The organism is Thauera sp. DNT-1, from assembly GCF_055393985.1.
The window spans coordinates 3,262,454-3,319,586 of the sequence record NZ_AP043752.1; the positions used below are offsets into that span (position 1 = coordinate 3,262,454).

Annotated in this window: 46 protein-coding genes and 1 pseudogene (1 of these 47 only partly in view); 18 read left to right on the forward strand and 29 right to left on the reverse strand. The window is 68.5% G+C overall.

Going from position 1 to position 57,133, the window contains the following annotated elements:
• The 3 genes in view from ACZ5PP_RS15045 to ACZ5PP_RS15055 are tightly spaced (at most 41 nt apart) and all read left to right on the forward strand, a layout consistent with a single transcriptional unit that may run on beyond the window.
• On the forward strand, positions 1-184 hold the final stretch of the coding sequence (locus tag ACZ5PP_RS15045; RefSeq protein WP_004304871.1) for an NAD(P)/FAD-dependent oxidoreductase. It extends 1,100 nt beyond the left edge of the window; the window shows 184 of its 1,284 coding nt (coding positions 1,101-1,284); the start codon falls outside the window, past its left edge; its stop codon occupies positions 182-184.
• Positions 185-225: 41 nt separating this feature from the next.
• Positions 226-1,074, forward strand: a complete 849-nt coding sequence (locus ACZ5PP_RS15050; protein ID WP_040828792.1) for an EAL domain-containing protein — start codon at positions 226-228, stop codon at positions 1,072-1,074.
• 18 nt (positions 1,075-1,092) lie between these two features.
• Positions 1,093-2,490 carry an FAD/NAD(P)-binding protein gene (locus ACZ5PP_RS15055; protein ID WP_004304875.1) on the forward strand — a complete coding sequence of 466 codons (1,398 nt, stop codon included), beginning with the start codon at positions 1,093-1,095 and terminating at the stop codon, positions 2,488-2,490.
• Between the two features lie 55 nt (positions 2,491-2,545).
• Here ACZ5PP_RS15055 and ACZ5PP_RS15060 read toward each other — a convergent pair.
• The 16 genes and pseudogenes from ACZ5PP_RS15060 to ACZ5PP_RS15135 form a co-directional block, all read right to left on the reverse strand.
• A pseudogene (locus ACZ5PP_RS15060) lies at positions 2,546-2,770 on the reverse strand (chromate efflux transporter); the annotation flags it as partial.
• A 67-nt stretch (positions 2,771-2,837) separates the two neighbouring features.
• Complete coding sequence (locus ACZ5PP_RS15065) at positions 2,838-4,052, reverse strand: MFS transporter (protein WP_004304879.1); 1,215 nt, start codon at positions 4,050-4,052, stop codon at positions 2,838-2,840.
• Positions 4,049-4,198, reverse strand: a complete 150-nt coding sequence (locus ACZ5PP_RS15070; RefSeq protein ID WP_004304881.1) for a chromate resistance protein ChrB domain-containing protein — start codon at positions 4,196-4,198, stop codon at positions 4,049-4,051. Before ACZ5PP_RS15070 ends, ACZ5PP_RS15065 begins: the two co-directional genes overlap by 4 nt.
• 36 nt (positions 4,199-4,234) lie before the next feature.
• Positions 4,235-5,581, reverse strand: a complete 1,347-nt coding sequence (gene chrA / locus ACZ5PP_RS15075; RefSeq protein ID WP_004304884.1) for a chromate efflux transporter — start codon at positions 5,579-5,581, stop codon at positions 4,235-4,237.
• Positions 5,582-5,660: 79 nt separating this feature from the next.
• Positions 5,661-6,410 carry an ABC transporter permease gene (locus ACZ5PP_RS15080; protein WP_040828796.1) on the reverse strand — a complete coding sequence of 250 codons (750 nt, stop codon included), beginning with the start codon at positions 6,408-6,410 and terminating at the stop codon, positions 5,661-5,663.
• A 5-nt stretch (positions 6,411-6,415) separates the two neighbouring features.
• Positions 6,416-7,654, reverse strand: coding sequence for an ABC transporter substrate-binding protein (locus ACZ5PP_RS15085; RefSeq protein WP_004304889.1), 1,239 nt, complete (start codon positions 7,652-7,654; stop codon positions 6,416-6,418).
• Between the two features lie 16 nt (positions 7,655-7,670).
• On the reverse strand, positions 7,671-8,519 hold the full coding sequence (locus ACZ5PP_RS15090; protein WP_464826201.1) for an ABC transporter ATP-binding protein: 849 nt from the start codon (positions 8,517-8,519) through the stop codon (positions 7,671-7,673).
• Positions 8,516-9,601, reverse strand: a complete 1,086-nt coding sequence (locus ACZ5PP_RS15095; protein WP_004302310.1) for an acyl-CoA dehydrogenase family protein — start codon at positions 9,599-9,601, stop codon at positions 8,516-8,518. The genes ACZ5PP_RS15090 and ACZ5PP_RS15095 overlap by 4 nt, the downstream gene beginning before the upstream one ends.
• Positions 9,598-10,158: a carboxymuconolactone decarboxylase family protein gene (locus tag ACZ5PP_RS15100; RefSeq protein ID WP_004302312.1), complete on the reverse strand. Its 561-nt coding sequence runs from the start codon at positions 10,156-10,158 to the stop codon at positions 9,598-9,600. The genes ACZ5PP_RS15095 and ACZ5PP_RS15100 overlap by 4 nt, the downstream gene beginning before the upstream one ends.
• A 194-nt stretch (positions 10,159-10,352) precedes the next feature.
• On the reverse strand, positions 10,353-11,195 hold the full coding sequence (locus ACZ5PP_RS15105; RefSeq protein WP_004302314.1) for an amidohydrolase family protein: 843 nt from the start codon (positions 11,193-11,195) through the stop codon (positions 10,353-10,355).
• Positions 11,192-12,340, reverse strand: a complete 1,149-nt coding sequence (ssuD, locus tag ACZ5PP_RS15110) for an FMNH2-dependent alkanesulfonate monooxygenase (protein WP_464826202.1) — start codon at positions 12,338-12,340, stop codon at positions 11,192-11,194. Before ssuD ends, ACZ5PP_RS15105 begins: the two co-directional genes overlap by 4 nt.
• A gap of 14 nt (positions 12,341-12,354) precedes the next feature.
• Positions 12,355-13,467 carry a dimethylsulfone monooxygenase SfnG gene (gene sfnG, locus ACZ5PP_RS15115; protein WP_464826203.1) on the reverse strand — a complete coding sequence of 371 codons (1,113 nt, stop codon included), beginning with the start codon at positions 13,465-13,467 and terminating at the stop codon, positions 12,355-12,357.
• 32 nt (positions 13,468-13,499) lie between these two features.
• On the reverse strand, positions 13,500-14,084 hold the full coding sequence (gene msuE, locus ACZ5PP_RS15120; protein WP_004302319.1) for an FMN reductase: 585 nt from the start codon (positions 14,082-14,084) through the stop codon (positions 13,500-13,502).
• A gap of 352 nt (positions 14,085-14,436) precedes the next feature.
• Positions 14,437-15,093, reverse strand: a complete 657-nt coding sequence (locus ACZ5PP_RS15125) for a methionine ABC transporter permease (RefSeq protein WP_004302320.1) — start codon at positions 15,091-15,093, stop codon at positions 14,437-14,439.
• Positions 15,074-16,153 (reverse strand): methionine ABC transporter ATP-binding protein, encoded by a 1,080-nt coding sequence (locus ACZ5PP_RS15130; RefSeq protein WP_273421263.1) that lies wholly within the window; start codon positions 16,151-16,153, stop codon positions 15,074-15,076. The genes ACZ5PP_RS15125 and ACZ5PP_RS15130 overlap by 20 nt, the downstream gene beginning before the upstream one ends.
• Positions 16,154-16,157: 4 nt before the next feature.
• Positions 16,158-16,991: a MetQ/NlpA family ABC transporter substrate-binding protein gene (locus tag ACZ5PP_RS15135; RefSeq protein ID WP_273421260.1), complete on the reverse strand. Its 834-nt coding sequence runs from the start codon at positions 16,989-16,991 to the stop codon at positions 16,158-16,160.
• A 375-nt stretch (positions 16,992-17,366) separates the two neighbouring features.
• Between ACZ5PP_RS15135 and ACZ5PP_RS15140 the strand changes: the two genes are divergently transcribed.
• From ACZ5PP_RS15140 to ACZ5PP_RS15165, 6 genes are read left to right on the forward strand one after another with little or no spacing between them, the layout of a single operon-like run.
• Positions 17,367-19,499 carry a type I restriction-modification system subunit M gene (locus ACZ5PP_RS15140; RefSeq protein ID WP_464826204.1) on the forward strand — a complete coding sequence of 711 codons (2,133 nt, stop codon included), beginning with the start codon at positions 17,367-17,369 and terminating at the stop codon, positions 19,497-19,499.
• On the forward strand, positions 19,496-21,436 hold the full coding sequence (locus ACZ5PP_RS15145) for an ATP-binding protein (protein ID WP_464826205.1): 1,941 nt from the start codon (positions 19,496-19,498) through the stop codon (positions 21,434-21,436). The genes ACZ5PP_RS15140 and ACZ5PP_RS15145 overlap by 4 nt, the downstream gene beginning before the upstream one ends.
• Positions 21,433-21,783: a hypothetical protein gene (locus tag ACZ5PP_RS15150; RefSeq protein ID WP_464826206.1), complete on the forward strand. Its 351-nt coding sequence runs from the start codon at positions 21,433-21,435 to the stop codon at positions 21,781-21,783. Before ACZ5PP_RS15145 ends, ACZ5PP_RS15150 begins: the two co-directional genes overlap by 4 nt.
• Entirely contained in the window at positions 21,780-23,054 is a 1,275-nt protein-coding gene (locus tag ACZ5PP_RS15155) for a restriction endonuclease subunit S (RefSeq protein ID WP_464826207.1), read from the forward strand. The genes ACZ5PP_RS15150 and ACZ5PP_RS15155 overlap by 4 nt, the downstream gene beginning before the upstream one ends.
• The gene (locus ACZ5PP_RS15160; RefSeq protein WP_138861362.1) at positions 23,051-24,184 is read left to right on the forward strand and encodes a Fic family protein; all 1,134 of its coding nucleotides are present in this window, start codon (positions 23,051-23,053) and stop codon (positions 24,182-24,184) included. Before ACZ5PP_RS15155 ends, ACZ5PP_RS15160 begins: the two co-directional genes overlap by 4 nt.
• 52 nt (positions 24,185-24,236) lie before the next feature.
• On the forward strand, positions 24,237-27,263 hold the full coding sequence (locus ACZ5PP_RS15165; protein ID WP_464826208.1) for a type I restriction endonuclease subunit R: 3,027 nt from the start codon (positions 24,237-24,239) through the stop codon (positions 27,261-27,263).
• Positions 27,264-27,313: 50 nt separating this feature from the next.
• Here ACZ5PP_RS15165 and ACZ5PP_RS15170 read toward each other — a convergent pair whose 3' ends face one another.
• The 8 genes from ACZ5PP_RS15170 to ACZ5PP_RS15205 form a co-directional block, all read right to left on the reverse strand.
• Positions 27,314-28,633 (reverse strand): acyl-CoA dehydrogenase family protein, encoded by a 1,320-nt coding sequence (locus ACZ5PP_RS15170; protein WP_464826209.1) that lies wholly within the window; start codon positions 28,631-28,633, stop codon positions 27,314-27,316.
• A complete protein-coding gene (locus tag ACZ5PP_RS15175) occupies positions 28,630-30,015 on the reverse strand; it encodes an LLM class flavin-dependent oxidoreductase (protein ID WP_138860870.1) in 1,386 nt (461 codons plus the stop codon). Before ACZ5PP_RS15175 ends, ACZ5PP_RS15170 begins: the two co-directional genes overlap by 4 nt.
• Before the next feature lie 56 nt (positions 30,016-30,071).
• A complete protein-coding gene (locus ACZ5PP_RS15180; protein ID WP_464826210.1) occupies positions 30,072-31,349 on the reverse strand; it encodes an acyl-CoA dehydrogenase family protein in 1,278 nt (425 codons plus the stop codon).
• Positions 31,350-31,369: 20 nt separating this feature from the next.
• The gene (locus ACZ5PP_RS15185; protein WP_464826211.1) at positions 31,370-32,578 is read right to left on the reverse strand and encodes an acyl-CoA dehydrogenase family protein; all 1,209 of its coding nucleotides are present in this window, start codon (positions 32,576-32,578) and stop codon (positions 31,370-31,372) included.
• A gap of 93 nt (positions 32,579-32,671) precedes the next feature.
• On the reverse strand, positions 32,672-33,772 hold the full coding sequence (locus tag ACZ5PP_RS15190) for a sigma-54 interaction domain-containing protein (RefSeq protein ID WP_464826212.1): 1,101 nt from the start codon (positions 33,770-33,772) through the stop codon (positions 32,672-32,674).
• A gap of 88 nt (positions 33,773-33,860) precedes the next feature.
• Entirely contained in the window at positions 33,861-34,553 is a 693-nt protein-coding gene (locus tag ACZ5PP_RS15195) for an RBBP9/YdeN family alpha/beta hydrolase (RefSeq protein WP_043744003.1), read from the reverse strand.
• Between the two features lie 7 nt (positions 34,554-34,560).
• On the reverse strand, positions 34,561-34,776 hold the full coding sequence (locus tag ACZ5PP_RS15200) for a TOBE domain-containing protein (protein ID WP_004302349.1): 216 nt from the start codon (positions 34,774-34,776) through the stop codon (positions 34,561-34,563).
• A gap of 15 nt (positions 34,777-34,791) precedes the next feature.
• Positions 34,792-35,799, reverse strand: coding sequence for a sulfate ABC transporter substrate-binding protein (locus ACZ5PP_RS15205; RefSeq protein WP_138860865.1), 1,008 nt, complete (start codon positions 35,797-35,799; stop codon positions 34,792-34,794).
• A 263-nt stretch (positions 35,800-36,062) separates the two neighbouring features.
• On the opposite strand from ACZ5PP_RS15205, the gene ydfG reads away from it, so the two are divergent.
• Together ydfG and ACZ5PP_RS15215 are read left to right on the forward strand one after the other, a co-directional pair.
• A complete protein-coding gene (gene ydfG, locus ACZ5PP_RS15210) occupies positions 36,063-36,809 on the forward strand; it encodes a bifunctional NADP-dependent 3-hydroxy acid dehydrogenase/3-hydroxypropionate dehydrogenase YdfG (RefSeq protein WP_004302354.1) in 747 nt (248 codons plus the stop codon).
• A gap of 272 nt (positions 36,810-37,081) precedes the next feature.
• Positions 37,082-40,126, forward strand: a complete 3,045-nt coding sequence (locus ACZ5PP_RS15215; protein WP_012584555.1) for a transglycosylase domain-containing protein — start codon at positions 37,082-37,084, stop codon at positions 40,124-40,126.
• 21 nt (positions 40,127-40,147) lie between these two features.
• On the opposite strand, the gene ACZ5PP_RS15220 is transcribed toward ACZ5PP_RS15215, so the two are convergent.
• On the reverse strand, positions 40,148-41,947 hold the full coding sequence (locus tag ACZ5PP_RS15220) for an SLC13 family permease (protein WP_012584556.1): 1,800 nt from the start codon (positions 41,945-41,947) through the stop codon (positions 40,148-40,150).
• A gap of 247 nt (positions 41,948-42,194) precedes the next feature.
• On the opposite strand from ACZ5PP_RS15220, the gene ACZ5PP_RS15225 reads away from it, so the two are divergent.
• Positions 42,195-43,739: an SIR2 family NAD-dependent protein deacylase gene (locus ACZ5PP_RS15225; RefSeq protein ID WP_004302359.1), complete on the forward strand. Its 1,545-nt coding sequence runs from the start codon at positions 42,195-42,197 to the stop codon at positions 43,737-43,739.
• A complete protein-coding gene (locus ACZ5PP_RS15230) occupies positions 43,736-47,287 on the forward strand; it encodes a WD40 repeat domain-containing protein (RefSeq protein ID WP_464826213.1) in 3,552 nt (1,183 codons plus the stop codon). The genes ACZ5PP_RS15225 and ACZ5PP_RS15230 overlap by 4 nt, the downstream gene beginning before the upstream one ends.
• A 42-nt stretch (positions 47,288-47,329) precedes the next feature.
• Here the strand turns inward: ACZ5PP_RS15230 and ACZ5PP_RS15235 are convergent, their stop codons facing one another.
• Positions 47,330-48,262, reverse strand: a complete 933-nt coding sequence (locus ACZ5PP_RS15235) for a LysR family transcriptional regulator (protein ID WP_004302361.1) — start codon at positions 48,260-48,262, stop codon at positions 47,330-47,332.
• Between the two features lie 189 nt (positions 48,263-48,451).
• On the opposite strand from ACZ5PP_RS15235, the gene ACZ5PP_RS15240 reads away from it, so the two are divergent.
• From ACZ5PP_RS15240 to ACZ5PP_RS15255, 4 genes are all read left to right on the forward strand, one after another.
• Positions 48,452-49,393: a sodium-dependent bicarbonate transport family permease gene (locus tag ACZ5PP_RS15240; RefSeq protein WP_004302362.1), complete on the forward strand. Its 942-nt coding sequence runs from the start codon at positions 48,452-48,454 to the stop codon at positions 49,391-49,393.
• A 366-nt stretch (positions 49,394-49,759) separates the two neighbouring features.
• A complete protein-coding gene (locus tag ACZ5PP_RS15245) occupies positions 49,760-50,239 on the forward strand; it encodes a PACE efflux transporter (RefSeq protein WP_144312142.1) in 480 nt (159 codons plus the stop codon).
• 1 nt (position 50,240) lies between these two features.
• Positions 50,241-51,290, forward strand: coding sequence for a UDP-N-acetylmuramate dehydrogenase (gene murB, locus ACZ5PP_RS15250; RefSeq protein WP_004310525.1), 1,050 nt, complete (start codon positions 50,241-50,243; stop codon positions 51,288-51,290).
• Between the two features lie 145 nt (positions 51,291-51,435).
• Positions 51,436-51,561, forward strand: a complete 126-nt coding sequence (locus ACZ5PP_RS15255; protein ID WP_245537161.1) for an FAD-linked oxidase C-terminal domain-containing protein — start codon at positions 51,436-51,438, stop codon at positions 51,559-51,561.
• A gap of 20 nt (positions 51,562-51,581) precedes the next feature.
• Here the strand turns inward: ACZ5PP_RS15255 and ACZ5PP_RS15260 are convergent, their stop codons facing one another.
• Positions 51,582-52,328 (reverse strand): flagellar brake protein, encoded by a 747-nt coding sequence (locus ACZ5PP_RS15260; protein ID WP_004310527.1) that lies wholly within the window; start codon positions 52,326-52,328, stop codon positions 51,582-51,584.
• 226 nt (positions 52,329-52,554) lie between these two features.
• On the opposite strand from ACZ5PP_RS15260, the gene ACZ5PP_RS15265 reads away from it, so the two are divergent.
• Complete coding sequence (locus ACZ5PP_RS15265; RefSeq protein ID WP_043744014.1) at positions 52,555-53,442, forward strand: hypothetical protein; 888 nt, start codon at positions 52,555-52,557, stop codon at positions 53,440-53,442.
• A 266-nt stretch (positions 53,443-53,708) separates the two neighbouring features.
• Here the strand turns inward: ACZ5PP_RS15265 and ACZ5PP_RS15270 are convergent, their stop codons facing one another.
• Complete coding sequence (locus ACZ5PP_RS15270; protein ID WP_004310529.1) at positions 53,709-55,145, reverse strand: NAD-dependent succinate-semialdehyde dehydrogenase; 1,437 nt, start codon at positions 55,143-55,145, stop codon at positions 53,709-53,711.
• Positions 55,146-55,592: 447 nt separating this feature from the next.
• Entirely contained in the window at positions 55,593-56,744 is a 1,152-nt protein-coding gene (locus ACZ5PP_RS15275) for a transglutaminase-like domain-containing protein (RefSeq protein ID WP_004310533.1), read from the reverse strand.
• Positions 56,745-57,133 lie beyond the last annotated feature (389 nt).

Below are 57,133 nucleotides of genomic sequence, written 5' to 3' on the forward strand. Positions count from 1 at the left end.
CTGCTACAGCTTCGTCTCCGACCGCGACGTCGTGCACGTGGCGTCGATCCACAAGTTCGACACGCAGGAGAACACGCTGCTGCCGGTCAAGGGCGCGGGCGGGCTGTCGGCAGTGGCCAACGATCTGGAAGGCAAGTACGCGCTGGCGTGGGCACGCAACATCTGGGCCGACGCCTTGACCTGACAGGTGGGCCCGATCGGGCCCGTGCATGAGGAGACCAGAAAATGGATCAAGATCCGGGCGGACCATCGCGCGCGCTGGCGGAGCGTACCCGAGTCTTTCTGGACCGCCTGCCACTGGCGCGGGATGGCGGGCGGCAACTCCGCCGTCTGCCGGAAGGTGGTGTGGTCGGCGACTGGTTCGGCTGCGAGTTGTCGAGTGTCTTCCAGCCTATCGTCATCCCCGGCACCGGGGCCATCACGGGCTACGAGGCCTATCTGCGCATCCTGGGCAGCGGCGAGCGGTCGCTTTCGCCGTGGACCCTGTTTTCGGCCAACGCCGACGACGACCGCCTGATTGCGCTCGATCGTCTGGCGCGTACCGCGCATGCGCTGAACTTCGTGACCTCGGTGGACCGCGACAGCCTGTTGTTCCTCAACGTGCACGGGCGCCTGCTCGCCGCCGTCAGCGGCGATCACGGTGCCGCGTTCCGCAAGGTGGTCGATGCCCTCGGCCTGGCGCCGGAGCGCATCGTCATCGAAACGCCGCTCGCTGCCAGCAGCCAGCCCGAGCTGCTCGCCTTCGTGCTGCGCAACTACCGCAACAATGGTTTCCAGGTGGCGATCAACGTCGATTCGCCGATGCAGTGGCAAGCGCTCTCCAGCCTGGTGCCGGCTCAGTTCGTCAAGATCGACAGCGCGCGACTGTTCATTGCCGACGACTGGCGGGCGCGCCTGGAATGGCTGGCAACGCTGCGCGAGCGTGCGGACATCGTCGTCACGCGGCTGGAGCGCAAACTGGACGGTGCCCTGCCCGAGGGCGTGCACCTCCAGGGCCATGCCTATGGCCTGCCGGCGCAGCGGGCGGCGATCATGCGCGCCGAACGCCATGTGCTGGACCGCTTCGCCTTCTGAGTCACCGAGAGTCGAGCAATGGCCGCATCGTGTCCGCAGGAAATCTTCATCATTGGTGGTGGCTTCAGCGGTACGCTCACCGCCGTCCATCTGCTGCGCGAGGCGAGGCCAGGGCAGTTGCGTGTCACGCTGATCGAACAGCATCGGCGTGCCGCGCGCGGGTTGGCGTACCGCATCTGGGACGACAGCATGCTGCTCAACGTGCCGGCGGGCAACATGAGCGCGCTCGCCGATGAGCCGGGGCATTTCCTCGCCTACTGTCGCGACATCGATCCCGCGTTCAATGAGGGATCGTTCGTGCCGCGGCGGCTTTTTGGCGACTATCTCGAGCACACGCTGCAGGTCGCCGAGCGGGGGAGCCGCACGCCCTTCACCCGCATTCGCGCCCAGGCCGTTGCGGTACGCCGAAAACAGGCCTCGCCACTTCTGCAGATCGAACTGGACGATGGCGTCACGCGGCAGGCCGATCAGGTGGTGCTTGCGCTCGGGCATCTGGGCGCGCAGCCCTTGCACTTCGCCGATGCCCTCGCCGGCTCGAGTCGCTATATCGGCAACCCATGGGATTATGCGGCGATGGACCAGATCCCCGCGGGCGGACCTGTTGTGGTCCTTGGCACCGGACACACCGCGATCGATGCCCTGTTTCGTCTCACCAGTCGGGACGATGAGCGCAAGGTGTTTCTGCTGTCGCGACGTGGTTTGCTGCCAAAGGGCCACCGTACGCTTCCGCAACCGCCGCCAACGACGACTTTCCCGGGCTATCTCGAAGACCTGCCGCCGACCACCTTTGCCTACTTGCGAGCCATACGGCGCCAGGTCCGCCTTCGGCAGCGCCAGGGCTGCAACTGGCGCGACGTCGTCAACGCCTTGCGCCCGCATACGCCGGAGATCTGGCGCCGCCTGCCGGAGATGGAGCGCCGGCGTTTTCTCTCGCGTGTAGGCCCGTGGTGGGACATCCATCGCCATCGCCTGGCACCCACCGCTTACCGGCGCCTGCGCGGAATGCTGGCGTCCGGTCAGGCCGCGGTCGTTGCGGGGCAGGTTCTGCAGATGCACGAGCACGGACCGGGCGTGCGGGTCATCGTCAGGCCGCGTGGCGGGAGCGAGGCGCGCGAGTGGGACGTCGCTGCGGTGGTGAACTGCACCGGGCCTGACTACGACATCGACCGTCTCACCGCTTCGCCCTTGGTCGCACAACTGCGCGACGAGGGCTGCGTGCGCGCGGATCCTCTGCACATCGGCATCGATGTGGACGCCGGCTACCATGTGGTCGGTGCAGACGGTCTCAAGGTCTCGGGCCTGCACTACGTCGGGCCCATGCTTCGCGCGCGCTACTGGGAGGCCATCGCGGTGCCCGAACTGCGGCGACACGCGCACAACCTGGCGCGTCACCTGCTGACGCCGGGGCAGGCATGAGCCACAAGTAGGCGGCTTCTTCCTGCCGGCGCAGGGCCCCTCAGAGCAGGGCCCCTCAGAGCAGGGCCTGAACGAGCCCGACGGTGGCGCATGCCGCAATCACCTTCATGACATCCTGCTTGTACTTCCACAGCGCGATGAAGGCCGCTGGCGAGATCAGCGCGTAGAGCCACTCGAAGCCGCCGCAGAACGGTGCGGCTTCGGTCGCGCGCGGGAAGATCACGTGCCAGCCGAAGAACGGCGCCAGGTTGAGGATCACCCCCACCACGGCGGCGGTGATGGTGTCAGCTCACGAAACGGAAAGAATCGTTCGTCAGGGCGCGCCATGTGCTTACGCACAAGCACTCTCAAGAGGAGGGTTTCTCGTACTTCCGAAACGCGCGCCAGAGTGCAAAGTCATAGGCGATCTTGAGCAGCCCGCAGGTCACCAGCGGCGCCGCCAGCCAGCCGGCGGCGAACAGGGCACCGCCGATGGCGGGGCTCGCTGCAGCGGCGAGGCTCCTGGGAACGGTGGTGAAGCTCGCCGCTGCGGCGCGCTCGGACGGCGTCACCACCGCCATGACGAAGGCCGAGCGCGTCGGCACGTCCATCTGCGACAGGGCGCTGCGCAGGAACAGCAGCGCGAGCGCCTCCGGCAGGCTATCGGCGAAGGCAGCGAGGATCAGGCAGACGCTCGACGGGATGTGGGTAAACACCATCGTGTTGATCAGGCCAATGCGGCGCGCCACCCAGGGGGCGGCGAGTTGGGAGCCGGCCGACAGCAGCCCGGCCCAGAAGAAGAACTGGCCGGCGGCGGCGAGCGAGAGGCCGAAACGCTCGAACAGCCAGAGCGCGAGCAAGGTATTGACGATCAAGCCTCCGGCGAAGGCATCGACCGAGAACAGCGCCGCCAGTTTGACCACGATGCCGCGCGAAGGCCCCAGCGGCGCGGGCGACGCATGCTCATGCACGGGGTGGTCCGGCACGGCGCGATACAGGACGAAGATCGCGACGCCGGTTAGCCCGTAGGCGACGAACATCAGGCGCAACGCGTCGATCGGGGCCAGGCCGGCATCCGTCAACACTTGCGGGATCACTGTCGCCAGCGAACCGGTCGCGGCACACAAGGCGCCGACGAAGGTGTAGCGCGCGAACAGGAACGTGCGCGCCTCGCCTTGCGCCGATTCGGCCAGCCGCGCATGCTCCAGCGGCAGGAAGACGCTGACGTCGCCGGAGCTCGGGTTCATCGTACCGACGAAGGCGACGATCAGCAGCGGCCAGAAGGCGCCGATACCGCCCAGGCCGGCCAGCAGCAGACCCGTGGCGGCCATCAGGCAAGCAGCGGCGAGGAGTAGCCGGCGCTGCGGGAAACGATGTCCCCACTGCCCGACGGCCAGGGTCGCCAGCGCCGATCCGAGCAGGGTGACGGTGCTGATCAGCCCGACCTCCCACGTGCCGAACCCGAGCGTGAGCAGATAAACCGGCAGCAGAATGGCCACAAAGCCGTCGGTGAAGGCCCGCAGGGCGCGGCCGATCAGCAGCAGGCGCGCCTCGGGCGCGGTTCCCGCGGGCAGCAGCATCATTTCAAACAGCGCAGGCGAGGGACCTTCTTCAGCACGTCGCCAGCCGGCACGTAGAGGAACTCGGGAGCCTCATCGATGAAGCGCGTGACCAGCCAGGGGCAGGCGATCCGGTCGATCTTGGGGCGTTCGCGGGTGACCCATTGCATGTTCCATCCTCCATTTCTGGAAATGCGGCGGAGTCGTCACGCCAGGTACGTGTAAACGAGGCCGATGGCGGCGCAGGCGCCGATCACTTTCATGATGTCCTGCTTATACTTCCACAGCGCGATGAAGGCCGCCACCGAGATCAGCGCGTAGAACCACTCGAAGCCGCCGGAGAACGGCGCGGCGTCGGTGGCATGGGGGAAGATCACGTGCCAGCCGAAAAAGAGGGCCAGGTTGAGAATCACGCCCACCACGGCGGCGGTGATGCCGGTGAGCGGCGCGGTGAACTTCAGGTTGCCGTGGGTGGATTCCACCAGGGGTGCGCCGGCCAGGATGAAGACGAAGCTGGGCAGAAAGGTGAAGAAGGTGGCCACCGAGGCGCCCACGAACCCTGCCAGCAGCAGGGCGTCGGGACCGAAGATCTCCTTGGTCCACGCGCCGACGAAGCCGACGAAGGACACCACCATGATGAGCGGCCCCGGCGTGGTTTCGCCCAAGGCCAGGCCGTCGATCATCTGCGTGGCGGTCAGCCACTGATAGTGTTCGACACCGCCCTGATAGACATAAGGCAATACCGCGTAGGCGCCACCGAAGGTGACGAGTGCCGCCTTGGTGAAGAACTCCCCCATGTCCTGCAACACCGGGTGGCCCAGCAAGGCCATGGCCACCGCCCAGATCGCCAGCGCCATCACCAAGAGGGTGATGAGATAGGACCAGCGAAAGCGCGTATGGGCGATGGGCGGGGTGTCGTCGTCGATGAGGGCCGGCCCGTAATTCTTGTCCGAGGCGCCGTGCCCGCCGCCGACCTTGAATTTGTCCGGGGCCACCTTGCCGCCGATGAAACCCAGAATGCCGGCCGCGACGACAATGTAGGGAAAGGGCACGCGGAAGACGAAGATCGCGATAAAGGACAGGGCCGCCAGCGCCCACAGGATGTTGTTCTTCAGCGCGCGCGAGCCGATGCGCCAGGCGGCGAACACCACGATGGCCACCACCGCCGGCTTGATGCCGTTGAACACCCCCTGCACGAAGGTGAGATCGCCGAAGGCCAGATAGACGTACGTGAGCGCCGCGAGGATGAAGAGAGAAGGCAGCACGAACAGGACGCCGGCGACGATACCGCCCCAGGTGCGGTGCAGCAGCCAGCCGATGTAGATGGCGAGTTGCTGCGCCTCGGGACCGGGCAGCAGCATGCAGTAGTTGAGGGCGTGCAGGAAGCGGTGCTCGGAGATCCAGCGCCGTCTCTCCACCAGCTCCTGATGCATGATGGCGATCTGCCCGGCGGGGCCGCCGAAGCTGATGAAGCCGAGCTTCAGCCAGTACAGGAAGGCCTCGCCGAAGGTGGGAAGGGCGGGGCGCTGTTGCGGCGGGGGTGCGGCGTTCATTTTGCGGAGCCCTCATTGATTGGCCGCGATGGTCGCTGAATCAGCGCGTCACGGGGGCGCCCCACCCCTCCCGGAGCGCTCAGCGCTTGTGCAGCCAGTGCTGGTAGAGCCAGCGCGCGGCGTAGTCGAGCGCGAAACCCAGTGCGCCGATGATCAGGATCGCCGCCATCAGATCCGGATAGGCGAGGCGGTCGCGGGCGTCGAGGATGAAGTAGCCCAGACCGGCCGACACGCCGAGCATCTCCGCCGGCACCAGGATGATCCAGATGATGCCGATCGCCAGCCGTACCCCGCTCAGGATGTGGGCAACGATGCCGGGGAGTACGACGCGGAAGATCGTCTCGGAGCGTGTTGCCGACAGGCTGCGCGCCAGCATCAGCCAGTTGCGGTCGAGCTGGGCGACGCCTGCCGCCGTGTTGAGCAGGATCGGCCATACGGCAGCGAAGGCAAGCAGGAAGTACACCGGCGCATCGCCCACCCCCAGCACCATCACCGCAATCGGCATCCACGACAGCGGCGAGATCATGCGCAGGAACTGGAACAGCGGCGTGGTCGTGTGCGCGAACGCCCGTGACACTCCGGTGAGGATGCCCAGTGGCACGCCGATGGCGAGCGCCACCGCGAGACCAACGGCAACCCGCTGCAGGCTGACGCCGATGTGATCCCACATCAGCGGATCAACGACCAGGCGGCCCAGGGCGCGCAGCGCTTCCACCGGGGCGAAGTTTGCGAGGATCGGCGTCTCGGTCGCCAGCAGCAGCGTGGTCGCTGCCCAAAAGGCGGCAGCCAGCCCGAGGCCGAGCACAGGCAGTATCAAGGGTGCAGACATGCGCTTCAGGCCACGATGGTTTCTTGCCGCAGCAGGTTGGCTGGCAGACCGAAGGCCTGCGGGCCGCCCACCGCGGCGATCGCCTCGCGCACGAAGCGCTCATCGACCAGATCGCGGGCAACGAAGGCGGGGTCCAGCTTGGCCAGGAAGCTGGCATCGCCCTCGACCTTGGTGGTGAGCAGACTGCGCACCAGTTCTTCCGTGTAGGACGGGAAGGGGTAGGGCTGGAAGTCGACACGGCGCTGGTGCCAGCCCTTGTTGCGGGCGACGCCGCTGTCCTCGTAGGCCGTGTAGTCGGTGGCGGACAACACCTTGGCCAGCACCTCGACCGAGTGCGGCGTGTAGCGGTTGTCACCGGAGGTGGCAAGCAGCTTGGCGGCGTCGAGCTGGTTGCTGCGCGTCCACAGTTGCGCCTTGACGATGGCGGTGGTGACGCGCTGCGCCCACTGCGGGCGCTCGGCGATGTCGCGCTCCGCAAGAAAGGTCACGCAGCAGGCGTGGTCCTTCCACACGTCGCCGGAGAAGCGCAGCACCTTGCCCACTCTGTTGATCTCCGCCGCGGCGTTGAACGGGTCGGCGACGATGAAGCCGGCGATGCCCTTGCCCGCCAGCGCCGACACCATCTCCGCCGGCGGCAGCACGACCAGGTTGACCTCGTTGGCCGCGATCGAACTGCCGCGCGGCCGGGTCACCGCGGTCAGGCCGTTCGCAACCAGCAGCTTCTGCAGCAGGATGTTGTGGATCGAGTACCAGAACGGGATCGCCACCGTCTTGCCGCCGAGGTCCGCCACCGTGTTGATGTCATGCGCGACGGTGAGCGCCGAGCCGTTCATGTGGTTCCAGGCCACCACCTTGGCCGGGAACCTGGTGCCATAGCGCACCCACAAGGTGGTCGGCGACAGCAGGTGGATGACGTTCACCTGGCCGGAGACGAAGGCCTCGACGATCTGTGCCCAGCTGCGGAACAGGCGCGGCGCCTCGGTGCGCAGGCCTTCGGCCTCGAACAGCTTGCGTGCATGGGCGACCAGCAGTGGCGTGGCATCGGTGATCGGCAGATAGCCGATCTTCACCGGCACATCGTCGCCCGTACTGGCTTGAGCCATGGCGTCGCCCGCGCGCAGCATGGGCACGGCCAGGCCGGCGCCGGTCAGGGCGGACAGGCGCAGGAAGTCGCGGCGGGTCATGCCGCAGCCGCAGTCGGACGACAGGCAGATGTGCGGGCGGGCGGCGGGGTTGCAATTCATGGTTTCTGGCCCCTGTTCAGGAATGGGTAGGTGTTGGCGCCGCTGCAGATGTGGAGGCAGCGCCCTCAGTCGTCGTGCGCAGGGCGGCCAGGATCTGCATCCGCAGCGTGGTGACCGCTTCGGCGTGGTCCTCACGCGGATGCGGGATGTCGACGGCCCACTCGCGGTGGATGTGGCCGGGCTTGCCGGCCATCAGCAGGATGCGGTCGGCCACCAGGATGGCTTCGTCGATGTCGTGGGTCACGAGCAGCACTGCCGCATGCCAGCGGTGCACGACGTCCACCAGCAGGCGCTGCATCTCGGCACGGGTGATCGCATCCAGCGCCGAGAAAGGCTCGTCGGCAAACAGCAGCTCCGGCTCGCGTGCCAGGGCGCGGGCCAGCGCGACGCGCTGGGCCTGCCCGCCCGACAGCTCGGCGGGCCACGCCTGCTCGCGTCCGGCCAGCCCCACGGCGGCCAGCGCCGCGTGCACGCGCGCCTTGCGGGCGGACGCGGCGATGGCGGGCTGGTGCTTGAAGTCGAGGCCGAAGCTGGCGTTGTCGAACACGTTCAGCCATGGCAGCAGGCTGGCCTGCTGGAACACCAGCGCACTGCGCGGATGCGGGCTACTGAGGGCTTGGCCAAGAAAGCGCACGTCACCGCTGCTTGCCGCCTCCAGCCCGGCGAGCACGCGCAGCAGGGTCGATTTGCCGCAGCCACTGCCGCCAAGCAGGCAGACGATCTCGCGCCGGCCGATGCCGAGCGAGACGTCCGCGAAGGTCGGGGCGGATTTCGCGTAGGCGAAACACAGGCCCTCGGCGTCGAGCACCCGTTCCCGCGCGGCGTTGATCGCCAAGGTGGTCGCCAGCGGCTGCGGCGCGTTCATGCTGCGCAGGCTCCGGCCTGCCTGGCGAGTTCGCCCTGCAACTGCGTCAGGCTGGGGGTGATGACCGGGATGAAGGCGCCTTCCACCCAGCGCCGCGCGAAGTCGCGATGCTGGTCGCGCAGGTAAGCCCGCCCACCACTGGCGTCGAGCTCCAGGCCCAACGCGGTCTGGGCGATCTCGGCGAGGCGGATGCGAATTCGGAACAGCGCCGCCGGCTCGCTCACGAAGCGGCCGCTCGCCAGACCCTCGCGCACGGCGCCCACGAGTCGCTCCAGTTCGGCCGACACTTCGCCGACGCGCGGCAGCAGGATGGCGTGCGCGCCCTTGCCCTGCTCGGCAGCGGTGCGTAGCGCGATGCGTGCGAGGCCGATCGACATGCCCAGTTGCAGCGACAGGAAGGCCGGACGCACGCCGGGGCAGAAGCTGCGCGCGTCTTCGTGCAGCACATGCTCCGGCCCGATATCGGCGGCGCGAATGTCGATGGCCGCGGTGTTGCTGCCACGCAGCGCGACCAGATCGAGGTCTGCGCTGCGCGTCACGCCGGACTCGCTGTCGGTGATGGCGACCACCATCGGTGCCGCCCCGTCGCTGCGCGCGACTGCGGCGGCGACGATGAAGCCGGCCTTGCGCAGGTTCGTCACCCAGGGCAGCCGGCCGTCGAGTTGCCAGCGCTCCCCCTTGGCCGTGGCGTTCAACTGCAGCGACTCGATGCCGGAGAGGAACTTCATCGCGTTCGACAACCCGGTGGCGCCGGCGAACTCGCCCGCGAGCAGCGCCGGCAGCCAGCGCTCGCGCAGCGCCGCGTTGGGCGACTGCAGCAGGTACTCGATGAAGGTGCGCTGCCCCCAGCACACGAAGGCGGCGGTCAGCGAGCGCTCGGCGATGGCGGCGATTGCCTCGACGCCGTCGAAGGTGTCGCCGCCGTCCCCGCCCAGCGCCTGCGGCACGCCGATGCGAAACAGCCCGCGCCGGCCCAGCTCCGGAACGAGCTGGTCGGCGTCGGCGTTGCCAAGGTTGTAGGCCTCGGCGTTGATAGAGAACCAGCTCAGGTCTGCGTCGACCGCATCAATGCGCGCATTCATGGTTGCAGCACTCCGGGGCGGAAGTCCTGCAACTGCGGGTTGATCTCGCTTGCGGCGAGGTTGTTGGCGAAGTTGCACAGCGTCGCCAGGCTGATGCCGAGCACCACTTCCAGCGCCTGCGCCTGGGTGAAGCCGGCGTCGAGGAAGGCCTTCAGCTCGCCATTGCCGACGTTGCCGCGGCTGACGATCACCGCGCGGGTAAAGGCGACGAGGGCGTCGTAGCGCGCAATGCCGGTGATGCCGCGCTGCTGCAGGGCGACCACCGTGGCGCGGTCGAAGCCGGCCTTCTTGAGCGCGATCGCCGAGTGGCCGCTGACGCAGAACTCGCAGCCATGCACGCTGGCGGCGGTGATCTGCACCACCTCGCGCTCGGCCAGGGTCAGGCTGGCGCGGCCATTGATCTCGCCGACGGTGAAGTAGGTCTCCACCGCGGTGGGCGCGTTGGCCAGCACGCCGATCAGGTTGGGCACGAAGCCGTTGTTGCCGAGCGCTCGTTCGATGAAGGGGCGGCTGGCTTCCGGGGCGGTTTCGAGGTTTTGCAGGGGCAGACGGGACATGGGGTTCGATCCGGATCGGGAAACGGACGCAATTGTGCTGAGCCTGCGCGACGGACCGAACCAAGAAGATCTGCTTTGCTTATCAGCGGCGAGCGCATATCCATATTGACTCTGGCGCGGTGCCGGCCACCTCCGGGATGGTCCGCAGGCGGTGGCCGGTCGCCCCAGGGGCTTGGTCAATCGCCGCCGTGTCGTTACAGCCCGAACAGCCGCGCCGCGTTGCCGTACAGCGCCTTGTCCAGCGCCGACTCGCGCAGGCCCAGCTCGAGGAAGTCGCCGATCGACTGGCGGATCGGGCGGAAGGGGTAGGACGAGCCGAACAGGAACTGATCCGCCATGAAGCCGTTCGCCGCCTCCACATAGGCCTTGCTACCGGCGACGAAGAGGTACATGTCGGGCACGAGGTGGATGTTCTCGTAGCGGAAGGCGAGGCCGATCGCCTGCGCCACGTTCGGCCACCAGCCGTGGTAGCTCACGATCGGCAGTTGCGGAAACGCCCGCGCCACGTTGGCCAGCGGCGCCGGGTCGTTGAAGCGCGGGTCGGGCGTGGTCGGGCCGGTCATCAGGAACACCGGCACGCCGAGCTGCGCGCACACCTCGTAGATCGGAAAGTACGCCGGGTCATCGACGTGGTGGGCGGGGCTGCCGAAGCCCGGTTCGATGTCGATGCCCGCCAGCCCGAGGTCGCGGATCGCGCGCTCGGCCTCCTCCACTGCGGCACGCCCCTGGATCACCGGATCGACGCCGGCGATGCCGAGCAGCTCGTCATGGCCGTGCGTGATGCGGTGGATCAGTTCGCTCGGCAGGTGCTGCGACGGCGTGTGGCGACCGACCACGACGGCCTTGCTCAGCCCCGCGTCGCGCACTTCGGCGAGGAAACCCTCCTGTGTGTGGGAACGCGTGAAGTGCTCGTCGCTGCCGCGTGTGCCCACGCGCCGGTTGAGCCAGCGCGCGGTATCGTATTCGGGTGTGCCCGGCGTGGCCCCGAAGAAGTCGTGCAGGAAAGCCGGCCGGCAGCGCATGTCGATGACTTTCATGCCGCCGCCTTCACCGCTGCCGGGGTCCTGACCGTGCTCTGGTCGAACGGGCCGCCGGTGATCACCTGATCCTGGATCGTCACCGGCGCCTTGCCTGGCAGCAGCGGGAACACCAGCTCGGCGAAGCGCCAGGCTTCCTCGAGATGCGGATAGCCGGAGAGGACGAAGCTGTCGACGCCCAGATCGGCATATTCCCTGAGGCGCGTCGCCACGGTGTGCGGATCGCCCACCAGCGCCGTGCCCGCACCGCCGCGCACCAGGCCCACGCCCGCCCACAGGTTGGGGCTGACCTCGAGCTTGTCGCGCCGGCCGCCGTGCAGCGCAGCCATGCGGCGCTGGCCTTCGGAATCCATCGTCGCGAAGCGCGCCTGCACCTTGGCGATGGTGTCATCGTCGAGGCGGCTGATGAGCTTGTCGGCCTCGGCCCAGGCTTCCTCGTTGGTCTCGCGCACGATCACGTGCAGGCGGACGCCGAAGCGGACCTTGCGCCCGCGCTTCGCCGCACGCGCACGCACGTCGGCGATCTTCTCGGCCACCGCCGCGGGCGGCTCGCCCCAGGTCAGGTAGGCGTCGACATGCTCGGCCGCGAGGTCGTGGGCGGCGTTCGACGAGCCGCCGAAATACAGCGGCGGGTAGGGTTTCTGCAGCGCGGGAAAGAGCAGTTGCGCGTCCTTCACCTTGTGATGTCCGCCCTCGTAATCGACCGTCTCGCCCTGCAGCAGTCGGCGCCAGATGGTGAGGAACTCGCTCGCCTCGTCGTAGCGCGCGTCGTGGTCGAGGAAGATGCCGTCGCCGGCCAGCTCCGCGGAGTCGCCGCCCGCCACCACGTTGAGCAGCAGCCGGCCCCGGGTGGCCTGGTCCAGTGTCGCCGCCATGCGTGCGGCGGCGGTCGGCTTGGTCAGCGCGGTGCGCAGCGCCACCAGCAGCTTGATCTTACGCGTCACCGGCGCCACGCTGCCCGCCACCACCCAGGGGTCGAGGCAGCCGCTGCCGGTGGGGATCAGGATGCCGTCGTAGCCCAGGTTGTCGGCGGTCACCGCGATCTGCTGCATGTATTCGATGCTGACCGGGCGCCCGGAGCTGGACTTGCCGAGGTAGCGCGTGTCGCCGGCGGTGGGCAGGAACCAGAAGATGTCGAGACTCATGTCTTTCCCCGTCCTCAGGCCGCTTCGGCCAGTTCGGGTGCCGGCTTCGCGGCAGCAGCCTTCGCCTCAAGCGCGCGCACCAGCGGCAGCACCTTCTCGCCGAAGTAGGCCACTTCCTCCTGGAAGTGCAGGAAGCCGCTCAGCACCAGATCCACGCCGACCGCCTTCGGCGCGACGATGCGCTCGGCGATCTGCTGCGGCGTGCCGATCAGGTTGGTCTTGAAGCCGTCGTTATACTGCACCAGATCCTGGAAGGTGGACTTGGCCCAGTTGCCTTCGCCTTCCGGGCTCGCCTTGCCGGCCTGCTTCACCGCGTCGCCGAAGGCATTGACCGCCTCCGGGTCGGCCTTGTCGATGATCTCCTGCAGCACCGCCTGCGCCTCTTCCTCTGTGTCGCGGGCGATGATGAAGGCATTGACGCCGACCTTGACCCGGTGCCCGTTGGCGGCCGCCTTGGCGCGGATATCGTCGACCTGCGCCTTGATGCCTTCGACGGTGTTGCCGTTGGTGAAATACCAGTCGGACACCCGGGAAGCCATGTCGCGCGCGGCGCGCGAACTGCCGCCCTGGAAGATCTCCGGATGCGGCTGCTGCAGGGGCTTGGGCTTCAAGGTGTAGTCGTGGAAGCGGTAGAAGTCGCCCTTGTAGGTGAAGTTGTCCTGGGTCCAGATGCCCTTGAGCACCTCGATGAACTCCTGCGAGCGGCGATAGCGCTCGTCGTGTTCCAGCCAGGGCTCGCCGATGCCGTGGAACTCGCCGCGGAACCAGCCCGACACCACATTGACCGCCACGCGGCCGCCGGTGAGTTGGTCGATGGTGGCGATCTGCTTGGCCAGCACCGCCGGATGCCACGGCCCGGGCAGCACCGCGGCGATCACGCGCAGCTTTTCGGTCGCGGCCAAGAGCGCATGGCTGATCGCCACCGACTCGTGCTGGTATTCGGCGCCATAGCCGGCGGTGAAGCGGATCTGCGACAGGGCGTAGTCGAAACCTGCGTGCTCGGCGATCTGCGCCAGCTTGCGGTTGTAGTCGATGTCCCAGCTCGTGCGCTGCTCGATCTTGCTGACGACCAGCCCGCCACTGACGTTGGGCACCCAGTAGGCGAATTTGATGTTGTCGCGACTCATGTGCGTGTTTCCTTGTCTGTCGATCCGGGGGGTCAGGCGGCCGCGCGCGCGTTCTTGAGCACGCTCGAGACGACGGGCGCGCGGGGGCGCAGGAAGGGGCGCGCCCGCTCGGCCGCGAGGTCGATGCGCGCCTGCAGCGCCGGGCTGGTGATCTGATAGCCCTGGATTTCGGCCTCGCTGCCATACACGCCGATCGGCAGCGTATGGGCCTGGAAGAAGCTGAACAGCGGGCGAAGCTGGTGCTCGATGACCAGCGCGTGGCGGTCGCTGCCGCCGGTGGCGGCCAGCAGCACCGGCACGTCGATCAGCGCGTTGTGGTCGACGAAATCGAACAGGTGCTTGAACAGCCCGGTGAAGGAGGCGCGATACACCGGGCTCGCCACCACCAGGAAGTCCGCCGCTTCGATCGCGGCGATGTCGGCCTTGACCTCATCGGGCAACTGCGAGGGGTAGAGCGCGCCGGCCAGCTTGGGGCCGACGGTGCCGAGTTCGATCAGGCGCACGTCGATCGAAGCCTGCTCGCCCAGGGCGTCGATCAGCGCTTCGACGACGGTCAGGGTGCGGGAGGGACGTTGCAGGCCGCCGGAAACGGCCACGACTTTGATGGGCTTGCTCATGCTTTCACCTTTGTGGGTTGTGTGCGGCGTGCCAGGGTTGGCACTTGCATGAGCATTAGCACGGTGCGTGCCAGGAGCTTTGTGCTTGTAAAACAGTGGCTTGAGAATATGGCGTCGACGCTGCTGCTGGCGCCGCAGCAGAGGCCGGATCGAACTGCTGCTCACGCAGCAGCTGCGCCTCCAGCCCGGAATGGCGCGATATGCCGTGCATCGCGCCAAAAGGAGTGGTGTTCGGCGCGGTCGGGATTCATCACGCCAAAAACGCCGATCCCGCCACTATGAGCGCGGCGGGATCGGTATTTGCATGATTGCAGGGTGGAGGGGGTGGCGCCGATCCGTTCGGCGCGGGTCTTCAGCCCCGCTTGTTCAGCCTCAGCGCCAGCCGGTCGCCGCCGAACTGGATCACGGTCACCAGCGCCACCAGCAGCACGATCACGGTCAGCATCACGTCGGTGTCGAAGCGCTGATAGCCGTAGCGGTAGGCGAGGTCGCCCAGCCCGCCGGCGCCGATCGCACCCGCCACCGCCGAGGCGTTGATCATGCTCACCAGCGTGATGGTGAACCCGGCGACGATGCCCGGCCGGGCCTCGGGCAGCAGCACGTGCCAGATGATGTGCCAGCGCTTGCAGCCCATCGCCTGCGCCGCTTCGATCAGGCCGCGGTCCACCTCGCGCAGGCTGACCTCGGCGATGCGGGCGAAGAAGGGGACCGCGGCCGCACTCAGCGGCACGATCGCGGCCCACACCCCGTAGCTGGTGCCGACGAGCAGGCGGGTGATCGGGATCATCGCCACCATCAGGATCAGGAACGGAATCGAGCGGACGACGTTCACCACGCTGCCGAGCACGCTGTTGGCCCAGCGCGCCGCGAAGATGCCGTCGCGCGCGGTGGCGACCAGGATCAGCGCCAGCGGGATGCCGAGCAGCAGCGTGATCAGCGACGACACGCCGATCATCACGAAGGTCTCCCAGGCGCCGGTGAGCAGCCGATCAATGAGCAAGGGCGACATAACCCAGTCCTCCCACCTTGTCGGCCAGGCCGCGTGCGCGGCGGATGATGTCCGCGGCCGGTTCGCTCGAATCCACGCTCACCAGCAGATGGCCCTGCGCCCGCCCCTGGATGCGGTCGATGCCTCCATGCACGAGCCGGGTGCCGGCGCCCAGCACGCTGGCGATCGACAGCAGGTCGGGGTCGCGGCGGCTGACGCCGGTGAAGTGCAGGTCGAGCAGCAGCGCGCGCGCTTCCGCGCTGCGCTCGGGGTGGATGCGGCCGTTGAGGTCGTCGGGCAGGTCGTGATGCACGGTGCCGAGCAGGCTGCGCGTGACCTCGTGCTGCGGGTCGCCGAACACCTGCCACACCGGGCCTTGCTCCACCACGCGGCCGCGTTCCAGCACCACCACGCGGTGGCAGATCTCGTGGATCACCTCCATCTCGTGGGTGATCAGCACGACGGTGAGGCCCAGGCGCTGGTTGATGTCCTTCAGCAGCGCGAGGATGGCCTGGGTGCTCTCCGGGTCGAGCGCCGAGGTCGCCTCGTCGCACAGCAGGATCTCGGGCTGGTGCACCAGGGCGCGCGCGATGCCCACGCGCTGCTTCTGCCCGCCCGACAACTGCGCCGGATACCTGTCGCGCTTCTCGGTCAGGCCGACCAGCTCCAGCAGCTCGGCCACACGGCGCTCGATGTCGGCCGCGCTCGTGCCCGCCACCTTCAGCGGCAGGGCCACGTTCTGCCACACTGTCTTCGCCGACATCAGGTTGAAGTGCTGGAAGATCATGCCGACGCGCCGGCGCAGGCCGACGAGCTCGTTCTCGTCCAGTGTCGCGATGTCGCGCCCGTCGATCAGCACCTTGCCGCTGCTCGGGTCTTCGAGCCGGTTCAGGGTGCGGATCAGCGAGGACTTGCCGGCGCCGCTGCGGCCGATGATGCCGAAGATCTCGCCGCGCTGGATGTCGAGGTCGATGTCTTCCAGCGCGGTGACCGCGCCGCGGCCGGTGTCGTAGGTCTTGCCGATCGCCTCCAGCCGGATGTGGGCGAGCGACTGCTCGATGCGGGTTGCAAGCCGGTCCATGGTGTCAGTGCTCCCAGGCCGCGGTGTAGAACTTGCCGGAATGCTTGTCGAGCGCGGCGCGCACCGCCGGCGAGGTCTGGTAGATGCGCACGAACTTCTGCAGGCGCGGGTCATCCTTCCCTTCCGGACGGGTGACGAACTGCAGCGCATACACCTTCTGGTCCTGGCCGTCGAAGATCAGCGCCTTGGCCGGGTCGATCGTGCCGGCCAGCTTCAGGTAATGCGGCATGCCCTGCGCCAGGTCGAAGTCATCGAGCGCGCGCGCCAGTTGCACCGCTTCGAGTTCGATGATCCTGAGCTTCTTCGGGTTGTCGACGATGTCGGCCTGGGTGGTCTTGTAGCCGGTGCCCGGCTTGAGCCTGATCAGCCCGGCCTTCTCCAGCAGTTGCAGGCCGCGCGCGCCATTGACCGCGTCGCCGGCGATCGCCACCTTGGCGCCCACCGGGATGTCGGCCAGCGCGTTGTGCTTCTTCGAGTACAGGCCGACGTTGTTGATGATGCCGATCGCGGCCGGCACCAGGTTGAAGCCGCCCGCCTTGTTGGCGTTCTCGAGGAAGGGGATGTGCTGGAAGTAGTTGGCGTCGATGTCGCCCTTGGCGACCGTGAGGTTGGGCGTGTTCCAGTCGGTGAACTCGACCAGCTCGACCTTCACGCCCTGTGCGGCGGCTTCCTGCACCGCGACCTCTAGCGCCGGCACGAAGGCCGCGGTGGTGCCGAGCTTGAGCGGCTTGTCGGTGGCGGCCTGGGCGAGGCCGATCGTGGAGGTCGCAAGGGCGGCGACGGCGAAGGTCTTCAGCCACTTGGCGGCGGTGCGGGGGAATGCGTTGTTCTTGCTCATGGTGGGCTCCTGGATGGGGATCGGTAAAAGGACTGACTGCGTGCAGATCAACCTGAAGCCCATGGAGCAAGAGCGATGCCAGAAGAAAAGGTGCTTTAAAACAGGCGCTTGAGTTTTTGCAGAGGTGTGGCGGCTGTCCGGATTTCAGCGCGTTTGTGGTTGCAGTGCACCATCGGCAGCAGCAGGACGGGGGCGGGCCAGCGCGTGGTTTCACCCGATCCAGGTGACCCGCCGATTCGCGGATTGGCTACATGCCCGATCGAAGTCGCCGATGCGATGACCGTTTGGGAGCGGTCCGGGTAGACTCCCGACGATTCGGTGCGCCCGTGCGGCCATCGCCGCGCACCCGAACCACTCGCATTCCAGGACGCATGCATGAGCGCCAGCTTTCAACAACTCGCCAACTTCATCTGGTCCGTCGCCGATCTGCTGCGTGGCCCCTACCGCCCGCCGCAGTACGAGCGCGTGATGCTGCCGCTGACCGTGCTGCGCCGCTTCGACGCCGTGCTGGCGCCCAGCAAGGACGCTGTGCTCAAGCGCCACGCCGAACTGAGCGCGAAGAAGATCGCCAACATCGACGCCATCCTCAACAACCTGGCCAAGGATGAGCACGGCAACCCGCTGGGCTTTCACAACCACAGCCAGCTCGATTTCCACAAGCTCAAGGGCGACCCGGAGAACATCGGCCGCCATCTGGCCGACTACATCGACGGGTTCTCCGAGAACATCCGCCGGATCTTCGAACGCTTCGAGTTCGACAAGGAGATCGAGAAGCTCGAGGAATCCAATCGCCTCTACCAGGTCGTCGCCCGGTTCGCCGAGATCGACCTGCATCCGCGCAAGGTCGACAACATCACCATGGGCCTGGTATTCGAAGACCTGATCCGGCGCTTCAACGAAGCCGCCAACGAAACTGCCGGCGACCACTTCACCCCGCGCGAAGTCATCCAGCTCATGGTCAACCTGCTGCTGGAGCCCGACACCAGCGTGCTCACCCAGGCCGGCGTCATCGTCACCATCTGCGACCCGGCCTGCGGCACCGGCGGGATGCTGGCCGAGGCGCAGAACTGGATCCGCGCCCACAACGAGCAAGCCACGGTCAAGGTGTATGGGCAGGACTACAACCCGCGCTCCTACGCCGTCGCAGCCTCCGACCTGCTGATCAAGGGCCAGCGCGACAGCCGGGTCGAACTCGGCAACACCCTGATCGACGATCGCTTTGCGGATATGCCCTCGTTCGACTACCTGCTCGCCAACCCGCCCTTTGGTGTGGACTGGAAAGCCGAAAAGAAGGTGATCGACCGCTGGACCGACTTCCGCGGCTACAGCGGCAAGCTGCCGCGGATCAACGATGGCGCCTTGCTCTTCCTGCTGCACATGATCAGCAAGTTCGCCGACTACGCGCCCGGCAACAAGGACCTGCCCGGTTCGCGTGCGGCCGTCGTCTTCAACGGCTCGCCGCTTTTTACCGGCGGGGCCGGCAGCGGCGAGAGCGACATCCGGCGCTGGATCATCGAGCGCGACATGCTCGAAGCCATCGTCGCCCTGCCCGAGCAGATGTTCTACAACACTGGGATCGGCACCTTCATCTGGGTGGTCAGCAACCGCAAGGCCGCCCAACGCAAGGGCAGGATCCAGCTCATCGACGCCCGCGCGCGCTACACGCCGATGAAGCGCAGCCTGGGCGACAAGCGCCGCTACCTCGATCAGGCTGCCCTCGATGCCGTCACCCGCGAGCACGGCGGCATGGCTGACGGCGAGACCAGCCGCGTGTTCGACAACACCGACTTCGGCTACCGCCGCATCACCGTGCTGCGCCCGCTGCGCCTGCGCTTCCAGATCACCCAGGATGCGCGCGAGCGCTTTCTGAATGCCTGCCCCGAACTGTTCGACGCCCTGCAGGCGGTGCGCGACGCGCTCGGCGACGAGCCGCTGCTGGACTGGAACCAGGCCTGGGACGCCGTACAGCAGGTGTTCATGGACTTGCCCGATGAGGTCGAGGGCTGGGCCAAGGGCGCGAAGGGCACGGCGCAGAAGAAGATCTTCCGCGACTGCTTCACCACCGTGGACCCCGAGGCCGCGCCGGTCATCGCCAGGCACCACAAGGTCGAGCCGCTCGACCTCGCCGCGCTGTTCCCCGGCCAGGCCTTATCCGCTGACGTCACGAAGGCCGAGCTGTACGCGCTTTTGGGTCTGTACGCCGATGGCAAGGGTAAGCACATCGAGTACGAACCCGATCCGGCGCTGAAGGACGCGGAGAACATCCCGGTGAAGGAGGACATCGTCGGCTACGTGCTGCGCGAGGTGCGCCCCTACGTGACCGACGCCTGGATCGACCGCGAGACGCTGGACGAGCAGGACGGCGGCATCGGCAAGGTCGGCTACGAGATCAACTTCAACCGCGTGTTCTTCCAGTACCAGCCACCGCGCCCGCTGCACGAGATCGACGCCGAGCTGGCGGAGGTCGAGAAGGAGATCCTGGACTTGCTGCGGGAGGTGACGGAGTGACGGCGCAGGAACTGCTGGAGCAGCTCAATCTGCTCGATGAAAGCGAGCGCATCGAGGCGAAGTCCGCCAGTGAGATCGGCAAGTCGCTGCTGGAAACCGTCTGCGCCTTTGCCAACGAGCCCGGCCTCGGCGGTGGCTGGGTGTTGCTTGGCGTGGCAAGGGAGGAGTTGGCGCTCTTTCCAAGCTATGAGGTCCAGGGCCTGGATCAGCCGGACAAGCTGAGTGCCGATCTGGCCAGCCAGGCTGCCAGCAAGTTCAACCGCCCCCTGCGTCTGGATATCCAGACCGAGGCGGTGAACGGCAAACCGGTGATCCTCGCGTTTGTGCCGGAAGCGGCACCCCAGGACAAGCCCATCTACTTCAAGGCCCAGGGGCTTCCGCGCGGTGCTTTCCGGCGGATCGGCAGCACCGATCAGCACTGCAACGAAGAAGACCTGATTGCCCTGTACCAGAACCGGCAACTGGAGAGCTTCGATTCAGGCCTGGTGCCGGATGCCGACCAGGACGATTTCTCGCCCGATGCCATCGCCGACTACCGCCAGTCCCGTCGCGATGCCAACCCGGATGCAGAAGAATTGCGCTGGTCGGATGACGAACTGCTGCAGGCGCTGGGCTGCGTGCGAAAGAACGAGCGCGGCGAGTGGCAGCCGACCGTAGCCGGCCTGCTGCTGTTCGGTAAGCAGGTGGCCTTGCGCCGCAGCTTTCCCATGACACGGGTCGACTACATCCGCGTGCCCGGCCGCGACTGGGTGCCCGACCCCGAGCGCCGCTTCGATAGCATCGAGCTGCGTGACCCACTGATCCGGCTGATCAGGCGGGTGCAAGCCGCCATTCTGGACGATCTGCCCAAGGCCTTCGGGCTGGCTGAAGGCGACCTGCAACGCAAGGACAGCCCAGTGGTGCCGCAGCGCGTCATTCGCGAGGCGGTGGTCAACGCCCTGATGCACCGCAGCTATCGAAGCCACGCGCCAATCCAGATCATCCGCTACAGCAACCGGCTGGAGATCCGCAACCCGGGCTTCTCGCTCAAGTCGCCGGAGCATCTGGGCGAACCCGGGTCGATCCCGCGCAACCCCAAGCTCGCCGCCGCCCTATACGACACCCGTTTTGCCGAGACCAAGGGCAGCGGCGTGCGCGTCATGCGCGAAATGTGCGAGCAAGCCGGGCTTGCGCCACCGCTGTTCGAGTCCGATCGCGAACGCGAGCAGTTCGTTGTCCGTCTGTTCTTCCACCACTTCTTGGGGCCGGACGATCTGGCCTGGCTCGGGCAGTTCAAGGATCTGCAGTTGTCCGATGCCGAGGCCCGTGCCCTGGTCGTGACTCGCGAGGTCGGTGCCATGGACAACGCCACCTGGCGTGAGATCAACAAGGTCGACACACTCGCCGCCAGCCACGGACTGAAGAAGCTGCGTGACGCTGGCCTGCTGCAGCAGAACGGCCGCGGCTCGGCGACCTGGTACAAGCCCACGGCCTACATGCTGGGGAGCGATGAAGACGTGGCAGGCGATGACGAAGGCTTGTCTAGTGACCCAGGCGGCTTATCTAGTAACCCCGAGGGCTTATCTAGCAACCCCGAGGGCTTATCTAGCAACCCCGAGGGCTTATCTAGCAACCCTCGCAGCTTATCCAGCAACCCCGATCCGGCCGCACAAGCGGTCAGGCGTGCCTTGCTGAACGAGTTGCCAGGGGAACTGGCCGCTCAGGTCGGCAGTCTCGGCCAACGCCGCCCGCCCAAGGACGTGCGTGAAGTTGTCTTCCGGCTCTGCCAGCAGCGCGACTATCGCGCTGAAGAACTGTCCCAACTGCTGGTGCGCAATGTCGAAACGGTGCGCCAGAACTACCTGCGCCCCCTGCTGCGTGCCGGTCGCATCGTCATGGCCCGTCCAGACAAACCGAACGACCCCGACCAGGCCTACCGGGCGGTGCAAGTGCCATGATCCCGTCAGTCCACCATGCAAGCAGGGCAGGCAGCGGGATCAGCGCCTGTTGTGTGTTCGTCCGATGCCTGCCGATTCGGGAGGCGCTGTCTCCCGAATCGGCAGGGCGGCTTCCGGCTCAGACGGAGTCGCTAGGCGTCTCCCGGATTGTGGGGACGCTGCCCCCGCAATCCGCAACGGCTGCCCACACCATCCTGCCGCGCACCGACAAGCATCACGCCCTCGTCGAGTACGCCTTGGCCGGCATCGACAAGCAACTGTTCGTGTCGACATACCTGCTCGAACTGCCGCAGAAGGAAGAGATGCAGTTGTTCATCGATGAGCAGTTGCGGGAGGTCGGGGAGTGAGTTCACAGGAATGGAAAACCATCCCGCTACGCTACGTTTGCGAGTTGAATCCGTCGGTCCCTTTCGACGAGTTTGACGACGACGATGACCTCACCTTTCTCCCAATGGACAGGGTGAAGTGCGGGTACTTCATCCCGAATTCCGAAAAGTTCTCGAAGTACGGCTCTTCCTACACTGCCTTCGAGGATGGCGATATCGTCCTGGCGAAGGTCACGCCCTGCTTCGAGAACGGCAACATCGCCGTAGCAGAGCACCTTGTCGGTGGGAAGGGCTTTGGTAGCTCGGAACTGTTCGTGATCCGCCCGACGGTCGCCGAGCGCAGGTTCCTCTTCTATTACTTTCAGTCTTCGATCTTCAAGCAGGATGGCGAGGCCTCCATGACGGGCGCGGGCGGACTCAAGCGCGTGTCGCCCGACGTGCTCCGTCAGCACCGTCTGCCATTCCCGAGCCAGGATGTTCAGCGCCTCATCGCCAACTACCTCGACCGCGAAACCGCCCGCATCGACCGGCTGATTGCCGCCAAGGAGCGCATGCTCGCGCTGCTGGAAGAAAAGCGCGCCGCCCTCATCAGCCGAGTCGTCACCCGCGGCCTCGACCCCGACGCCCCGCTCAAACCCTCCGGCCAGGAATGGCTGGGCGAGATTCCGACGCACTGGGGATTGCAGCGTTTGAAGCAGCTTGCCGAGGTTCGAGGTGGATTGACCTTGGGTAAGCAGTACTCCGGTGAATTGCTGGAGTACCCGTATTTGCGCGTCGCAAATGTTCAGGATGGTTACCTTGACTTGGACGATGTTCTGACTGTTGAGGTGCCCGCATCCGAGGCCGCGTCGAACCTTCTCGCGAAGGGTGATGTGTTGATGAACGAGGGTGGCGACATCGACAAGCTCGGTCGTGGCTGTGTATGGCGGGATGAGATCGCACCTTGCCTCCATCAAAACCATGTGTTCGCGGTCAGGCCTCATTCGGTCGACTCCGACTGGCTCGCCCTATGGACGTCGACGCTGGAAGCAAAGCGTTACTTCGAGAGTCGCGCCAAGCGCTCGACTAATCTGGCGTCCATATCTGGATCGAACATCAAGGAGCTTCCAGTTCCGTTGCCGCCGATAGAGGAGCAACTGGCAATACGGCAGTTCCTGGCCGACAGACGCCACCGACTCGAGAAAATCCGTAGTGAATTGCGGCAGTCCCTGCACCTGCTGAAAGAGCGCCGCGCCGCGCTGATCACCGCCGCGGTCACCGGCCAGATTCCGCTGGAGGAGATGAGCGCATGAAATTCGAAACCTTCCAGGCGGGCCGCTGGCAGCCGCGCTACCAGTACAAGAGCTTCGAGCCGGTGCCGGTCAACCACGAGTGGACCTGGGAAGACGCCACGATCAACGCCTTGCTGGAGCAGGCCACCCAGGCGCTGGGGGAGCTGAATGCGTTTTCGCTGATCGTTCCCGACATCGATCTGTTCATCGAAATGCACGTGGTCAAGGAGGCACAGACTTCCAGCAAGATCGAGGGCACGCAAACGGCCATTGACGAGGCCTTGATGTCCGAAGACCAGATCCGGCCCGAGAAGCGCGACGACTGGCGTGAGGTGCGCAACTACATCGATGCGGTCAACCTGGCCATTGACGAGTTGCAGCGCCTGCCCTTGTCCAACCGGTTGCTGAAGCAGACCCACGCCACGCTGATGCGCGGGGTGCGGGGCGAGCACAAGCTGCCGGGCGAATTCCGCGCCAGCCAGAACTGGATCGGCGGCTCCAGTCTGGCCGATGCGGCCTTCGTACCGCCGCACCATGAAGGCGTGCCCGAGCTGATGGGCGACCTGGAGAAGTTCTGGCACAACGAAGCGGTGGTGGTGCCGCATCTGGTGCGCGTCGCCATCAGCCACTACCAGTTCGAGACGATTCACCCCTTTCTGGACGGCAATGGCCGAATCGGGCGGCTGATGATTCCGCTCTACCTCATCAGCCACGGGCTGCTGGCCAAGCCCTCGCTGTACCTGTCGGATTTTTTCGAGCGCAACCGGGCCAGCTATTACGACGCGCTGATGCGGGTGCGCACCAGCAACGACCTGATTCACTGGGTGCGGTTCTTCCTGAATGGGGTGACGCAGACCGCGGTCAAGGGGCGCGACACCTTTCGGCAGATCCTGTCGTTGCGCACCGAAGTGGAGCACGCAGCGCTGGACATGGGCCGCCGCGCGGCCATGGCCCGCGATGCGCTGAACCTGCTGTACCGGCGCCCCATCGTGGCCGCGGCCGACCTGGAGCGGGCGCTGGGCGTGTCCACACCCACGGCCAATACGCTGATCAAGGCGCTGATCGAGCGGCACGTGCTGGTGGAGATCACCGGCCAGCAGCGCGGCAGGGTTTATGCCTTTGACCGTTACCTTAAGCTGTTCACAAGTTAAAGTTAGCGCTGAATATTTAACCAATACCTCGCGCTGCTAAAGGAAACGAGCGATGAAGACCACCAGCGAAGCCGCTTTCGAGACCGCCATCGAGTCGGTCTTGCTCGCCGGGGGCTACGCGCGGGTGGACAGCAACGCCTTCGACCGCGAGCGCGCGATCTTCCCCGACGAGGCGCTGGCCTTCATCCGCGCCACCCAGGGCAAGGTGTGGGACAAGCTGGAGGCGCTGCACGGCGAGCAGACCGGCCTGCGAGTGCTCGAGTCGCTGTGCAAGTGGCTCGACACCCATGGCGCGCTGGCCACGCTGCGCCACGGCTTCAAGTGTTTCGGCAAGACCTTGCGCATCGCCTTCTTCCGCCCGGCACACGGCCTGAACCCGGAACTCGAGGCGCGCTATCGGGCCAACCGGCTGGGGCTCACCCGCCAACTGCACTTCAGCCCGAAGTCGGAAAAGTCGCTGGATGTGGTGCTGTCGGTGAACGGCATCCCGCTGGTCACGCTGGAGCTGAAGAACCCGCTCAGCGGCCAGACCGCCGCCAACGCCATCCACCAGTACCGCCACGATCGCGACCCGCGCGAGCCGATCTTCGTGTTTTCCAAGCGCGCGCTGGTGCATTTCGCGGTGGATACCGAAGAGGCGCACATGGCCACGCGCCTGGCCGGTTCATCGACCTACTTTCTGCCCTTCAATCGCGGCGCGGACGATGGCGCCGGCAACCCGCCCGACCCCGAGGGGCGCAACTACAAGACGGCCTACGTGTGGGAAGAGGTGCTGCAGCGCGACAGCCTGCTCGACCTGCTCGCGCGCTTCCTGCATCTCGATGTCGAAGAGAAGACCACCGACGACGGCAAGAAGCTGCGCAAGGAAAGCCTGATCTTTCCGCGCTACCACCAGTTGCAGGCGGTGCGCCAGATGGTGGCGGCGGCCGCCAGCGAGGGCGTAGGCCATAACTATCTGGTCGAGCATTCGGCCGGCAGCGGCAAGAGCAACACCATCGCCTGGCTGGCGCATCGCCTGTCCAGCCTGCACGACGAGCGCGATCAGCGGCTGTTCGACAGCGTGGTCGTCATCACCGACCGCGTGGTGCTGGACCGCCAGTTGCAGAACACCATCTACCAGTTCGACCACCGCCAGGGGGTGGTGCAGAAGATCGACGAGGACTCGCGCCAGCTCGCCGAGGCGCTGGAGGCGGGCGTGCCGATCATCATCACGACCTTGCAGAAGTTTCCCTTCGTGTCCGGGCAGTTGATGAAGCTCGCCGAAGAACGCGGCGAGGGCAGCAAGAGCCATCTGCCCACGCGCAGCTACGCGGTGATCATCGACGAGGCGCACAGCTCGCAGTCGGGCGAGACGGCGACGGAATTGAAGGGCGTGCTCGGTGGCGCCGAGCTGCGGCGCAAGGCGCAGGAGATGGCGGAGGAAGAAGGCGAACTCGAACTCGAGCGCCTGTTCCGTTCCATGGCCAAGCGTGGCCAGCAGCCGAACATCAGCTTCTTCGCCTTCACCGCCACGCCAAAGCACAAGACGCTGGCGATCTTCGGCCGCAAGGGCGAGCCCTTCCACCGCTACACCATGCGCCAGGCGATCGAGGAAGGCTTCATCGAGGATGTGCTGAAGAGCTACGTCACCTACAAGACCTACTACAAGCTGATCAAGAAGGCCGAGGACGACCCCAACGTCGAGCGCAAGAAGGCGGCCAAGGCGCTGGCCCGCTTCATGCGCTTGCACCCGCACAACATCGGCCAGAAGACCGAGGTGATGGTCGAGCACTTCCAGCACTTCACCCGCCACAAGATCGGCGGCCACGCCAAGGCGATGGTGGTGACCGGCTCGCGGCTGGAGGCGGTGCGCTACAAGCAGGAATTCGATCGCTACATCGAGGAAAAAGGCTACCCGATCAAGAGCCTGGTCGCATTCTCGGGCAGTGTCGAAGACGACAGGATCGCCGAGAAAACCTACACCGAAGTGGAGATGAACGGTGGGCTGAAGGAGAAGGCGCTGCCGGAAACCTTCGCCAAGCCGGAATTCCGCGTGCTGCTGGTGGCCGAGAAATATCAGACCGGCTTCGATCAGCCGCTGCTGCACACGATGTATGTGGACAAGCGCCTGGCGGGCATCCAGGCGGTGCAGACGCTGTCGCGCCTGAACCGCACCCATCCGCTCAAGGACGACACCTTCGTGCTCGACTTCGTCAATGAGCCGGGCGAGATCCAGGAGGCCTTCCGCCAGTATTACGAAGGCGCGGTGATGGGGGAGGCGGTCGATCCCGACAGGCTCTACGCGGTGAAGGCCGAGCTCGATGCCTCGGGCATCTACCGTCAGACCGAGGTGAGCGATTTTTCGCGGGTGTTCTTCGCGCCCAAGCGCCGCCAGAGCCCCGGCGACCACAAGGCGATGAACGCGGTCCTCGATCAGGCGGTCGCGCGCTTCGTGCAGTTGCAACACACGGAAGAGGAGGAAGCCGAGCTGTGGCGCGGCAAGCTGCAGGCCTTCCGCAATCTGTACGGCTTTCTGAGCCAGGTGATTCCGTATCAGGACAGCGATCTGGAGAAGCTGTTCGCCTACCTGCGCCACCTCGCGCTGAAGCTGCCCAAGCGCAAGAGCGGGCCCGGCTACCAGTTCGATGAAGAGGTCGAGCTCGACTATTACCGCCTGCAGAAGATCAGTGAAGGCTCGATCAGCCTCGACGAGGGCTATGCCAAACCGCTGGACGGCCCGCGCGAGGTGGGCTCGGGCATGGTACGCGAAGAGCAGGTTTCGCTGTCGCGCCTGATCGACATCATCAACCAGCGCTTCGGCGACGAACTCAACGAAGCGGACCAGTTGTTCTTCGACCAGATCGCCGAGGCAGCGAGCTTGAACGAGTCGTTGCAGAGGGCGGCCGAGGTCAATTCCCTCGACAAGTTCCAGCTCGTGTTCAGGCAGGTGCTGGAGTCCCTGTTCATCGAGCGCATGGAGTTGAACGAGGAGTTGTTCACCGATTACATGGCCAAGCCGGAGATGCAGGCGCTGGTGTCGAAATGGCTTGGAGGCCAGGTCTACGATCGGCTGTCGGCGGCAAGGAAGTTGGTCGGCTGACGCCGCCCGGATTGCGCAGCAAACCCACGACGACATCTCGGGCCTTCGCCTCACCCCGTCGCCGCACCCACCGTCCAGTAGAACCCGGGCGCGGTGCCGTTGATCGCGTGGTCGCCCACCACCCGCGCCTTGAAGATCACCGGGTTGTGCGAGGCCAGCGTGCGCGCGTTGCGCCAGTGGCGGTCCAGCCGCCGGTCTTCCTGCACCGCCGAGGCGCCGCCGACGTCGAACAGTCGCGTGGTCGAGGTCAGCACGGCGTCGACCAGGCCGACCTGGGCCTTTGCCGCGCTCAGCTCGACGTCCACCAGCAGGCTTTCGGGGACGGCTTCGCCGCGCCGGCGCAGGCGGTCGATGTCCCCGAGCCTGGCGGCCACTGCGCCGACGGTGGCGCCGGCCAGGTAGGCGGTACTGGCGAGCTGGCCGACGACCTGCTGGATGAGCGGGTCTTCGCGCGGGGTGGTGCCGCCGCCGTGGCTGAACACGCGCTTGCGCGGGCGTACGTAGGCGCAGGCGTCGCGCTCGATGGCACGGGCGATGCCGGTCAGCGTGGCCAGATGGACGAGCTGGAAGAAGGCGGTCATCGACGTCGGCCCGCTGCGCGCGCAAGGCCAGATCGAGGCGGGGTCGACCTCGACGTCGGTGAGGCGGGTGGTGCCCGAGCCGGTCAGGCGCTGGCCAAAGCCCTTCCAGTCGTCGATGCGCTCCACGCCGGGGGCGTCCGCCCGCACCAGAGCGATGACGGGCTGCTCGGCGCCGCCCGCCACGCCCTCCTCCTGCAGTTGCGCGCTCACCGCGATCCAGTCGGCGTACAGCGAGCCGCTGCTGTAGTACTTGGTGCCGTTCAGGCGCAGCGCGCCGTGCTGGCGGGTGATCCGCGTCGCCGGCTGGCCGAGCGCGCCGTCACCGATCTCGGTGGTGGCGTTGCCGAAAATCTCGCCCGCGGCGGCGCGCTCCAGCCAGGGGGCACGGTGCGCGGGGTCGATCTCGGCGTACAGGCGCTCGATCTGCCCGAAATGGGCGCGGAAGATGTTGGGCAGGTTCGAGTCGGCCTCGGCGAGCTCGATCAGCAGCGCGAAGAACTGCTCGACCGAGGCGCCGAAGCCGCCGTGTTCCACCGGCACGCGCAGGGCGCCGAAGCGGGCCTCGCGCAGCCAGCCGACGGCGTCGAAGGGCAGCTCGCGGTCGTGCTCGCGTTCGGCGGCGCGCTCGGCGATGCGGGCGAAGATGGGGCGGAAGCGCGCGGCCAGGGTCTCGAACTGCGGCGCAGGGGCGGCGAGCGCGGGCGCGACGGCCGTCGGAGAGACCGCCGGTTCAGCGCCGGACTTCGTTCTGATGAAGGGATGGGGCAGGCCGGATTGTCGTGCGTTCATGCGAACTCCACATTGCGGGTTTCGGTCTTGGGGGTGAAGGCGCCGCGATAGCGGGCGGCCGGATGGCGCTCGTTGATGCGGTCGCTGCCGAACAGCTTCTGGCGCAGGGTGCCGGGGCGGTACTCGCGCTTGGCCAGGCCGCGCTGCTGCAGCACCGGCAGCAGGTGTTCGTTGAACTCCTCGTAGGAGCCGGGCAGGTGCCAGTTGATGACGTTGATGCCGTCGACGCCGGCCTGCTGCCACAGCTCGAGCTGGTCGGCGATCTGCTCCGGCGTGCCGGCGACACGGCCGCGGCGCGAGGCCAGGCGGCCGAGGTCGGCCACGGTCGGTTCGGTGCCCGGCGAGCTCTTCGCGTACCAGTCGAGGATGCTCTGGCTGGCCTCGGACTGGATCGCCGCCAGCGGGGTGTCGGCCGGGTAGGGCCTGCCGTAGCGGTCGACCGCGTAGTTGTGGTGGGCGAGGAAGCCGTCGACGCTGGCGTATGCGTCGTATTCCGCTTCCTTGTGCCGCACTTCGGCCTCGGTGCTGCCGATGATGAAGCTCAGGCCCTGGAAGAACTTGATGTCTTCGGCGCGGCGGCCGGTGGCCACCGCGAGGCGGCGGGTGTCGCGGATCAGCTCCGCAGCCACCGTGGGATTGGGGGTGACGATGAACTGGCCTTCGGCATTGGCCGCGGCAAACTGGCGTCCGGCGCCCGATGAGCCGGCCTGGAACAGCAGCGGCGTGCGCTGCGGCGAGGGCGCGCTCAGGTGCGGCCCTTCCACCCGGTAACGTGGGCCGACGTGGTGGATCTTGTGGATCTTGTTGTGGTCTGCGAACACGCCGCGCGCGCGGTCGATCAGCAGCGCGCCCTCGTCCCACGAGCCTTCCCACAGCTTGTAGACGACATCGACGTATTCCGCCGCCCAGGCGTAGCGCTCGTCGTGCGGGGTGAGCTGGTCCTGGCCGAAGTTGCGCGCGGCGTTCTCCAGGTGGGTGGTGACGATGTTCCACGCCACCCGTCCGCGCGAGATGTGATCCAGCGTCGACACCTTGCGCGCGAAGTCGAAGGGGTGGGCCTGCAGCACCGAACTGGTGAAGGCGAGCCCGAGGTGCTCGGTGTTCACCGCCAGGGCCGACAGCAGCACCGACGGGTCGTTGCTCGGGATCTGCAGCCCTTCGCGCGCATTGACCTCGTAGTCGCCGCCGAGCGGACCATAGAGGCCGACCACGTCGGCGAAGAAGATGGCGTCGAACAGGCCGCGCTCGAGCGTGCGCGCGAGGTCGACCCACAGATCGACGTCGTTGAAATCGACCTGTCGGGCATCGGGGTGCCGCCACTGTCCGTGCTGGATGTGGGAGGCGGTGTTCATGACGAAGGCGTTGAAGGCGAGGGCGGGCATGGGGTGTCCTGTTCCGAGGGATGGAGGGCGGAGAGGCGGCAACGGGCGGGCGTCGTTCAAGCGATGGCTTCGCTGCTGCGTGTCGTGGCTGTGTGGGCGGTCCGGTCTGGGCCTTGCGGGGTGGGCGTGATCGGGATGACGGCGCTCGGGGTGCGGTCTGCGCGCTGACGCGCGATCGCCTCCTTGGCGACGCGATCGATGACCATGTCGTTGTGCGGCGGGTTGTAGAGGCCGCATTGCACGTCGCGGAAGTGGCGCTCCAGCGGCAGGTCGCGCGACAGCGCGTGGCCGCCGGCGATCTGCATCGCGAGTTCGACGATGCGGATGGCGTTGTTGGTCACCGCGTACTTGGTGATCGCGACCTCGCTGCCGAGCTTGTCCTTGAGGTCGTCGTGGCGGTCCCAGCGCTCGGCCAGGCCGTACAGCAGCGATTTCGACACGCCGATCAGGATCTCGATCTCGCCGATCTTGTGCTGCACCTGCGGCGCGTCCAGGATCACGCTGCCGAAGCTGGGCGCGAAGCGGCTGTCGGCGAAGTCGAGGATGAAGTCGCGCGCGGCGATGGCGATACCGAGATAGATCGCCGGCAACTGCAGCGAGTAGGCGCTGCTGCAGGCCATGAATCGGCTCGGCTTGCCCTTCTCGAGGCGGACCAGCAGGGCGTCCGCGGGCACTTCCACGTCGTCGAGCTCGACGTCGTGACTGCCGGTGCTGCGCATGCCCAGCGAATCCCAGGTTTCGACGATGCGCACGCGTGCGGACTTGCGCACCAGGAACTCGGCCGTCTGGTCGTCTTCCTCGATATGGGCGAGCACGGTGAAGTGGTTCACTGCGGGCGCCAGGGTGGAGAAGGCCTTGCGCCCCGAGATGACGTAGCCGTCGCCGTGGCGGCGGGCGACGGTGGTGGGCTTGAAGCCGCGCACGACGTTGCCGGCATCGCGTTCGGTGGCGAAGACGTTGATCAGCTCGCCGCGCTCGACGGCATCGCGGCACACGCGTTCGAACACGGCCTCGTCCCAGGCGCGCGTCGCGCTGAGGCCGAAGAAGGTCATCAGGTGCCAGCCGAGCGCGAGCGCGGTCGCGCCGCTGGCGCCGGCGATGCGCTCCTGCACCAGCAGCGTCTCGTACAGCGAGAGCCCCCGGCCGCCGTATTCCTCGGGGACGGTGAGGCCGAGCGCGCCGTTGTGCCTCAGGATCTCGAAGTGCTCGAACGGGAATTCGCCCGTCCGGTCGTAGCGCGCTGCCGTCGGCCGGATCGCGGCAGCAATGTCATTGGCGTAGGTGACGAGTTCGGCGTCGCGCGCGTTGCGCAGGGTCGGATCTTCGATGGGCATGGGCTTTGCTCCGCGGCTGCTCAGGAATAGAAGGAAGGCTTCGGGTAGTGGCCGTTGAGCGCCCAGTCGCCGAGTTCGCGCACCTTGTAATCCACCGGGTCGTGCAGGGTGTGCACGCGCAGGTTGCGCCAGAAGCGGTCGAGGCGCAGCGCGGCGGTGGTGGAGCGCGCGCCGGTGACCTCGAAGATGCGGCTGGTGAGATCCAGCCCGCCACGGGTGGCGGCGACCTTGGCGGTGGCGACGGCGAGCGCGACCTCGCCGCGGCCTTCCGCGCTGAGCGCGAGCCGTGTGTCCCAGGCGGCGTCGAAACGCGCAGCGGCGCGGTCGGCGAGCGCGCGGGTCGATTCGAGCGCGACCCAGAAATCGCCGTAGTGGGCGAGTACATAGGGGTCTTCGCTGACGTGGGCGGCGGGCGAGGCCGACCATAGGCGCGCCTCGTTGCGGGTGTAGTGGCGCGCTTCGGCGAGTGCGCCTTCGGCAATGCCGAGGAAGATGTTCACGAAGATGAGCTGGGCGAGCAGTGGGCGCAGGCAGGCGTTGGGCGAGGACAGCGGCCCCGGCCTGGACAGGATCTCGTCCTCGGCCACCGCCACGCGCTCGAACAGCGCACTGCCGCTGTCGGTCTGGCGCTGGCCCATGTTGTCCCAGTCCTCCAGCAGGGTGATGCCGGCGCGGCGGGTGGGGAGCGCGGCGATGATCAGCTTGCCCTCGGCGCTGTCCTCGACCGCCGAGGCCAGCAGCATGTCTGAGTCGAGCGCGCCGGAGCAGAAGCTCTTGCGCCCCGAAAACTCGCGCCCGCCGGCCACGCGGGTGGCGACGGTGCGCTTGTCGAGCGGGTTGAGCGCGTTGCCCCAGAACCAGCCCTGCGTCACCGTGTCGAGCAGCCAGGGCTGCCACTGCTCCGGGCTGCCGAACAGGCGTACCGAGGCCAGTTGCAGGTGGTGGAAGGCGAACACATGCGCGACCGAGCTGTCGGCTCGCGCCAGCTGGCGTACGACGGACAGCGTCTCGGCCCAGCTCGCGCCTAGGCCGCCGTATGCGCTCGGAATGCTCAGCTTCAGGAGACCGCTCGCGCGCAGCAGGTCGCGCTCGGCCTTCGGCGTGCCCCCGGCGAGGTCGCGCGCGGCGGCGGTTTCGGCGAAGCGTGCGGCCAGGCGTGCGGCGATGGCGGCGGGGGATTCCGCGCTTACGGTATTCGGTTCGAGGGTATGGGCGTCGCTCAGACTCATGGGGGATGGTTCCTTTGCCAGCGGACAGGTCGGTTCGAGCGGGGAGGGGACTGGAACGGGGGCGGAAAGCGGGGCGGACATGGGTGACGACATTCAGGCGTCGGCCGCGGCCAGGGCGTCGGCGGCGGTGTCGCCGATGAGGCCGAAGCGCTTGAGCTGGGTGCGCAGGATGTTGCGCGAGATGCCGAGCTGCTTTGCGGTGCGGACCTGGTTCTCGCGGCAGTACTCGAAGGCGGTCGTGAATAGCAGTTGCTCGATGCGCTCGTAGACCTCGGGCGTGTCTTCATCCAGCAGCCGGCGCAGGCCCGCGCGCACGGTGGCGAAGCCGTCTGCGTGGCTGCCGCCGGGATCGGGCGTCGCACCGGGAGGCGACAGCGCGAAGCCGGGCAGGCGCAGGTCGCCGGGATTGACGACGCCGTTCTGGCACACGATCAGCGCGAAGTGGACGACGTTCTCCAGTTCGCGGATGTTGCCCGGCCAGTGGTAGGCCACCAGTTCCGCGGCAGCTTCCTGGCTCAGGCGCGGTGTCGGGATGTCGAGGCGCTGGCGGTAGAAGTCGATGAAGTACTCGACCAGCGGCAGGATGTCGCCCGGGCGCTCGCGCAGCGGTGGCAGCTCCACCGGCGCGACGTTGAGCCGGTAGTAGAGGTCGAGGCGGAAATGCCCGGCCTGCACCGCCTTCTCCAGATTGACGTTGGTCGCCGCCACCAGGCGTACATCCACCGGGATCGGCTTGCGCGAGCCCAGCCGCACCACCTGGCGCTCCTGCAGCACGCGCAGCAGCTTGACCTGCATCGCCAGCGGCAGGTCGCCGACCTCGTCGAGGAACAGCGTGCCGCCGTTGGCCGCCTCGAACCAGCCGGCGCGCGCCTGCTGGGCGCCGGTGAAGGCGCCGGCCTCGTGGCCGAACAGCTCGGCCTCGACCAGGTTGTCGCTGAACGCGCCGCAATTGACCGCCACGAAGGGGCCGCTGCGTCCGCTCTGCGCGTGAATGTGGCGCGCCACCAGCTCCTTGCCGGTGCCGGTCTCGCCGATGATCAGCACGTTGGCTTCGGTCGGCGCGATGAGCTCCACCTGGCGCAGCAGGCGCAGCGATTTGGCGTCATGGAAGATCAACGCCTTGGCGCGGATGGAGAGCGCGCCTTGCCCGGCGTTGGGCAAGGTCAGCAGCTTGGCGGTGTTCGATTCGGGCATGTTGCACTCCTGTGCGGGGGCGACGCCGCGGCACTCCTGGCAGCGGATCAAGAGCGGCGCTCGTGTTGCAGTGGGGAAAGCGCAGCGGTCAGGGCGTGCTCGGCATGGTCGTTCTGCGCAGGCTCAGGAAGCGTCGCGTCTGGTGCCGCAGCCGGGCCAAGGCGCTGCTGCGGCCGCGCAACGGCGCTCGCTGGTCCGGCGTGATCATCCCGAGCGGGAGGTCGCCCGCGCTGTCGCGGAGTTGCTGCAACAGGCTCGGAGCGAGCGGCCAGGGCCCGTGACCGGACTCGACATTGATGTGTCCTGCATCGCCCGCATCGATCAGCCTGCTTCCCCAGCGCTCGGCCCATTCATGCGCCACGTCCTGGCTCAGCCACGGGTCGCTGCGGCTGACGACCATGAAGCTGGGACAGGGGAGGCCGGATTGCGGCAGGAAGCGGCCGACCCCGGCGCTGCGCTGTGGGTCCTCGCGCACGCCGAGGAGTTCGAAGCGCTCCGGATCGGCGGGCGCCACCAGCAGCAGGCCTGCAACCTTCTGCGGCCGATCCACCGCGGCCACCACGCTGGCGAGGCAGCCGAAGCTGTGCGCAACGATCCACACCGCACCGGCCGAGGCGTCGATCTCGCGCCGTACCTCGCCTGCCCAGCGCGCGAGCAGCGGGGTGTCCCAGTCGATGCCGCCGACGCGCCGGGCCTCGGGCAGTTCGCCCTCGAGCCAGCTCTGCCAGTGCCCGGGGCCGCTGCCGCGGTAGCCGGGGACGATCAGCACCGTCTGGCGCATGACGGCCTCACAGCGTGGCGATCGACACTTCGGTGGACTTCACCAGCGCGACGACCTCGGAGCCGGGCTTGAGCCCGAGCTCGTCGACCGAGCGCGTGGTGATCACCGAGGTGACGATGCCCGAGGAAGTTTCCACATCGACTTCGCTGACCACCTCGCCACGGATGATTTCCTTCACCCGGCCGCGAAACTGGTTGCGGACGTTGATTGCCTGGATTGCCATCGCAGTGCTCCTCGCTTACTTGGCGTAGATCTGGTCGAACACCCCGCCGTCGGCAAAGTGCTTCTTCTGCGCCGCCTGCCAGCCGCCGAGGTCCTCGATGGTGATCAGCTCGACTTTCGGGAAGCGGGCGACGTCGGCCGGGTCGGCGTGTTCGGGCCTGACCGGGCGGTAGTAGTGCTTGGCGGCGAGTTTCTGCCCGACCGGCGAGTACAGGTACTCGAGGTAGGCCTGGGCGAGCTTCTCGGTGCCGCGTTTTTTCGCCACGCCATCGACGACGGTGACCGGCGGTTCGGCGCGGATCGAGATCGAGGGCACGACGATCTCGAACTTGTCCGGGCCGAGTTCGTTGATCGACAGGAAGGCCTCGTTCTCCCACGCCAGCAGCACGTCGCCGATGCCGCGCTGGACGAAGGTGTTGGTGGCGCCGCGGGCGCCCGAATCCAGCACCGGCACGTGCTTGATCAGTTCGGTGACGAAGGCCTGCGCGGTCTGTTCGTTGCCGCCCGGCTGCTTGAGCGCGTAGGCCCAGGCGGCGAGGTAGTTCCAGCGCGCGCCGCCGGAGGTCTTGGGGTTGGGGGTGACGACCTCGACGCCCGGCTTGACCAGGTCGCCCCAGTCCTTGATGCCCTTGGGGTTGCCCTTGCGTACCAGGAAGACGATGGTCGAGGTGTAGGGCGAGCTGTTGTTGGCCAGGCGCTTCTGCCAGTCGGCGGGGATCTTGCCCGTCTGCTCGGCGATGGCGTCGATGTCGTAGGCCAGGGCCAGCGTGACCACGTCGGCTTCGAGGCCGTCGATCACCGCGCGCGCCTGCTTCCCGGCGCCGCCGTGGGACTGCTTGATGGTGACGGTCTCGCCGGTGCGGGCTTTCCAGTGCTTGGCGAACTCGGGGTTGAAGTCCTGGTAGAGCTCGCGTGTGGGGTCGTAGGAGACGTTGAGCAGGGTGGTCTGCGCGTGGGAGACGCCGGCGACGCCGGTGGCGAGCGCCAGGGTGAGCAGGGTGCTGCGAAGGGGGCCGAGCTTCATTTCTTTCTCCGGATGGGTGAGTGCGATGGCGAAAATCTAGCCTTCGTGCGCCTTCACCCGAACCAAGAAAAAACGGATTGCTTATTCGCTCGGCGGCTCGGGGGGCGACGACCCCGAGAGCGACGACCCCGCGCGCGACGAGCCCTCTGCGCGCGCGGCCCGTCTTTGGAATCCACGACCGGGTTCGCTAACATCTCGCGTTCTTTCGCCCGCCCCGCGACCGCGGCGCGGCCTGTCACGCCTTCGCATGGGGAATTCCACAAATGATCGTCTTCGTCACCGGCGCCTCCGCCGGCTTCGGCGCCGCAATCGCGCGCAGCTTCGTCAAGGGCGGCCACCGCGTCGTCGCCACCGCACGCCGCAAGGACCGCCTGGATGCGCTCGCCGCCGAACTCGGCGACGCGCTGCTGGCGCTCGAGCTCGACGTGCGCGACGCCGATGCGGTCGCCGCGGTGCCGGGCGTGCTGCCCGACGGCTTCGCCGAGGTGGACGTGCTGGTCAACAACGCCGGCCTCGCGCTCGGCCTCGAACCTGCGCACAAAGCCTCGCTGGAAGACTGGCACACCATGATCGACACCAACTGCACCGGCCTGGTGCAGGTCACCCGCGCCTTCCTGCCCGGCATGGTGGCGCGCAACCGCGGCCACATCTTCAACCTCGGCTCGGTGGCCGGACGCTGGCCCTATGCTGGCGGCAACGTCTATGGCGCCACCAAGGCCTTCGTGCGCCAGTTCAGCCTCAACCTGCGCGCCGACCTGCTCGGCACCGCGCTGCGCGTCACCGACATCGAGCCCGGGCTGTGCGGCGGTACCGAGTTCTCCAACGTGCGCTTCCACGGCGACGACGACAAGGCGGCCAAGGTGTATGCCGACGTGCAGCCGCTGACCGCCGAGGACATCGCCGACTCGGTGTACTGGATCGCCACCCGGCCGGCGCACGTCAATATCAACACCATCGAGCTGATGCCGGTGGCGCAGTCCTTCGCCGGCTTGTCGGTGCATCGCGGCTGAGCCCTGGCCGGCGTGCGACCACATCCGCAGCGGAGCGGGCAGGGCGCCGTCGCCGCTCCCTCGCGCTGGCGCCACGTCGGGTTCGCTTGCGACGATGGCCGCATGCGCCTGCCCGGGGGGGCGAGGCGGGCGGCCTGCGGACGACTCCGTGCCTGTGGCGAGTTTGTAACAGTGTCATTTTCTTGCAGCAGGATGCGCATAATTTCCGCAATGCATCATCGATCCGCCCGACCGTGACTCCAGATCTTCCGCCTTCCGCTCCGGAGCCCGCAGTGCCTTCCGTCGGGCGCCGCCCGCGCCCCTGGCGCGTGCTGGGCGTTGCCATCTGCGTGGCGCTGCTGGTGGCGAGCGTGGCGGGCGGCCTGCTGCTGTGGCACGAGGCCGGTACCTCGCGCCTGCAGGCGCGCGCGCTCGCGCGTTACGCCGCGCGCCTCGACTACGCCCTGCTGGCGGGGCCGAGCGCGGCGATCCGCTTTCCTGCCCACGGCCCCTTCGACCAGCGCCTCGGCTACACCGAGCTGGCGCGCTTTTCCGAGCGCCTGCAGGCGCGCGGCTTCGCACTCGTCGAGCAGGTGCGCTTCGACGATGCGCTGCTCGCCCACGTCGAGCGCGGCCTGTTCCCGCCCTACGCCGAGAAGACGCGCGCGGGCCTGGACGTCTTCGACTGTCGCGGCGAGCCGCTGTACGGCTTCCGCTATCCCTGGCGCGGATACGAGCGCTTCGAGGACGTGCCGGCGATCGTCGCCCAGGCCCTGCTCTTCATCGAGAACCGCGACCTCCTCGACGAATCGCGGCCGACGCTCAATCCCGCGGTGGACTGGGCACGCTTCGCGCGCGCGGCGCTCGGCCAGCTCGGACGCATGGTCGATGCCGACCTCGACGCGCCCGGCGGCAGCACGCTCGCCACCCAGATCGAGAAGTACCGCCACTCGCCTGGCGGCATCACCCAGGATGCGCGCGAGAAGCTGCGCCAGATGGTGTCCGCCTCGGTCCGTGCCTATCGCGAGGGCGAGCAGACGCTGCCGCTACGCCGGCGGCTGGTGCTCGACTACCTGAACACCGTGCCGCTCTCGGCCGCGCCCGGTCACGGCGAGGTCAACGGACTGGGCGACGGGCTGTGGGTGTGGTTCGGCGCCGAGTTCGCGCGCGTGAATGCCTTGCTGGCGGCGCCGGTGGGCGAGGGGGAGGAGCGCATCGCCCAGGGTCGAGCGCTGCGCCAGGTGGTCGCGCTGATGATCGCGCACCGTCGGCCCTCGTGGTATCTCGCCGGCGGGCGCGAGGAGCTGGCGCGCACCACCGACGCCTACCTGCGCCTGTTCGCCGAGGCCGGGCTGATCGGCGCCGTGCTGCGCGACGCCGCGCTCGCCCGGCCGCTCGCCTTCCGCGACCTCGTCGCCGATCCGGCCTGGGTTCCGGCCACGCCAGGCAAGGGCACGACCGCGGTGCGCGCCCGCCTCGCCGGTCTGCTCGACACCTCGCTGTACAGCCTCGACCGCCTCGACGCCGAGCTCGGCACCACCCTGCACGGCGGCCTGCAGCAGGCCGTGGGGGACTACCTCGGGCGCCTCGCCGACCCGGATTTCGCGCGCAGCCAGGGCCTGATCGGCGAGCGCATGCTGCAGCCGGCCACCCTCGGCGCGGTGCGCTACAGCTTCACGCTGGTCGAGCGCACCGCGGGCGGCAACCGCGTGCGCGTGCAGACCGACACCACCGACCAGCCGCTCGACATCAACGAGGGCAGCAAGCTCGAGCTCGGCTCCACCGCCAAGCTGCGCGTGCTGGCGACCTATCTCGAGCTGGTCGCCGAACTCCACGGCCGGCTCGCGGCGCTGGATCCTCCGGCGCTGCGCCGCGTCGAGGTCGACGCGCAGGACCGTCTGACGCGCTGGGCGATCGACCACCTCGCCAGCGCGCCGGACCGCAGCCTGCCGGCGATGCTCGAGGCCGCGCTCGAACGCCGCTTCTCGGCCAGCCCGGGCGAAGGCTTCTTCACCGGCGGAGGCCGCCACACCTTCGGCAACTTCAACGCCAGCGACAACGCGCGCAATCCCACCCTGCGCGAGGCCCTGCAGGCCTCGATCAACCTGCCCTTCGTGCGCCTGATGCGCGAGCTCGTGCGTCACACCATGTACCAGGTGCCGGGCAGCACCGCGCGCCTGCTCGAGGACAACGAGGACCCGCGCCGCGTCGAGTATCTGGTCCGCTTCGCCGACCGCGAGGGCCAGCTCTTCCTGCGCCGCTTCTGGCGCAAGTACCAGGACAGCACGGCGGAGGAGATCCGTTCCACCCTGCTCGACGGCCTGCGCCCGGGCGCGGACCGCCTCGCCGCGGTGTTCCGCTACCTGGAGCCCGAGGCCCCGCCGCACGCGCTCGCCGATTTCCTCGCCCGCCGCCTCGGCGAGCCCCCCGCCGCCGCACGCCTCGCCCAGCTCTATGCGCGCAACGCCCCGGAAGCCTTCGACCTGCCCGACCGTGGCTACGTGGCACGCGTGCATCCGCTCGAGCTGTGGCTGGTCGCCTTCCGCCTGCAGCACCCCGAGGCCACGCTGGCCGAGGCGGTGGCGGCGAGCGCGGACGAGCGCCAGCAGGTGTATCGCTGGCTGTTCCGCACCCGCGCCAAGGGCGCGCAGGACTCGCGCATCTTCACCCTGCTCGAGGTCGAGGCCTTCCTCGAGATCCACCGCCGCTGGGCGCGCCTGGGCTATCCCTTCGGCCACCTCGTGCCTTCGCTCGCCACCGCGCTTGGCAGCTCGGGCGATCGTCCGGCGGCGCTCGCCGAGCTGATGGGCATCATCGTCAACGACGGCCAGCGCCTGCCCGTGCAGCGCATCGACACGGTGCGCTTCGCGCGCGCCACGCCCTACGAGTCCGCCTTCGCCATCCGCCCGGTGGAAGGCGACCCGGTGATGGCGCCGGAGGTCGCGCGCGCGCTGCGCGGGGCGCTGTCGGACGTGGTCGAGGGCGGCACCGCGCGCCGTCTGGCGGGCGCTTTCAAGCTGGCCGACGGCAGCGAACTGGCGCTCGGTGGCAAGACCGGCACCGGCGACAACCGCATCGTGGTGCGCGGACGCGCCGGTCTTGCGCTCAACCGCACCGCCACCTTCGTGTTCTACCTCGGCCCGCGCCACTTCGGCACGCTGACCGCCTACGTGATCGGCCCCGAGGCGGCGAGCTACCGCTTCACCTCGGGCTTGCCGGTACAGATCCTGAAGTCGATGGGGCCCTTGCTGATCCCGCACCTGGAGCCGGCGGGCGCGCATGCCTGCCTGCCGCCGCCCTTGTCCGAAGCCGCGCCGCAGCCGGTGACGGCCGGATAGCGTGGATGTCGGCCCGCGGGCTCAGGGCTGGAAGGGCCAGAACAGCGGGATCAGCGCGCTGCACAGCAGCCAGGTGAGGACGTTCATGGGCACGCCGAGGCGGGCGAAGTCGGCGAAGCGGTAGTTGCCCGCGCTATAGACCAAGGTGTTGGTCTGGTAGCCGATCGGGGTGGCGAAGCTGCAGCTTGCGGCGAACATCACGCCGACCACGAAGGGGCGCGGATCCACCCCCATCTGCTGGGCGAGCCCGATCACGACCGGGGTGAACAGCACCGCGATCGCGTTGTTGCTCAGCACCTCGGTGGCCACCGAGGTGATCAGGATCACCAGCGACAACATCAGCCACGGCGACATGCCCTCGCCGAGCGCGGCGAGCTGGGCGGCGAGCAGCTGGTCGAGGCCGGAGTTGCGCATCGCGATGCTGATCGCGAGCATGCCGAAGATCAGCACCAGGATCGGCCACTCGATCGACTTGTAGGCCTCGTCGCTGGTGATGCAGCCGGTGGCGATCACGATCGCCGCGCCGATCAGCGCCAGGCCCTCGATCGGCATCACGTTCAGCGCGGCGAGCAGCATCACGCCGACGATGGTGGCGAGCGCGACCGGCGCCTTGTGGCGGCGGCTGGCCATCTGGCGGCCCTCGGTGATCGCGAACAGGTCGCCGTTGTCGCAGAAGCGCTGGATCTGCGCCGGCGTGCCCTCCACCAGCAGCACGTCGCCGCCGAGCAGCTGGAAGTCCTCGCCGATCTGCGCGAACGAGGCGTCGCGCCGATGCACCGCGACGAGGTGGATGCCGTAGCGCGCGAGCAGGTCGAGATCGCGGATCGGGCGCAGGATGTAGCGCGAGGTCTGGCCGACGATCGCCTCCACCATCACCAGGTCGCGCCGGCGCAGGGTCTCGATGTCGTGGGCCTCGGCGCCCGCCGGCGCCTGCAGGCCGACGCCGTCGCTGCTGCGCAGCGCCATCATCGCGTCGCTGCGGCTGTGCACGACCACGCGGTCGCCGACCTCCAGCCGGGTGTCCGGGGCCGGGTCGGCGAGCTCGATGTCGCCGCGCACCAGGTTGAGCACCTGGATGATGCCGTTCGACAGACGCGCCTCGCGCAGCGTCCTGCCGGCCAGGTGCGAGCCCTCGGGCACGAAGAGCTCGGTCATGAACCAGCGCTCGCCGGCGCCGAACTGCTGGCTCAGCGTCTCGCGCACCGGCAGCAGGCGCGGCGCGAACACCAGCATGAAGGCGCTGCCCACCAGCGCCATGAGGATCGCCGGCAGGCTGATCTCGAACATCGAGAAGGGCGCCAGGCCCTGCTCGCGCGCGACGCCGTCGACCAGGATGTTGGTCGAGGTGCCGACCATGGTGATCAGCCCGCCGAGGATGGTGGCGTAGGAGAGCGGGATGAGCAGGCGCGAGGGGGCGAGGCCCTGGCGGGCCGCCACCGCGATCACCGCCGGGATCATCACCATCACCACCGGGGTGTTGTTGATGAAGGGCGACACCAGCAGGCAGGCGGCGATCAGCGCCAGCAGCAGGCGGCGCTCGCCCGCGCCGGCCGCGGCGGCGAGCCACTCGCCGAGCTGGTCCACGCAGCCGGTGCGCGACAGCGCCGCGCTGATGATGAACAGGCAGGCGATGGTGATCGGGGCGCTGTTGCCGAACACACCGAGCACCTCCTTGGTGTTCAGCATGCCCGCCACGAGCAGCACGCCCACGGCGACCATGACCGCCACGTCGGGCTTCACCCACTCGCGCACGAAGGCGACGAAGAGGACGACGAGGACGAGGCCGACGAAGAGGGGGGCGTGGAGCTCGGGTAGCGGCATGGCGGCACGAATGGGCGGGGGAATGGAGCTTAGCTGCCGCGTTTATGCATTCAAAAGACTTGATATTCCATAGCTTATTCCTCTCGGTTCATTCGAGCGGTGGCTGAAGTCGGGCGGTGCGCGGCGATCCACCTCGGCGCCGCAGCCCGGCAGCGGGTGCCTGCAGTGGCGCAGGGGGTTCGATCTCGCCGTTGTCGGCCTATATTTGTCATGCGGGTCCCGCGAAGCCGCCTAGGAGGGGAAAGTCATGCGTCTCCGTTTCTTCCTGTCGTCCCCGGGCGATGTTGCCGACGAGCGCACATTCGCCCAGCAGGTCATCGAGCAGGAGCTGCCGAAGGATCCCTTCATGCGCGGCCGGGTCGGTTGCGAGGCGGTGCGCTGGGACGACCCTGCGGCACCGGTGGCGATGCCGGCGACACTGACGCCGCAGGAAGCGGTCAATCGCGGGCTGCCGCGGCCTTCGGCGTGCGACTGCGTGATCGTCGTGTTGTGGTCGAGGCTGGGGACGCCGCTGCCGGCGAGCTGCACCCGCCCCGACGGCAGCCGCTATCTCTCGGGCACCGAATGGGAATACGAGGATGCCATCGCCGCGAAGCCGCAGCCCCACATCCTCGTCTATCGCCGGCGCAGCCCGCCCGAGCTCGGCGACCCGCTCGATGCGGACTACGACGAGCGCCTCGCCCAGTACCGCAGGGCGAACGACTTCTTCAAGCGCTTCCGCAACGCGGATGGTTCGCTTGCCGGCGGCTTCGCCGAGTACGACACGCCGCAGGAGTTCCGCGACCGCCTGCGCGTGGATCTGCGCGCCTTCATCCAGCGCCGACTCGACAGCGAGCAGGCCAACGGGCAGACCGTACGCGTCAACGCGCCGCCGCCGTATGGACGGATTGCGAAGGCGCTCGCCAGCGGTTCTGCGGTGCCGATCATCGGTCCCGGCATCTGCCGCTCGGGGCGCCCCGGCGACGAGCCCTGGGACCCCGATGCACCGCGCTTTCTCCCCAGCGGCAACGAGCTGTCGGCGTGCCTGGCCGACGAGGCGGGGTTCCCGTCGCAGGCCGAACGCGACCAGCTGGCGGAGGTGGCGTCCTACTACGAGGCCTTCAAGACCCGCGATGCCCTGCGCGAGCGACTGCGTTCGCTGCTCGCGCCGGCCGCGCCGGACAAGCTCGCCGTGCCGCCGCTCTACTCGTTGCTCGCCAGTCTCGAGAAGCCGCTGCTGATCATCACGACCAACTACGACACCCTGATCGAGCAGGTCTTCCGCAACGCGCAGAAACCCTACGACCTGGTCGTGTACTCCGAACTCAAGGAGCTCGGCAACGCCGTCCTGTGGTGGCCGCACGGCGCCCTGAAGCCGGAGACGGTGGCGCCGAACGAACTTTCCATCGAGCTCGAGAAGAAGACGGTGATCTTCAAGATGCACGGCTCCATCGTTCCCCAGACGTCCGACCTCGACACCTTCGTGATCACCGAGTCGGACTATGTCGAACTGCTTGCGCGCATCGCCAGCAGGTCGGCGATTCCGGCCCTGTTCGCGTCGCACTGTCAGGACCGCAATCTGCTGTTCCTCGGCTACAGTCTGCGCGACTGGAGCTTCCGCACGATCCTGCAGAGCCTCAACCGCTTCTTCGCCAAGCGCCTCGTCGCCGGCGACGACGAGATCCAGTCGTGGGCGATCGACGATCGCTTCTCCGAGCTCGAGCTCAAGTTCTGGCAGCGGCGCGGGGTGTATCCCTACGAGGTGAACCTGGACGAGTTCGTCCGTTTGCTGCGCGCGAGGATGTCGCCATGAACGCCGAGGTCCGCATCGAGCAGCGTTGCCCCTACGTCGGCCTGCAGCCCTTCGAGGAGGCCGACCGGGCCTTCTTCTTCGGGCGCGAGCGCGACCAGCGGGTGATCATCGCCAACCTGCTCTCGTCCCCGCTGACGATCCTTTATGGATCGAGCGGGGTGGGCAAGAGCTCGGTCCTGATGGCCGGCGTCGTGCCGCAGCTGCATCGCGAGCGGCCGCGGACCCCGGTGGTAGTGTTCCGCAACTGGGTGGATCGCGACTTCCAGCTCGCGCTGACGCGCGCCTGCATCGAAACCGTCTGGGCCATGCAGGTGGACCAGCCCAGGCCGGCGGAGACCCTGCCCCTCGACGAGGTGCTGCGCGCCTGCGCTGAAGCTGCGCATGGCACGATCCTGGTGATCTTCGACCAGTTCGAGGAATACTTCCTCTATCACGCCAAGGACAGCGAGGCGGCCGGCGCGTTCGAGGCCCAGTTCGCGCGCGCGGTCAACCGTGAGGACGTGGATGTCGGTTTCCTGGTCGCGCTGCGCGACGACAGCCTGTCGCGGCTGGACCGCTTCCAGGAGCGCATCCACAACCTGCTGAGCAACCGCCTGCGGCTCAACCATCTGGAGCCGGAGGCGGCCGGCGACGCGATCCGCAAGCCGTTGGAGGTGTGGAACGCGCTGCAGGCGGTGGGCGTGCCGCCGGTCGGCATCGACGATGAACTGGTCGACGAGCTGCTCCGCCAGGTCCGTATCGGCCAGGTCTCGGCCGGACGCCCCGGGGGCAGCGGGGGGCTGCGCCACGACGAGGGCTGCATCGAGGCGCCCTTCCTGCAGCTGGTCATGGTGCGACTGTGGGAGGAGGAGCGCGCGCAAGGCTCGGACCGGTTGCGGCGGGAGACGCTCGACCGGCTGAAGGGTGCCGACGAGATCGTCCGCACCCACCTCGACGTCGCGATGGCCCGCCTCGACGCGACGAGCCAGGCAGTGTGCGCCAGCTTCTTCGATCGGCTGGTCACCCCGAGCGGCAGCAAGATCGCCTGCGGCGCCGCGGACCTGATCAGCTGGGCGGGGGATCTCGCGCCCCACGTCCCGGCGGTGCTGCAGTCCTTGAGCGACGCGCGCAACCGCATCCTGCGCACCGTGTCCGTCCCCGACAACCCGGAGGTGATGCGCTACGAGATCTACCACGACGTCCTCGCGCCCGCCATCCTCGACTGGCGCCAGCGCTTCGAGGCCGATCGGCAGCGCGAGGAAGCGCTCCGGGTGGCTCGCGAGAAGGCCGCACGGCGCGAGGAGGAGGCGCAGATCGCGCGCGAACGCGCGGCCCGGCGCGCCTTGCACAGGTGGCTCGTGGGCCTGGGCATGATGAGTTGCGTCGCCGGTGCGGGATGGCTCTATGCGTCCTGGGAGGGAATGCGTTCGGCGGCCAACGAGAAGGCGGCGCAGTCGATCTCGAACGCGCCTATCGATCCCGGAAGTGCGCTGAGCCTGGCGCTGGAGGCGGTGGAGGCGACGGTCCCGTCCTGGATGTCGGTCGCTCGCGCGGCCCGCCTGCACCTGACCCCGACCGCTGCCGCCGAAGACGCCTTGCGCCAGGCGATCCAGGCCTCGCGCCTGGTGTGGACCCTGCCGGTGAGCGGCAGGGCGCTCTCCGATGTGGCTTTCAGTCCCGATGGCGGCCGGCTGCTCACTGCCGGCCAGGATCAGACCGCGCGGGTGTGGGATATCCGCAGCGGCCGTCCCGCCGAGCCCGTCGTCACCTTCGCGCACGACGCCTGGGTGCGGCGGGGCCGCTTCCTGCCCGATGGCGAGCGCGTCATCACGGTGTCCGGGGGCCTGGCCTACCTGTGGTCCCTCGCGCAGCCGACGGCTCCGCTGCGCAGTTTCGAGCATGGCGGGAACATCTATTCTGCCTTCGATACCAGCGCCGACGGCCGGCGCCTCGCGACCGCCGGGGATGGCGCGCAGAAGGCGCGCGTGATCCGCATCTGGGACGTCGACGCGGACGCGCCGCAGCCGCTGCTCACCCTGGATGCGGAGGGGGCCTGGATCATGGGGCTGGCGTTCAGCCCGGATGGCTGCTGCGTCGCCACCGCTGCGGTCGAGCGCGGCAAGGCCGAGCGAAGCGCGATCGCCCTGTGGGGGCTCGAGCGCCGGCGCGAGATCCTCTCCCTGCCGCTCGAGGAGCCGAGTGACGCGATCGCGTTCGCGCCCGATGGCAGCGCGCTGGTCACCGCCAGCCGTGATGGCTGGCTGCGGGTGTGGGAGCCCGCGGGGAAAGGGTTCGAGGTGCTGCTGCGCGAAGCGGCGGGCGGCACGCACCGGGGTGAGGTGCTCGCGTGGAATGGGCGGACGCTGGCCGGTCACGGCGACCGCATCCGCAATGTGGAGGTGAGTGCGGACGGGGCCCTGATCGCCAGCGCGGGCGGCGACGGGACGGCAAGGGTCTGGAGCCGGCATACGGGCGAGAACCTGCTTACGCTGACGGGGCACCTCTCCTACGTGGAGGCGGCCCGCTTCAGCCCCGACGGGCGTCACGTGGCGACGGCGAGCCGTGACGGCACGGTCAAGTTCTGGAACATCGAGGGGCACGCCAATACGGTCACCAGCATCGCCTTCAGCCCGGATGGTCGTACCCTGGCCACCGGCAGCAGCGACCGCACCGCCCGCATCTGGGACTTCGCGGACGGTACCCCGCGACTGCGCCATACCCTGCGCGGTCATGCCGATCAGGTGCATCGCGTGGCCTTCGACCCTTCCGGGACGCGGCTCGCGACCGCCGGGCTGGACAACCAGCTGCGCCTCTGGGACGTCGCGAGCGGCGAGGCGGTCACGCTGCCGAGCGTGCCTCCCGAGCATCGGCACAAGGATCAGCTCAGGGGGGTGGCCTTCAGTCCGGACGGCCGCCTGCTGGCGAGTGCCGGGGCCGACGGCCATGCACGGCTCTATCCGCTTGCGGGGGAGGGAAGCCCGGTCTCCGTGCTGCATGGCGGGGCGACGATCCAGGTGTCGGGCGTGGCCTTTCATCCCGGGGGCGAGCGCTGGGCGACCAGCGGCTTCGACGGCAAGCTGAAGCTGTGGGATCTCTCCGGGACCGATCTCGGCACGGTCGGCTTGCCGGATGACGAGCGCAAGCTCGGTATCCGCATCGCCGGCCTCGCCTTCAGTCCGGATGGAGAATACGTCGCTGCGGTGGTGCAGCGACGTGTGCGGGTCTGGCCGGTCGCTGCCTTCAAGGAGCCGGAGGTCCATCCGCCCGTGCGCCTGCCGCTCATCGAGGGCGCGCGCCACTGCGCGGCGCTCGCCTACAGCCCGGACGGCCGCTGGCTGGCGGTGGGCTGCAGCGACGCCGGCGTGCGCCTGTTCGAGATGCCCGCGGGAACGCTCGTCAAGACCATCACGGTGCACAAGAACGAGGTCCGCGGCGTCGCCTTCAGCCCGGACGGGACGCTGCTGGCCACGGCCAGCAACGACAAGACCTTCCATGTCTCCCCGCTCGCCTTCGAGGCGGTGTACGAGGCCGCGCGGCGCCTGCAGAAGGCGACGGCCGCCGAGCGCTAGTGGTCGGCGCGTGGCGGCCCAAGGGGCGCGCCTTGCGCCAGCCTAGCGCCGCGCCGCGTCCAGGCGCGCCTGTGCGCTGTGCTCGAGCTCGGCGGCACGTTCGCGCAGGAACTCGAGGAAGGCGCCGGCGAGCGGCGTGAGGCGCTTGCCGGCCGGATACACCACCTGCCACTGGGTCGGGAGCGGGGTGCCTTCCACGCGCAGCACCGCGATGCCTTCGTCCACCGCATGTGCGAGCGCGTGGGCGGACAGCAGCGACAGCCCCAGCCCGCCCGCCACCGCCTGCTTCACCGCCTCGTTGCTGCCGAGTTCCAGGCGCGGGCGCAGGGCGAGGCCGTGGGCGGCGAAGAACTGCTCGGCCGCCTGGCGGGTGCCGGAGCCGGGCTCGCGCAGCACGAACTCCTCGGCGGCGATCGCCTCGATCTCCAGCTTTCTGCGGCATCCCGCGAGCGGATGCGCGGTCGAGGCCACCACCACGAGCGGATTCGACAGGAAGGGCGTGGCCACCACCGGCGGCGCCTGCGGCGGCCGGCTCATGATGTAGAGGTCGTCGAGGTTGTCGGCCAGCCGACGGATCACCGCGTCGCGGTTGAGCACCGCCAGCGACACCTCCACCGCCGGGCGCTCGCGGCGGAAATCGCCGAGCAGGCGCGGGATGAAGGTCTCTGCGGTGCTGACCACCGCCAGCCGCAGCCGCCCCACCACATCGCCGCGCAGCTCGGCGAGAGTCTCGTCGAGGCGCTCCAGCTCCTGCTCGACCCGGTTCGCGGTGTCGAGCACCACGCGCCCGGCTGCGGTCAGGTGCAGGCGGCGGCCGACGCGCTCGAACAGTGGCAGGCCGACCTGCTCGGCGAGCTGGCGCAGCTGCGCCGACAGCGTGGGCTGGGTCAGGTGCAGGCGCTGGGCGGCGCGCGACACGCTGCCCTCGCGCGACACCGCGAGCAGCAGGCGGAGCTGGTGGAAGGTCAGGCGCATCGGCGATGGACGAGCGTCATTCGAGTGATAGAGAAAAATCTATGGTAAGTTGAAGAATAAATCATTTTTCTCGATGTGTGCGCCGCGGCAAAATTCGCCTCGCACTGACGCAGCCGCGCCCCCGGAGAACCGGCGCGGTGCTCCCCCGGTTCCGCGCCCGCGCGCTCCGTTCATCGAGGAAAACAACACATGGTCGATGCCGTTCCCTTCTTCTTCGCCCTCGGCGCGGTGGCCTCGCTCGCCCGCTCCGGCCTGCGCCTGCCCGCCGCCGTCTTCGAGACCCTGTCGATCTACCTGCTGCTGGCGATCGGTCTCAAGGGCGGGGTGGAGATCGCGCGCTCGGAGAGCGCCACGCTGTGGGTCGATGCGTTGCTGGCGATCGGCCTCGGCGCGCTGATCCCGCTGCTGGTCTTCCCGCTCTTCCGCCTGCGCTTCTCGCGCCCGGACGCAGCTTCGCTGTCGGCGCACTACGGCTCGGTCAGCATCGTGACCTTCGCAGTGGGCGCGGCGGTGCTGGCCGGACGCGGCATCGAGGTGGAAGGCCACCTGGCCCTGCTCGCCGCCCTGATGGAGGCGCCGGCGCTGATCGTCGCCACGCTGATCGCGCGCTGGGGGGTGAAGTCGGCCGATGGCAGCTCGACCGCCGGCGCGCTGGTGCACGAGGTCTTCGCCAACAAGAGCGTGGTGCTGCTCGGCGGCGGCATCCTGATCGGCTGGATCGCCGGGCCGCAGGGCCTGGAGCCGCTGTCGCCGCTCTTCGTCGATCTGTTCAAGGGCGCGCTGTGCCTGTTCCTGCTCGAGATGGGGCTGATCGCCGCCGACCGCCTGCCCGACCTGAAGAAGGCGGGGCTGTTCCTCGTCGGCTGCGCGCTCGCCCTGCCGCCGCTGCTGGCGCTGGCCGGCTGGGGCGTGGCGCAGGCGATGGGCCTGGGCGTGGGCGGCACGGTGCTGATGATGACGCTGGCGGGCAGCGCCTCCTACATCGCCGCGCCGACCGCGATGCGGATCGCGGTGCCCGAGGCCAACCCGGCGCTGGGGGTGGCGGCGGCGTTGGCGGTGACCTTCCCGTTCAACCTGCTGCTCGGGATCCCGCTGTACCTGTGGTGGGCGCAGGCGATGGCCGGGGCCTGAAGAGGGCGCCGGGGTGGGGAGGCGGCGGCAAGGCGGCCTCCGTCACGGACACGGACTCCGCTTCGCTGCGGGAGGCCGTACGGCCTTCCGCCTCGGGGTCCGCAGCTTCGAGGTCGCCGGCCGCGGCGGCCATCGCGCGCCGAGGCCGGCGGCGTTCGGGCGGACGCGCCCGCCTCGTCCGGCTTGCCAATCCGCGTGCGACTTGCTAAAAGTCCGCTCGGGTGTCTTCGACACCCGATCCGGTCCGACGCGGGGACGACCCCGCCCGCCCTGCGCGCCTTGCGCTGCGACCGTCGGTTTCCCGCGGGACGACCCGCAGGACGAGGCGTGGGCCCGACCCGCCCGCCGCTGCCCGAGTTCCCTTCCGTGTCCACAAAACCCAAGCTTCGTAGCTTCCCCGACCGCCTGCGCCAGATCGCGATGTTCGAGATCGGCGGCCTGGTCCTGATCACCCCGCCCTTCGCCTGGGCGAGCGGGGTGCCGATCCGCGACTCCATCGGCCTGCTCGCGCTGCTGGCGCTGATGGCGGCGATCTGGAACGGCGCCTACAACACCGCCTTCGACTGGATCGAGGGCCGCCTTACCGGGCGCACCGCCGACCGTCGCCCGTTCCGGCTGCGTGCCGTGCATGCGCTCGGCTTCGAGTCCGGCCTGCTGGTGATGACGCTGCCGGTGATCGTGTGGTGGACCGGCATGGGCTGGGTCGAGGCCCTGATCGCCGACATCGGCCTGGCGATCACCTACACGATCTACGCCTTCCTGTTCAACCTGGGCTACGACCGCCTGTTCCCGATCGCGCCCGCCGGCGGCGAGGCGGACGCGGCCGGGCTGGCGGCGGAGCGCTGAGATGGCGACCGGCGACAGCGCGGGTGATGTGGCGGAGGCGGCGGTCGTCTTCGACGCCGACCTCTCCGCGCTCAACACCTTCGGCCTGCGTGCGCACGCGGCCCGCCTGCTGCGCGTGCGTTCGGTTGCGGCGCTTCGGGCGGCGATCGCCGCGCCGGGCTGGAGCGACACGGCGCGCCTGGTGCTCGGTGGCGGCAGCAACCTGGTGCTCGGCGGCGATTTCGCCGGCACGGTGCTGCGGGTGGAGATTCCGGGCCGCCGCCTGTTGCGCGCCGAGGCCGATGCCTGGATCGTCGAGGGCGGCGGCGGCGAGAGCTGGCACGATTTCGTGCGCTGGACGCTGGCGCAGGGCTGGCCCGGGCTCGAGAACCTGTCGCTTATTCCCGGCACGGTCGGTGCCGCGCCGATCCAGAACATCGGCGCCTACGGGGTGGAACTGGTCGAGCGCTTCGAGTCGCTCGACGCGGTCGAGCTCGACACGGGCGAGCTGCGCCGCTTCGATGCCGCGGCGTGCGCCTTCGGCTACCGCGACAGCGTGTTCAAGCGCACTCCCGGAAGGTGGCTGGTCGTCGCGGTGCGCTTCCGCCTGCCACGGCCGTGGCGCGCGCTCACGCGCTATGCCGATGTCGCGCGCGAGCTCGAGGCACGCGCGCTCGCGCAGCCCTCCGCGCTCGAGGTCTCGGATGCGGTGATCGCGATCCGCCGCCGCAAGCTGCCCGACCCGGCGGTGCTCGGCAACGCCGGCAGCTTCTTCAAGAATCCCGTCGTCGACGCCGCGCGCTGCGCACGCTTGCTCGCCGCGCACCCCGCGCTGCCGCACTATCCGCAGGCCGACGGCAGCGAGAAGCTCGCCGCCGGCTGGCTGATCGAGCAGGCCGGCTGGAAGGGGCGCGACCTCGGCCCGGTGGGCTGTTACGAGCGCCAGGCCCTGGTGCTGGTCAACCGCGGCGGTGCCACTGGTGCCGACGTGCGCCGCATCGCGCAGGCGATCATCGCCGACGTCGAGGCGCGCTTCGGCGTGCGCCTGGAGCCCGAGCCGGTCTTCATCTGAACCACGGGCGCCGCAACTCCCGGGCAACGCCGGCGGCAACCGCGTGATCCGCGACGGCATCGCCGAGGTGCTGCGCGAGCAGGCGTCGACGCTGGACCTCGACGTCTAGGTGCCGGTGGGCCGGCTCGGCGAGTGCGTGGCGCGCATGCGCGCCAAGCTGGAGCGCGGCTGGCTGACGTATTCGCGCACCCCGGCGGAGATCGCGCCGATGCGCACGCTCAAGGCGGCACTCGACCCGCGCCGCATCCTCAACCCGGGCAAGATGCTGTAGGGCCGCGGGCCGCCGCGGCCCTAGATGATGCGGCGCGGCTGCTCGATGATGGTCTGATAGACCAGGCTCTTGATCTTCATGCGGTCTTCCGCGCCGAGTTCGTGGAAGTCCACTCCGTAGTGGTACTCGATGCCTTCGGCCTCGGCGTCGGCTGCCTGCTGCACGTTGCGGATCTCGGCCTCGATGTCGAGCTCGGTCTGCAGGCCGTGAAGGTCCACGTCGAAGCGCAGACGGACGATCGCGCCCGGTTCGCCGAGGGAGGCATGGGTTTGGATCAACGCGCCGGTCGCGCTCAGGTTCAGCATCGTGCCCTCGCCCGCCGCGCCGCCGGCCTGGGTGTTCACCTGTACCGGAAACTGCGTGCGCACCCGCGTCGACTTGCGGATCACGCTGCCCTGGATCACGCTCGGAAAGCTCAGGTGCACATAGTCGAGAGGCAACCTGCATGCGCGCAGCACCGAGGCGCGGAAGGCGAAGGCACTCTGGCGCGAGAACACCCGCACGATCACCGGATCGTTCTCGACCAGTTCCACGCGCCGCCCGCCCGCCACCGGCGTGGTCACCAGCAGGCTGATCCCGTCCACATAGCCGACCACACGCACGAATGCACGCCGCACGCCGGTGCTCGCGGCGCATTCGATCTGCAGGCGGTCGCCGACCGCCAGCCGCATGTCCTCGAAGGTGTAGCCGCGTTGCGCCCCGTCCTCTTCGTGTTCCTCCGCAAGCTCGTCGCGCTGCAAATCCTCGTTGCCCGTGTCTTCGCTCATCGTCCCGCCCGGCCGTTCCGGGATTGCCCCGATGGCCAATTGAAGCTGCTCCGCCCGTCGCCCGCAAGGGCGGATTGCACGCCCGGCCTCGCGAATATCCGCTTTTCCTGATGTGTCGTATCACGATGGGTGGATCCGGTCCCGGTGCGGGGCCTGCTAGTTTGGCGGCCGTGCGCACGACGCTGCGCCGCAGAAGCCAATCAGTGGACAGGAACGGAGACACAAAATGACAACGACCCGCCGCATCGCCCCACTCGCCCTCGCCTGCGCCCTCCTCGCCGCCCCCGCGGCGAGCCAGGCCGCGACCTGGAGCGACACCTTCGTCGGCTACCGTTACGGCAGCGACTTCCGCGAGCCCACCAACACGAAGGACGTCGAGAAGCACGTGCTGCAGTTCACCCACGCCAGTGGCTATTCGGTCGGGCAGAACTTCCTCAACCTGGACATCTTCCAGTCGGACAAGGCCGATCCGGCCAACGGCGGCGGCAGCGGGGCGACCGAGTTCTACCTCACTTACCGCCACCAGGTGCATCTCGGCAAGGCGTTCGACCGCAGCTTCGCCTTCGGCCCGGTCAAGGAGGTCGCGGTCACCGCAGGCTTCGATCTCAACACCAAGAACACCGCGTTCTCGCCGCGCAAGCGCCTCGTGGTGCTGGGGCCCACGCTGAAGTTCGATGTGCCGGGTTTCCTCGACGTCAGCCTGCTCCTGGGCAAGGAGTGGAACCGCTGCGGTCTCGACCCCGTCGCGCCGTCGTCCTTCGATCCCTGCCCGCAGACCGAGGTGAGCTTCGACCCGCAATGGATCGTGAGCGCGGCCTGGGGCATTCCCTTCAGCGCCGGCGCCGTGCCGCTGAAGTTCCAGGGCTTCATCAACATCAACGGCGAGAAGGGCAAGGACTACGCCGGCATCAAGACCCACACCGAGACCCTGATGCGCACCTCGCTGATGGTCGACGTCGGCCAGATGGCCTGGGGCAAGAAGAACACCTTCCTGATGGGCGTCGGCTACGAATACTGGCGCAACAAGTTCGGCAACCACGCTTTCGCGAACGGCGCAGAAAAGCCCGGCATCGACACCGACGCGCCGACCTTCCAGATGGAGTGGCATTTCTGAGCGCATCGATCGCGACTCGCGTCGCTCCTACAAAACCGCCGCGCCTCCCGCGCCGCGCTTCCGGTGCCGCGCGGTGGGAGCGACGCGCGTCGTGATCGATTTCCCGCGCCGCGCGGTGGGAGCGACGCGAGTCGCGATCGACGGTCGGGCAGGGTGCCGCGTGACAGCCACCGCGGCGCGCAAGGCGCCGCACGCAACCCGAATCCGAGGTGGCGGGCTGCCGCGATGCGGCGAGCCCTGCGCCGTCACCGCATCGCGGCAGCGACTTACACGTTCATCACCGTCACCGCGCGCGTGTTCAGGTAGGCGTCGAGCGCCTCCGGCCCGCCCTCGGTGCCGTAGCCCGAATCCTTGATGCCGCCGAAGGGCATCTCCGCGCTCGGCGTCGCGGGTTGGTTCACGTACAGCATGCCGACCTCGAGTTCGTGCGCCAGGCGGTGCGCGTTCTTCAGCGAGCGCGTGAACGCGTAGCCCGCCAGCCCGAAGGACAGGCGGTTCGCCTCCGCGATCGCCTCGTCCAGCGTGGTGAAGCCGCGGATCGCCGCGACCGGCCCGAAGGGTTCCTCATTGAACACCTTCGCGTCCAGCGGCACGCCGGTCAGCACCGTGGGCGCGAAGAAGTTGCCCGCGGCGCCGATGCGCTCTCCGCCCGCCGCCACGGTCGCGCCGCGCGCCAGCGCGTCCTGCACGAAGTCCGCCATCGCCGCCACGCGGCGGGGATTGGCCAGCGGACCCATCTGCGTGCCCTCGGCCAGGCCGTCGCCGACCTTCAGCGTGCTCGCATGCCGGGCCAGCGCGGCGGCGAAGGTCTCGCGCACCGCCTCGTGCACGAGGAAACGCGTGGGCGAGATGCATACCTGGCCGGCGTTGCGGAACTTCGACGCCGCCGACACCTTGATCGCCAGCTCGAGGTCGGCGTCCTCGCACACGATCACCGGCGCATGGCCGCCGAGCTCCATCGTCACCCGCTTCATGTGCTGGCCGGCGAGCGCCGCGAGCTGCTTGCCCACCGGAGTCGAGCCGGTGAAGGTGATCTTGCGGATCGCCGGGTGGGCGATCAGGTAGCTGGAGATCTCCGCCGGGTTGCCATACACCAGCCCGATCACGCCCGCCGGCACGCCGGCATCGACGAAGGCGCGCACCAGCTCGGCCGGCGCCGCGGGCGTCTCCTCGGCGGCCTTGACCAGGATGGAGCAGCCGGTGGCGAGCGCCGCCGCGGCCTTGCGCACGACCTGGTTGATGGGGAAGTTCCACGGCGTGAAGGCGGCGACCGGGCCGACCGGGTCCTTGATCACCATCTGCGTGGCGGCGAGGTTGCGTCCCGGCACGATGCGGCCATACACGCGCAGGCCTTCGTCGGCAAACCACTCGATGATGTCGGCGGCGGCGAGTGTTTCCATTTTCGCCTCGGGCAGCGGCTTGCCTTGTTCCTGGGTGAGCACGCGGGCGATGTCGCCGGCGCGCTCGCGCATCAGCGCTGCGGCGCGGCGCAGGGTCTTGGCGCGCTCGATCGCCGGGGTGCGGCGCCAGGTCTGGAAGCCCTTCACGGCGGCGGCGACGGCGAGGTCGAGGTCGGCGATCGCGGCATGCGCGACGCGGCCGATCTCCTCGCCGGTGGCCGGGTTGTGCACGGCCAGCGTGCGGCCGTCGAGGGCGTCGCACCATTGGCCGTCGATGAGCAGGCGGGTATGGGGGTAGGTCATGGGGGGCTTCCTCTCGTGGGAATGTGGGACAGGGCATTCTAGCGGGTGGCGGATGACGGAAGCGCGCATGGGCGCGCCGGGTCGGGCCCCGTCCGGGGCCGCGGTGTCGGGCGCCGCGCGGGGCGTACACTCGCGACCCTTCGCTGGCGCTCAGGGCGGCCCTCGGTGGAGGACGCCGCGGGGGCGGCGACGCAAACGCGTCGCTGCGTGCCTCGGACCTGCGTCGCCTTGTTTCCCCCGCGACGTCCTCCACCTCGGCGCTCCTGATCTTCCCGCGCGGCACCCGATGCCGCGGCCGGGACCGTTTGCGGTGGCTTGCAGGCACGGGGGGCCGCGTGGCCTGCAGCGCTCGCGCAGGTGCGGGGGCTTCGATGCCGCAGGCTGCGGCGCCCGGCCGAGGGCTCGGGATCCCGCGAGGTTTCGCGCTCGCACGCCTGTGTTCCCGCCTCAGGCAATTTCCCGTGCGCTCAGCGTGTAGCTGAAGGCGTCGGGGTCCAGGCTGTCGAAGCGCTGGCCGGCGAGTTCGCCCTGGGGGTACATCAGGAAGGGGATCTCGCTGCCGGTGCTGCCGGGCAGGCGCAGGTCGTGGGCGTCGTTGTAGGCCAGCCAGTTCATCTCCCAGGCGCCGAAGAGCTGCTTGCGCACCGCGGCGACCTTGGGATCGACCATGGAGAGCTTGCCCGGCGGTTCCTCCAGGACGACCTTGCGCACGTCCGCGGGGTCCACCGGCACCCAGCCGAAGCGCTCCAGGAAGACCTCGGCTCGGCAGTGCTGGGCCTTGGAGACGTTGCCGCTCTTGCCCAGGCTCTTGTAGCCGAAGCGCGAGTCGGCGACGCGCAGGCCGTAGACGTCGCGTGCCGGCAGCCCGGCTGCGCGCGCCAGGCCGACGAAGAGGGCGTTGAGGTCGGCGCACTTGCCCGCGAGGTTGCCGGTCTCCAGCATCGTGCGGATGTCGCCGATGCCGCAGCCGCGCACCTTGGGCTCGCGGAAGGTGTTGTCCACGATCCATTCGTAGATGGCGCGCGCCTTGTCCTCGTCGGTCTTCGCGCCGTGGACGATGTCGCGTGCGGTATCGCGCACGATGCCGTCGGTGGGCAGCAGCGCGGTGGCGCGCAGGTAGTGCATGCGTTCGGCGCGCGGCAGTACCTGGGGCGCGGCGCTGGGCTGGCTGAAGTCGATGGCGCGGTCGCGGGTGGCGAAGCGGCTGAGGATCTCGAGCCGGGGCTGGGCGATGCCCGGCGCCCACTCGGCGTAGACCATCTCGGCGCCGGAGCGGTCGCGCACACGTTCCATGAGGTCGGCGTTGCCCTGCCACAGGCTGCCCATCGGGCGCTGCCAGGCGGTCTCGTGCATCGCCGGCAGCGGCACCCACACGCGCAGCGGACCGTCGCCGGGCAGGGGTTCGACGCGGCTCGTCAACTCGAAGCGGCGCCAGCCGGCGTCCGGCGTGGGCGCGAAGGCGGGGGGCTCGGCGAGCGGGGCGGGGGTGGCGAGCGGCGTGGTCGCCGTGGTCGCGGCGGATTGTTGGGCGCGCGCGAGCGCGGGCAGCGCGAGGCCGGCCGCGAGCGTGCCGGCGCGCAGGAAGTTGCGGCGGTTCATGTGTTCTCCCGATGAGCGAAGCCGCCCCGGTGCGGGATGCCGCCGGGGCTTGATGGTTGGCCGTTGCCGGCGGCCGTGTGCGGGGTGTGTCCGCGGCGCGGAAGGCCGATGCGAAGGATCGGCACGCGGGTCCGGCGCGCATTGTCGGCGATTGTGGAGGCCGCGTGAACCGCCGGGGAGATCGCGACTTGCGTCGCTCCTGCAGAGACCGTCGTGTTGCGAGCCTTGTCGTGGGAGCGACGCGAGTCGCGACCCAGTGGCTCCGATGTGCCGCGCGCGGATCCGCACGAGCGTCAGATGCAGCCCCGTGCTCCGCCTGCCCCCGGGTTCGGGATCTCCGCCATGGGCAGGGCCGGCGGGGCTCGATACAATCGCCCGCATGAATCAGC

Coding starts and splice junctions, on each gene's coding strand:
- ACZ5PP_RS15050 (WP_040828792.1), top strand. CDS start 226: ATGGATCAAGATCCGGGCGGACCATCGCGCGCGCTGGCGGAGCGTACC.
- ACZ5PP_RS15055 (WP_004304875.1), top strand. CDS start 1,093: ATGGCCGCATCGTGTCCGCAGGAAATCTTCATCATTGGTGGTGGCTTC.
- ACZ5PP_RS15065 (WP_004304879.1), bottom strand. CDS start 4,052: ATGATGCTGCTGCCCGCGGGAACCGCGCCCGAGGCGCGCCTGCTGCTG.
- ACZ5PP_RS15070 (WP_004304881.1), bottom strand. CDS start 4,198: ATGCAATGGGTCACCCGCGAACGCCCCAAGATCGACCGGATCGCCTGC.
- chrA (WP_004304884.1), bottom strand. CDS start 5,581: ATGAACGCCGCACCCCCGCCGCAACAGCGCCCCGCCCTTCCCACCTTC.
- ACZ5PP_RS15080 (WP_040828796.1), bottom strand. CDS start 6,410: ATGTCTGCACCCTTGATACTGCCTGTGCTCGGCCTCGGGCTGGCTGCC.
- ACZ5PP_RS15085 (WP_004304889.1), bottom strand. CDS start 7,654: ATGAATTGCAACCCCGCCGCCCGCCCGCACATCTGCCTGTCGTCCGAC.
- ACZ5PP_RS15090 (WP_464826201.1), bottom strand. CDS start 8,519: ATGAACGCGCCGCAGCCGCTGGCGACCACCTTGGCGATCAACGCCGCG.
- ACZ5PP_RS15095 (WP_004302310.1), bottom strand. CDS start 9,601: ATGAATGCGCGCATTGATGCGGTCGACGCAGACCTGAGCTGGTTCTCT.
- ACZ5PP_RS15100 (WP_004302312.1), bottom strand. CDS start 10,158: ATGTCCCGTCTGCCCCTGCAAAACCTCGAAACCGCCCCGGAAGCCAGC.
- ACZ5PP_RS15105 (WP_004302314.1), bottom strand. CDS start 11,195: ATGAAAGTCATCGACATGCGCTGCCGGCCGGCTTTCCTGCACGACTTC.
- ssuD (WP_464826202.1), bottom strand. CDS start 12,340: ATGAGTCTCGACATCTTCTGGTTCCTGCCCACCGCCGGCGACACGCGC.
- sfnG (WP_464826203.1), bottom strand. CDS start 13,467: ATGAGTCGCGACAACATCAAATTCGCCTACTGGGTGCCCAACGTCAGT.
- msuE (WP_004302319.1), bottom strand. CDS start 14,084: ATGAGCAAGCCCATCAAAGTCGTGGCCGTTTCCGGCGGCCTGCAACGT.
- ACZ5PP_RS15125 (WP_004302320.1), bottom strand. CDS start 15,093: ATGTCGCCCTTGCTCATTGATCGGCTGCTCACCGGCGCCTGGGAGACC.
- ACZ5PP_RS15130 (WP_273421263.1), bottom strand. CDS start 16,153: ATGGACCGGCTTGCAACCCGCATCGAGCAGTCGCTCGCCCACATCCGG.
- ACZ5PP_RS15135 (WP_273421260.1), bottom strand. CDS start 16,991: ATGAGCAAGAACAACGCATTCCCCCGCACCGCCGCCAAGTGGCTGAAG.
- ACZ5PP_RS15140 (WP_464826204.1), top strand. CDS start 17,367: ATGAGCGCCAGCTTTCAACAACTCGCCAACTTCATCTGGTCCGTCGCC.
- ACZ5PP_RS15150 (WP_464826206.1), top strand. CDS start 21,433: ATGATCCCGTCAGTCCACCATGCAAGCAGGGCAGGCAGCGGGATCAGC.
- ACZ5PP_RS15160 (WP_138861362.1), top strand. CDS start 23,051: ATGAAATTCGAAACCTTCCAGGCGGGCCGCTGGCAGCCGCGCTACCAG.
- ACZ5PP_RS15165 (WP_464826208.1), top strand. CDS start 24,237: ATGAAGACCACCAGCGAAGCCGCTTTCGAGACCGCCATCGAGTCGGTC.
- ACZ5PP_RS15170 (WP_464826209.1), bottom strand. CDS start 28,633: ATGAACGCACGACAATCCGGCCTGCCCCATCCCTTCATCAGAACGAAG.
- ACZ5PP_RS15175 (WP_138860870.1), bottom strand. CDS start 30,015: ATGCCCGCCCTCGCCTTCAACGCCTTCGTCATGAACACCGCCTCCCAC.
- ACZ5PP_RS15180 (WP_464826210.1), bottom strand. CDS start 31,349: ATGCCCATCGAAGATCCGACCCTGCGCAACGCGCGCGACGCCGAACTC.
- ACZ5PP_RS15185 (WP_464826211.1), bottom strand. CDS start 32,578: ATGAGTCTGAGCGACGCCCATACCCTCGAACCGAATACCGTAAGCGCG.
- ACZ5PP_RS15190 (WP_464826212.1), bottom strand. CDS start 33,772: ATGCCCGAATCGAACACCGCCAAGCTGCTGACCTTGCCCAACGCCGGG.
- ACZ5PP_RS15195 (WP_043744003.1), bottom strand. CDS start 34,553: ATGCGCCAGACGGTGCTGATCGTCCCCGGCTACCGCGGCAGCGGCCCC.
- ACZ5PP_RS15200 (WP_004302349.1), bottom strand. CDS start 34,776: ATGGCAATCCAGGCAATCAACGTCCGCAACCAGTTTCGCGGCCGGGTG.
- ACZ5PP_RS15205 (WP_138860865.1), bottom strand. CDS start 35,799: ATGAAGCTCGGCCCCCTTCGCAGCACCCTGCTCACCCTGGCGCTCGCC.
- ydfG (WP_004302354.1), top strand. CDS start 36,063: ATGATCGTCTTCGTCACCGGCGCCTCCGCCGGCTTCGGCGCCGCAATC.
- ACZ5PP_RS15220 (WP_012584556.1), bottom strand. CDS start 41,947: ATGCCGCTACCCGAGCTCCACGCCCCCCTCTTCGTCGGCCTCGTCCTC.
- ACZ5PP_RS15225 (WP_004302359.1), top strand. CDS start 42,195: ATGCGTCTCCGTTTCTTCCTGTCGTCCCCGGGCGATGTTGCCGACGAG.
- ACZ5PP_RS15230 (WP_464826213.1), top strand. CDS start 43,736: ATGAACGCCGAGGTCCGCATCGAGCAGCGTTGCCCCTACGTCGGCCTG.
- ACZ5PP_RS15235 (WP_004302361.1), bottom strand. CDS start 48,262: ATGCGCCTGACCTTCCACCAGCTCCGCCTGCTGCTCGCGGTGTCGCGC.
- ACZ5PP_RS15240 (WP_004302362.1), top strand. CDS start 48,452: ATGGTCGATGCCGTTCCCTTCTTCTTCGCCCTCGGCGCGGTGGCCTCG.
- murB (WP_004310525.1), top strand. CDS start 50,241: ATGGCGACCGGCGACAGCGCGGGTGATGTGGCGGAGGCGGCGGTCGTC.
- ACZ5PP_RS15255 (WP_245537161.1), top strand. CDS start 51,436: ATGCGCGCCAAGCTGGAGCGCGGCTGGCTGACGTATTCGCGCACCCCG.
- ACZ5PP_RS15260 (WP_004310527.1), bottom strand. CDS start 52,328: ATGAGCGAAGACACGGGCAACGAGGATTTGCAGCGCGACGAGCTTGCG.
- ACZ5PP_RS15265 (WP_043744014.1), top strand. CDS start 52,555: ATGACAACGACCCGCCGCATCGCCCCACTCGCCCTCGCCTGCGCCCTC.
- ACZ5PP_RS15270 (WP_004310529.1), bottom strand. CDS start 55,145: ATGACCTACCCCCATACCCGCCTGCTCATCGACGGCCAATGGTGCGAC.
- ACZ5PP_RS15275 (WP_004310533.1), bottom strand. CDS start 56,744: ATGAACCGCCGCAACTTCCTGCGCGCCGGCACGCTCGCGGCCGGCCTC.